Consider the following 57,004-nt stretch of genomic DNA (forward strand, 5'->3'; position numbering starts at 1 on the left):
TCCGAGGAACGTCCGGATCGACGTCGATCGACCTCGTGAGTCGCGGATCGCCGGTCGTTCGAAATTCGATACCGAAACCGCTCAAAAAATCGTTCGACGGGTTGGTGTTCGACGCGGCCTTAGACCGCCTCGGGACCGATGTCTCCGGTCCGCACCTGCAGTGCGTCCTCGACGGGCATGATGAACACCTTGCCGTCGCCCGGTTCGCCGGTGCTTGCGGCCTCGCGGATCGCGTTCGCGACCTCGGTGGCCGGGACGTCGGCAACGACGCACTCTATTTTCACCTTCTGGTGGAGATCGACGACGTACTCCTCGCCGCGCCACTGGCCCTTCTTGGCGGGCTGTGAGCCGCGACCGGAGACGTTCGTGACCGTAAGCGAGGGTGCGCCGACCTCGGCGAGCGCACTCTTCACCGTGCCGAGTTTCTCCGGGCGCACGACGGCGGTGACCATCTTGATCTCCGATCCGTCCTCCTCGCCACCGTCGGTGCGCACGCCAGCGTTGCCGCCGTCGGCGGCCATCGGCTTGCCGAACTCGGGATAGGTATCGACGCCGTGTTCGCTGACGTCGAGCCCGTCACGTTCGTGTTCGGGCGTTACGCGAGCCTGGCCGGCTGCCTTGAACACGCCGAAGACGACGGCGGTCGCGGCGACCGTCCAGATCGTGATGACCGCGACGCCGACGATCTGTGCGATGAGCAGGCTCATCGAGAACCCGTTCACGTGGATGAACGGTAACGCGATGACCCCGAGCACGCCCGCGGAGCCGTGGACCGGGAAGACCGCACAGACGTCGTCGATCTTCAGCGTGTCCGAGACGAACTCGAAGACGAACGGCAGCTGAAGGCCCGCAAGCAGCGCGATGAGCATGGCGCCCCACCAGGTGACCACGTCGGCGATCCCGGTGACGGCGACGAGACCGGCGAGCAGCCCGTTCGCCACGTACAGCGTGTCGACCTTCCCGTTGACCACGATCGAGGCGATGGCGGAGCCGATCGCACCGCAGGCCATCCCGACAGTGGTCGCGAGCGCGACGCGTCCGACGACCGCGTAGCCGTCGAGCACGAGTTCACCGTTGTCGACCGCGAAGACGGTCGCGGTCGTGCCGACGTTGAACCCGTACCAGCCGAACGCCAACACGAGCGTGCCGAGTACGGCGAAGGTCAGTGAGTGCCCGGGAATGACGTTCGTCGAACCGTCCTCCGCGTAGCGGTCCAGACGCGGACCCAACATGTAAGCGGCCGTGAGTCCGGCGATACCACCCATGCCGTGGACGATCATGCCGCCGGCGAAGTCGTGGAACCCGAACGCGTCAAGGAAGCCGCCGGCCCAGGTGAACCCGACGACGACGGGGTAGATGATCGCCGAAAGCAGGATCGTGTAGCCGACGTACGCACGGAGCTTCACACGTCCAGCCACGGCACCGGAGACGATCGTCGCCGCAGTCATCGCGAAGACGGCCCCGAACAGCCACCCATTGACCCACGCACCATCGGACGCGGTCATCACCGCGGTCAGGGCACCGAGGCTGTAGGAGCCGCCGCCAGTAAGCCCACCCGTGATCGCCTCGACGCCGAAGCCGACGAAGAAGTAGGCGACGACGCCGACGCTCCAGGTAAGCAGGTTCTTCGTCAGCTGGTTGGCGACGTTCTTCGCACGCACCTGTCCGGCCTCAAGCATCGCGAAGCCGGCGTGCATGAAGAAGATGAGGAAACACACCACTGCGACCCACATCAGGTTTATTCCCTCCGCGATCACCGTGGGATCGACCTGTGCGAGGAGTCCGCTCATTCGGCGATCCTCTCCATAAATCCGATATCTAGTTTACGTTCGTGTACTATTTCACCCGATTCGTTCGTGTTCGTATTGCGAATCACGTTTCGACTGGGGTAGTCGGATGTATATAAATCCTTGAGTTAAAATATATGGACATATGCCGGAATAGGACTACGTTCGTCAGATATTAGATCGAATACGGACAATATAAGGGCGTAAAACGGACAATAAGTTCACAAATGTTGCCAGGAAACCCAACGATCGTTTTGTCAGATCGGTAGAGAGGTCAGGGGGAGACGGTTCGCGCGCGTTCGCTCGCTTCGGGTCCTTACTCGGGTTTGAGGCCGGCGTTCTGGACGCGCATCACGGCCTCTCCGTCGGCAAGGTTGGGCGCGTCGACGAGCCGGACGATCCGCTTGTCGTTTTTCGACTTGCGGAGGTAGATCCGGAACGTGGAGGCGTGGCCGAGGATGTTGCCACCGATGGCCTGCGTCGGGTCGCCGAAGTAGGAGTCGGGGTTCGAGGCGACCTGGTTGGTGACGAGGATGGCGGTGTTAAACAGGTCGCCGATCCGCATCAGATCGTGGAGATGCTTGTTGAGCTTCTGTTGGCGCTCGGCGAGTTCGCCGCGGCCGACGTACTCCGCACGAAAGTGCGCGGTCAGCGAGTCCACACAGACGATCCGGATGGGCCACTCGCTCTCCTCGTGTTCGCCGGCCAGTTCCTTGGCCTTCTCGGCCAGCAGGATCTGGTGGTTGGAATTGAACGCCTTCGCGACGTGGATCCGATCGAGGAACGCCTCGATGAGTTCGCCGACCGCCTCGTCGTCGTCGGGTGAGCCTTCGATATCGCGACGTTCGAACTCGTCTTCGAGGATCTCGTCGTCGAGTCCGCGCACCATGTCGTCGATCCGCTCGGGACGGAACGTGTCCTCGGAGTCGACGAAGATGCAGGCGCCCTCGAGGCCGCCGTGCTCTTTCGGGAGTTGGACGTTGACGGCCATCTGATGGGTCACCTGCGATTTGCCGGCACCGAATTCGCCGTAGACCTCGGTGATCGACTGCGTCTCCATCCCGCCGCCGAGCAGTTCGTCCACCTCGTCGATCTGCCACGAGAGCTTGCCGATCTCCTCGCGTCGTTCAAGCACGGTCGCCCCGGTCTCGAAGCCGCCGACGTCGGCGGTCTCGCGCGCGGCGTTGATGATGTCCGACGCGGTGGAGGAACCGATGTCCGCCTTGTTCGACAGCTCGCCCGGGCTGGCGACGGCGATGCTCTGGTAACTCTCGTAGCCGGTGTCAATGAGTTTGTCCGCAGTCGCGGGACCGACGCCTGGCAGGTCCTCGAGTTCGTCTTCAGGCATGTACACCCCGGTTGTTCGCTCTCCCATATAAACCCCCGTTAACAGGTAGGTGAAAGTGAAATCTATGGGGAATAACACCCGGTTCAGTTTGACGTGATTGCGGCGTGTTCCCTCTAGTGGGTTGGGATCGTTCCGGAATCGTGGCTGGTCTCCGGCGTCGTTCAGAACTCGACGCGGCGCACGTAGGGCAACTCGCGGATCGCCACGAGTAGCTCGCCGGACACCTCGGCATCCAGGATGATGTAGAGTTTGGGATCGTCGGTGAACTCCGGGTCCTCGCTTATGACCTGCCGGATCGACAGCTCCTCCTCGGCGATCAGGGTCGTCACCTCGGCGACGATCCCGGGTTCGTCCGCCTCCGCGACTTCGATCGTGAGCACGGTCAACTCCAGGACCGGAGCGAGATCCATCAGGCTCGGGATCGACGAGATGTTCGCGAAGATGCGTCGTAGTTCGGGGTCCTCCAGGATCGCGTCCGTCGTGGAGTCGACGACCCGCCGATCGACGCCCAACTCGCGGGCGATCCCCGTGTACGGAATCTCGATCCCGCCCGAGACCACGCGTCCATCCTCGTTGACGGAGAAGCCGCGTTCGAGCAGGAGCCGGATCACCGCCTGCTGGCTCGGCGAGCCTTCGAACTTCCCGAGGATCTCATCGAACATGTCTTAGAGAGTGCCCTTCGTGCTCGGGGTGTCGGACCGGCGATCGTCACGGCGAGTCGCGTCATCGAGTGCGCGCGCAAGCGCCTTGAACAGCGCCTCCACCTCGTGGTGGGCGTTCTCGCCACGGACGATCTCCGCGTGGAGCGTGAGGTTGGCGTTGTGGGCAAGCGACATGGCGAAGTGGTCGGCCATGACGCTCGTGAACTCGCCGACGGACTCCTGGGAGAACGCTCCGGAAAACTCGTAGTGGGGACGGCCGGAGACGTCCACGACGACGGACGCGACGGCCTCGTCGAGTGGCACGCGACGGTCGGCATATCGCCTGATACCGCGTTTGTCGTCGAGCGCCTCGGCGAACGCCTCCCCGAGGCAGATCGCCACGTCCTCGACGGTGTGGTGATCGTCGATGTGGGTATCTCCCACACAGCGGACGGTCAGATCGAACAGTCCGTGCTTGGCGAACGACGCGAGCATGTGGTCGAAAAACCCGATCCCCGTCTCGATTTCACTGTCGCCGTCGCCGTCGACGGCCAGCGTCAGATCGATCTCCGTCTCCGCCGTCTTGCGTGAGACGGCGGCGTTGCGGTCGCTCATACGCGGTGTGAGGGCGCGACTCTTAAGGTGATTGCGCTCGCTTGCGTCGTGATCGTCACGTGACCCTTCGGGCGGTACGCGATCGGCGGCCCGTCACGCCGACTCGACTGCCTGCATCGCCTCTCGAAGCGTGAACTCGCCCTCATAGAGCGCAGTTCCGATCACGACCGCCGCCGCGCCGGCCTGCTGCAGTGCCACGACGTCATCGAGGCTCGCTACCCCACCCGAGGCGACGACGGGGATATCGACGGCATCGACGACCGCCTCGACGGCCGCCCGGTCGATCCCCTCCAGTTTCCCCTCGACGTCGACGTTCGTAAAGAGGATCGCACCGGCACCGAGTTCCTCGTAGCGCGCGGCAGCCGTGGCGGGGTCGAGTCCGGTCGATTCGGTCCACCCCGACACCACGACCTCACCGTCCTTCGCGTCGAGACTCACCATCACGGTTCCCGGGTGCTCCGCCGAGATCGTCTCGACGATCGGCGGGTTCTCGACCGCCGCGGTCCCGAGGATCACGCGATCGATGCCGAGATCCAGGAGGCCGACCGCGTCCTCGGCGGTCCGGATCCCCCCGCCGAGTTGGAGGTCGACCTCATCTCCGACCGCCTCCACGATCGCCTCGAAGGCGGACGCGTTGACCCGCTCCCCCTCGAAAGCCCCGTCGAGGTCGACGAGATGAAGCGTCTCGGCTCCGGCGTCGATCCAGCGTTCGGCCGCCTCGACCGGATCGCCGTATCGCGTCCCCGTTCCCCGTTCTCCTTGTACGAGTTGGACCACCTCGCCGTCCTGAACGTCGACGGCGGGAATCACTTCGAACCTCGAGTCCGCGCTCATACCTCGCGGTTGGTCGGTCGGGGATTAAAAGGATCGCGAGGCGGACGACCGCTGCTCCGTTCCGCACTGGCCCCCCATCAGCTCACGAACAGTCGTCTCTCGGCGCGCTCGTGTTCGGCCGACAGCACGTCGATGAGCGGTGCGAACGGCGTCATCCCGTCGATCGTCCGTTCAGCCGAGTCGTCGACGGCATCTCGCATTGCCGGTCGAAGTCCGTTGAGAACGCGTTGGGCGTCGGTATGACCGAGCGATAGCAGGCGCTGGGCCGCTCCGAGCAGCCCGGTGGCGAAACCGTGACAGCACAGCAGGCTCGCCTCGCGTTCGTCAACGCCCGCGAGTCCGGTCGTCACCCCGAGCACGACCGGGTAGGTCCCCTCGGCCTCCCCCGCCTCGATCCGGTCGGCGTACCGCTCCAAGAACGGGTCCTCACGCAGATCGCGCTGGAGTGACAGCAACCGTCGCCCCGACTTCCGGGCGCTCTCGCGGAATTCGGCGGGCAGGGTCGCCGCCGTCAGCCGACGGTCGGCCACGAGGACGGTCTTCAGATTGCCCTCCCGTGCGGCCGCATGGGCGGCCCGTAGCGCGACGAGGTCCGCCGGCCCGACCTGCCGCCGGAGATACGTCTCAAGGAGGGCCTCCAGATCCGAGGCGTCTTCGACCCGGTCGTCCGCAATGAATGCTTCGAGCGCGTAGGAGACGGTGTAGGTCCCGACCGGCAGGAACGAGTCCGCGAGTCGGAAGGCCTCAAGCGTGGCGTCGTCGTTCATCGGCTCCCTCCGTCGTTCCGATCGTGGTTCCGGGAGCCCTCGGCCGATCGGCCTCCGATCCCCCTGTCGTCGTGTTCGTGGTCGGGAGAATGATCGTCCTCGTCGTGTTCATGGTCATTCCCATCGTGTCCGCCCCCTTCGTCGAAGGTCGTGGGCGGGACCGCCTCGAAGCGCGTGGTCACCCCGTCGGGGAGGAGGCCGTCGATCGCTTCCTGAAGTCGATTTCGAGTGTCCGGCACCGGAAACAGTGCCTCCTCGTCCCGTACTGCCAGATCGAGGTGGCGATTGCCCAACGCGTGACCGATCTCCAGGGCGGTCGTCGCCGACACCTCGGCGTCCCCGAACTCAAGAACGAGCGCGTCGACCGCGGCGAGGCCGATGACTATCAGAACTCCCGAGTCGGTCTCGAGTACGTCGCCGTCGCCGAGTTCCCGGCTCACTACGATCCCCAAATCCCGTCCGTCGACCGTCTCGGTTCGGACCCGCGATCGTCGGCGTTCCACGTCCGAGAGGACCACTCTCGCCGGCTCCGTGTTCTCCAGGCGCGATTCGATCTCGGGATCTTCGAGGTGGCCGAGATAGGTGTTTGCGACGAGCATCAGTACTTCCTCCCCGATGCTGCGGGCGCGCCGATCAGGTCTCGCCGCGCCGCGTCCCATGCCGCGTGCAGGCTTGTCTGGACGGTCTCGGCTCGATCGCCGAGCGCGCGAACGGCGACGCCGCTCCCGTTCGGAAGCTCGCTCGCACCGGCGCGCGCCTCCTCGCCCGCCTCCGTGGTGGCCGCGTGGAGCCGATCGCTCATTGTCGCCATGTCAGCCTTCGGGGCGACGACGTAGAGGGATCCGTAGACCGAAAACTCCCCGAGAACGCCGGGATCGGTCGGCTCGACCGGATCGGAATCGCCGGGTGCCAAGTGGGTCGCGTCCTCGAACAGCGGGCCGTCGGGCCCCCCCGCGTGAACCCGAGAGAGGTATCGCTCGAACTCGAACCGCTCGCCGTGGGCGAGCCGACCTGGGACGACGACGTCCCCGAGCACGGCGGTCGCGCCGGCCGCGAGATCGATCCGCAGATCCTGATGATACCGCGCGTCCGCATGGAGGATCGTCGGTTCGGGGATGTACTCGAGGTGGGCGCCCGTCTCAACTGAGAGGCGCAGGTCCGCGTCGGCGTAGTTGCGGTCCATCGATTGGACCTTCGTCGAACTCTGGGTGGTCACGTGCGCGATCGCCTCCGGAGCGGCCGCGATATCGACGTCCTGTCGATCGCCCTGGGCGATCCCACCGGTCGGCGACTGGAGATAGACCGTTGCGGCGTCCGGATGCGGATCGGACGCGAGGGTCCCCGAGACGTGAAACGGTACCGTCGCGTAGTCGTGGACGAGCGCCGTTCCGTCCTCGACCCGCTCGAATCGAAGCTCCAGGCGCCCGTCCTTTCCGGGCGCTCCGACCGCCGCTTGTGGGACGGACTCGGCGGCGTATCCTTCGAAGGCCGGGTGGGGTGCATCCGCATCCGGCGCGGGGTCGGGATCCTCTGGGTCGGCTGACTCCCCAAGTTTATCCGGAGCGTCCGCGGCCATCAGGCGAAGAGCACCCCGTCACGGACGTACGAGAGTACCTCGTCGATGCCCTGCTGGGCCTTGCAATCGGTGAGTACGTATGGACCGTCGCGAACCTCGCGGGCGTCACGTTCGATCACGTCGAGATCGGCGCCGACGTGGGGAGCGAGATCGGTCTTGTTCACTACGAGGAGATCACAGTCGACGACCCCAGGCCCGCGCTTTCGCGGGATGTCCTCGCCCTCGGCGACGCTTATCACGTACAGCGAGTAGTCGGCCAGTTCCGGGTTGAACGTCGCGGCGAGGTTGTCGCCCCCGCTTTCGACCAACACGAGATCCAGATCGGGGTGGTCGGCCAGGAACTCGTCGATCTGCTGGAGGTTCATCGACGGGTCCTCGCGGATGCCCGTATGCGGGCACGCGCCGGTCTCGACGCCGGCAACGAGTTCCGGCGGCACGACCCCCTTGAAGCGCTCGCGCAGACGGTCGGCATCCTCCCGGGTGAGGATGTCGTTGGCGATGACGCCGACGTTCAGGCCGTCCGCCCGGAGGCGCGGGACGACTTCCGAAAGTAACGACGTCTTGCCCGAGCCGACCGGCCCGCCGACGCCGACCGTGGCCACGTCGCGGTGGGTGCGGCTCATCGATCGTCGACCTCCGTCCTCGTCGAGTCTCCTGCCGTCTCCTCGATCGCCTTCTCGTCCCCGTCGGCATCCTCCTCAGCGACGCTGTCCGACCGGATCGGGTCGTGGACCGTGACGAGTTTCGTCCCGTCAGGGAACATCGGCTCGACCTGGATCATCCCGACCATCTCCGGGATCCCCTCCATGACGTCATCGCGGCCGAGCAGTTGCGAGGCGCCCGATCGGATCTCCGCGACCGACTGGCCCTCGCGGGCCCGCTCGATACACCAGTCGCTGATGTAGGCGACCGTCTCGGGGTGGTTCAACGGGACGCCGCGTTCCGTGCGGCGCCGCGCGATCTCCGCTGCGGTGAATACCGTGAGTCGCTCCTCCTCCTTGGGTGTCAGTTTCATAGTATGTATCGTTGTGCAAGCGGCAGCTCCGAGGACGGTTCACAGGTCACGTGTTCGCCGTCGACGCGCACCTCGAAGGTCTCCGGATCGACCTCGATGTCGTCCGGGCAGTAGTCGTTGTGGAGCATGTCGCCTTTGCCGACCGTGCGGGTCCCCTCGATCGGGACGACTCGCGAGTCGAGTCCATACTCTTCGCCGACGCCCCGTTCGGCAGCCGCTGGCGAGACGAACGTCAGCGAGAGGCCGTGTTTGGCCTTGCCGACCGAACCCGCCCGTTCCCGCTGGCGGATCGGTTCGCAGGTCATGAGCGAGCCGTTAGCCTCGCCCATCTCCGAATGGGTGGGGAACCCCCCCTTGAACGTCATCGCGGGCTTGACCCCGAAGAAGGCCGGGTCCCAAAGCACGATGTCCGCGATCTTCCCGGGCTCGAGCGACCCGACGTGCCTGTCGATCCCGGCTGCGATCGCGGGATTGATCGTGTATTTGGCGACGTACCGTTTGATCCGCTGGTTGTCGGCCTGGGTGCCCTCGTCGGCCGGAAGTGCCCCCCGCTGGCGTTTCATCTTCGAGGCGGTCTGCCAGGTGCGTGAGACGACCTCGGCCATCCGGCCCATCGCCTGGGAGTCGGAGGTCATCATCGAGATCGCCCCGACGTCGTGGAGCACGTCCTCGGCGCCGATCGTCTCGGCACGGACGCGAGATTCGGCGAAGGCAACGTCCTCGGGGACGTCGGGATTGAGGTGGTGACAGACCATCACCATGTCCAGATGCTCGTCGAAGGTGTTGTCGGTATACGGCATCGAGGGATTCGTCGAGGACGGCAGCATGTTCGGCTCCCCGACCATCTCCATGATATCGGGTGCGTGGCCGCCGCCGGCGCCCTCGATGTGGAACAGGTGCATCGTCCGGCCGTCGACCGCCTCGAAGGTGTTCTCGACGAATCCGGCCTCGTTGAGCGTGTCCGTGTGCATACACACCTGGATGTCCTCCTCCTCGGCGACCGCGAGCGCAGTGTCGATCGCCGCCGGCATCGATCCCCAGTCCTCGTGGAGTTTGAGCGCACAGGCACCGGCTTCCACCTGTTCGCGAAGCGGTCCCGGCTCCGATCCATTACCCTTGCCGTAGAACCCGACGTTGACTGGCCAGGCCTCGGCGGCCTGCAGGAATCGTTTTAGGTTCTCGGGACCCGTCGTACACGTCGTCGCCCCGCCGCCGTATCCGCCGCCGAGCATCGTCGTGATCCCCGAAGCGAGCGCGTGTTCGTGTAGCTGGGCGGAGTTCCAGTGGACGTGGATGTCGAGTCCTCCCGCCGTGGCGATCTTCCCCTCGGCAGGGTAGACGTCCGTCGACTGGCCGACGACCATGTCGACGCCGTCCATGGTGTCGGGGTTGCCAGCGTTGCCGATTCCGGCGATCTCGCCGTTTCGGATCCCGATGTCGGCCGCGAGGATCCCGCAGACCGGATCGATGATCGTTGCGTTCGTGATCACCCAATCGAGCGACCCCTCCGCCTGGGTCACGCCCGTGGCCATGCCTAGACCGTCACGGAGGGTCTTGCCGCCGCCGAAGACCGCCTCGTCGCCGTGAGTCCGGAGATCTCGTTCGACCTCGGCGAAAAGTGACGTATCTCCGAGACGGACTCGATCGCCCTCGGTCGGTCCGTAGAGTTCGGCGTACGACTCACGATCGATCTCGCGGGTCACGGTCCCTCCGCTCCGTCCGCCGCGTCCTCGTCAGCGTCCTTCGTTCCGATTCCGTCCGCCGTCGCTTCCGTCGTCTCCGTACCGTCGATGCCGGTGTCACGAAACCCGGCCGCACGCAGACGCTCAAGCGCCGCGGTCGGATCGCCGTCGACGCTGCCGTTCACCATCCCGTTCATGCCGTCTGCTCGTCGCTTCCCACCGATCGCGACGAGATCGACCGTCCGTTCGTCGCCGGGTTCGAAACGGACGGCAGTGCCAGCCGGAACGTTCAGCCGCATGCCAAAGGCAGCCTCGCGGTCGAACGCGAGGGCGGCGTTGGCCTCGAAGAAGTGGAAGTGTGAGCCGACCTGGATGGGGCGGTCGCCCGTGTTCGCGACGGTCACCGTCGCCGTCTCGCGCCCCTCGTTGAGCGTTACGGTTCCCCTGCCGGCGAGGACCTCGCCGGGCACGATCCGCTCGCTCACGGGATCCCACCCGGATCGCGTCGATCCTCCGCCGCTCCTCTTGGTGTCCGTGCAGTTCGTTGATTCGACATTCGCGATAGGGTTTGAACAGTCGTCATAAGGTGATTCTCCTTAGCGCAAATACCGCCATTCATTCGGGAGAAGACGACTATTCGTCCACTTTTTTGAGGATAAAAGTTACGTAACCCGTCATCTACTGTCGCCCATTTGGAGTCGCTCTTGGGCTTCCTCGACGGTCAGCGGAACCGTCTCGTGATCGGCGAACAGGCGGACGACCTGCGGCGGCCGGAGGTCGCAGTCGGCGAGTAGTCCCGCGTCGGTCATCACCTCACGCGTCGAGCCGTCGGCGGCGATCCCGTCGCCGTCGAGCAGCAGTACCCGGTCCGCGACGTGGGGGACGAGTTCCGTCTCCGGCGTGGAGATCACGATCGTCGTCCCCTGAGCGGATAGCTCCTCGAGCAGCCGCAGGATCGTTGCGCGGTTGGCAGCGTCGACGTTGCTCACGGGCTCGTCCAACAGAAGCACGTCCGGATCGACAGTCAATGCGCTCGCCAGCGCCGCTCGGCGCTGTTCACCGCCGCTGAGCCGGAACGGCGGCTTCGATCGCAATGCCTCCAGATCGAATCGAGCCGTGATCCGATCCACGCGGTGATCGATCTCCGCACGCGAAAGCGAAAGCTGTCCGGGGCCGTATGCGAGATCCTCCTCGACGGTCGGGTTGAACAGGTAGTCGGCCGGGTCCTGCGTCAACACGCTCATTCGGTCCCGGACGTCGTCGGCGTCGTCGGTCTCTCCGAAGTATCGAACCGTCCCCGAGTCCGGATCGATGAGCCCCCCGAGCAACTGAAGCAGGGTGCTCTTGCCGGCGCCGTTCGGCCCCACGAGCGCCACCTGCTCGCCGGCCTCGATCGTCACGTCGATGCCGTCCACGGCGAGCGTCCCGTCGGGGTAGGCGTATCGAAGCCCCGTCGCCTCGATGACGGTCACGCGAGGATCACTCCGGCGATCGTTCCCGCCACGATCAGGGCGAACGTGAGATCGGCCCCACCGAGTTGCTCCCGGTGACGAACCGGTGTGGGTCCGGTTCCGCCCCGGGCGCGGGCGGCCCGCTGGACGCGCTCGCCGCGTTCGAGGCTCCGCAGCAGAAACGTGCCGAGGAAGTTCCCCGAGTCGCGCCAGGTCCCTCGCAGTCCCGTCTCGGCCACCGTTCGTCCGCGACGTGCGCGCACCATTCGGTCCAGTTCGGCGAAGAAGACGAGGAGATACCGGTAGGTGATCGACAAAAGCGAGACGGCGATCGTCGGCGCACGGAGCCGTCGTAGTGCCGCGAGCAGGTCCGAGAATCGGGTCGTCAACAGCAGTAGCGAAAGGAATCCGACACAGGCGGCGACCCGGAGGGTAAACACGGCGACGTAGGTCACACCATCGACCGAAAGGGGTGTCGAGGCGAGAGTCGGTCCGCCCATAAGTACCGCCTGAGGGGCGACGACGATCCCCGCGAACGCCGGCGCGCCCGTCATTCGTCCGAGGAACGTTCGGGCGGGGATCCGCGAGGCGGCGGCGAGGACGGTGGCCAATACGGTCAGCCCCGCGATCGGCACCGGGTCGCGCTGGGCCACAGTGGCCGAGATGAGGACGAGTGCGCCGAGCAGCTTTACGCTCGGCGTCACGGCCTGTAGGAACCCCCGTCGATCGGGGACGTCCTCCGCCAGCAGGAACCACCGGGCGCGGGACGCGATCGCCGCGGCAGTTCCCTCGAGGGGGTCAGCGCGTTTCATCCCCATCAGTCCCGAGTAGTCGGCCGATACCGGTCGCGACGATCAGCGTCAGCGCCGTTCCGACGATCGCGGACACCAGGGTGCCGGCGGGGCCACCGAGGCCTGGAACGTCGTAGTCGGGAAACAGCGCGATGTCGACGCGCTCCGCGTGCTCGCTCGCGCCCGTGGCCTCCGCGGCGTTCTCGAGCGGTTCCGCATAGCCGACCTGGCCGGCAGCCCAGCCGAACACCGGCGCAAGCAGCGCGAGCGTGAGCAGGACGGCGATCGCGCGCGGAAGCCACTCGCGCTTCCTGTCGCGCGTCCCTCGCCCTCCATCACGCATCCGGGGCTACCTCCGGAGCGACGCTCGGACGGAGATCCGGCCGTGCACGAATCAGGTATCGGTAGACGACGGCGGTGATCGCGCCCTCGCCGAGCCCCAACACGAGATGGCCGACGCCCATGATCGAAAGGGTGGTGAGAAGTTGGAATTCGAAGGTCGAGGAGAGCCCGATCTGAAGACCCGCCGCCAACGCGCCGGCGGTGATGCCGAGCCAACCGGCCCCGAACGCGGCGCGGTACTCCCCGTAGCGGGTCAAGAGCCGGTAGACCGCATAGCCGACGTACACCTCGACGACGGCCATGTTGAGGACGTTCGCGCCGAGCGCAACGAGTCCGCCGTCGCCGAAGACGAGTGCCTGGATCGTCACGACGGTGGCGACACACAGCGCGCCCAGATGCGGGCCGAGCAGGATCGCGGCGAAGGCGCCGCCGACGAAGTGGGCGCTCGTCCCGCCGGGAATCGGCCATTCGAGCATCTGTGCGGCGAAAACGCCCGCAGCGACCACGCCGAGAAGCGGCGCGCGCGCATCCGACACCTCCCCCCCGACCCGCCTGGCAGCGATCGCGAGCGCCGTCACTGCGATCGCGGCGGCTCCAACCGCGATCGGCAGATCGACGAACCCGTCCGGAATGTGCATGTTCGTTCGACTTCCGTCCGATCTAATAATACTTCCTGCTTATGCAGTATTACTTCCGTTCCATCCTCGTCCGACTCCGTCTCGACCGGACCGTTCACTCGCTTTCGACTTGCGGCGTCCACTCGTTTTCGAGTTGCAGTGCCGATTCGCTTTCCACCTGGCGCATCCGATTCGCTTCCCAACCGTATTATCGCTCACCCGTGTAGGGCACGTATGAGCGATGATCTGGACCGCATCAGTCTCACGTTACCCTCGTCGATGGTCGACCGGCTCGACGGGATCGTCGACGACTGGGAGTACGACAGCCGGTCGGCGGCGATCCGGGATTCGCTGCGGGACTTCTTTGCCGACTACGAGTGGGAATCCGGCGGCGAGACCGGTCATCACGGGACGATCGTCATCGTCCACGACCACCACGTTGACGGAATCGCGGACGACCTTCAAACGATCCAACACGAGATGGCCGATGCGATCACCTCCGTTCAGCATATCCACCTCTCACACGACACCTGTATGGAGACGCTCGTCGTCGAGGGGGCCGCGGGCGATATTACCGAACTCGCGAATCGACTGCGCGCGCTCGGCGGCGTTCAGCAGGTAAAGGTCGTCGTCGTCGACGAGTAGGCGACCAACTGCCCTCAACGGATGGGCGACCAACCCCCTCGATGGGTATAGGCGACCGAGCATCGTCGATGGGTCCACGACCGTCTCAACATCACTCACGGAGGCCGTCGTTCCGTCCCATTTCTCGGCTATCCATTCCGATTCCCCCGGTCGATTTCGTCTCCCCCGATTTTCTCTGAACGACCTGGTTCGTATGTCCTTATATCCATATGTATATTTAATTCAGTCTTATTACTCATGTAGAAAGGTTTATCCGTGTACTGTAGAATCCACGCAGTGTGTACCAAATGATGGACGAATGTAGTCCTATCCCGAGTTTTAGTACCAAGAACTGTGTAGAATACCCGAATACGGTTGATAATCTGGATCTCAATATGGGGGAATCGGCGTGAGTCGGACCCCGATCGACCGTCGGACGTTCCTGACCGCGGCCGGCGCCGCGGGCGTCTCGGCGTTTGCAGGATGTTCGAGCGGCGAGGGGAGCGAAAACGGTGGAAACGGGAACGGGAGCGGGAACGACGGAAACGGCGGCACAACTACCGACACCGCAAGCAGCGACGACGTCGTGAAGATCGGCGTCCTGGAGGACCAGTCGGGGAACTTTGCGCTCGTCGGGGACCCGAAACACAAGGCGACGATGCTCGCCATCCAGGAGATCAACAACGCTGGCGGGATCGACGGTAAGCAGATCGAGGTCTACGACCGCGATCCGCAGTCGGACAACCAGCGGTACCAGGAACTCACCCGCGAGATGATACACGAGAACGAGGTCGACGCTCTGTGGGCGGGCTACTCCTCGGCGACGCGGGAAGCCATCCGGCCGATCATCAACCGCAACGAGCAGCTCTACTTCTACACGACCCAGTACGAGGGGGGCGTCTGCGACGGGACGACCTTCGCGGTCGGTCCGACCGCCCGCCAACAGCTCGGGACCGTCCTGCCGTACCTCCGTGAGGAGTACGGTCCGGAGATCTACACTATCGCGGCCGACTACAACTTCGGCCAGCTCTCGGCCGACTGGGTGAAGGTACTCGCGGGCGAGAACGACGCCGAGGTGGTCGGCGAGGAGTTCATCCCGCTTAGCGAATCCTCGTTCGGCTCGACCATCAACCGCATCCAGGAGGCCGATCCGGACTTCGTGATGTCGATGCTCGTCGGTGCAAACCACACCGCCTTCTACGAACAGAAGGCGTCCTCCGGTCTCGATGTCCCGATCGGAACCTCGACGGCGATGGCACAGGGGTACGAGCACCGCCGACTCGACCCGCCGGCGATGGCGAACATCTACGCCGGCGTCAACTACATGGAGGAGGTTCCGACCGAGAGCAACATGGGGGACGGCGGCTTCGTCGACCGCTACTTCGAGATGTACCCGGATGCCCCCTACCTCAACGAGGAAGCGGAGACCAACTACTCCTCCGTGTACATGTACAAACAGGCCGTCGAACAGGCCGGCACGCTCGAACAGCCAGAGGTCATCGAGGCACTTGAGTCGGGCATCAGCCTCGGTACGGAACGTGCTCCGGAGGCGCCCGAGGGCGAGACGATCGAACTCGACGGTGCCACCCACCACGTCGACCACCACATGTGGGTCATGCGCGCCGACGACGAGCACACCCTTGAGGCCGTCCAGGACCGCCCGGTTCCGGAACGGTTCCTCTCGGAAACGGTCGGCTGTGACCTCCGTGAGACGGACGAACAGACCCAGTACACCCCAGTGGACTACTTCGAGGAGGCCGAATAGGAATGGTAAACACGCTCAACCTCGCGTTTCAGTTCCTCGATAGCTTCGCGTTCATCGTGCTGGCCGCGGTGGGGTTGGCGATCGTCTTCGGAATAATGGGCGTGATCAACCTCGCACACGGGGAGTTCATCCTCGTCGGGGCCTACGCGACGACGCTCGCGGTCACCGGCGTCGGCCTGCCGTTGCCGCTCGCGATGGTCGCCGGCGCGTTCGTCACCGCGATCTTCGGGATCGTCGTCGAACGAACGATCATCTCCGGTTCGATACCGAACGCGATCGGACGGCGGTTCCTGGGTCGTGACCTGGTCGAGCCGCTCTATGACCGGCTCGCGGACTCGATGGTTGCCACCTTCGGACTCAGCCTCGTGATGGTCCAGGGAGCCCGGATCGTCTTCGGCAACTCGATCGATCAGGTCCCCACGCCGCTCGGCGCAGTCGCCTACGGGTCCTTTTCGTACTCGACCTACCGGATCGTACTCGCCGGCGTCAGCATTGCTGTGCTCGGTGCGGTGTATTACGTCTTTACCCACACCGACTACGGAATGCGAGCTCGTGCGACCATTCAGGACGAGCGGACGGCCCGTGCGCTCGGGGTCGACACCGAGCGTATCTACATGACGACCTTCGCGATCGGATCGGGACTCGCCGGATTGACCGGCGCGCTGTTCGCTCCGATCGTCTCGATGCAGCCCACGCTCGGGAGTCAGTTCCTTGTCGAGGCGTTCGTTGCGGTCGTCGTCGGCGGTTCCAGCGTCGTCGTCGGGACGGCGCTTTCCGGCGGCGTCCTCGGAATCATCGAGGCGACCTTCTCGAACCTCTACGGCACGTTCATCGGCCGGATCGCGCTGCTCGTGGCTGCGCTGCTCGCGCTCCGGTTCCTGCCGGAGGGGATCACCGGATTCATCGAACGCGTTCGCACCCGCAGACGGGAGGGAGCGTAGATGGCTGTCGATGCCGGATCCGGCGCCGTGATCCTTGCCCGGATTCGTCGCCGACTTGAGGGGCCGAACACGATCGGCAACTCGACCGGTTTCTGGATCGGGTTTCTGCTCGTCGTGCTCGCGCTCGTCGGTTACCCCTTCGTCGGCGGGGGTGGACAGCTCTCGCTGTTTCTCGTGTTGGCGCTGTTGGGGCTCTCGTTGTCGCTCGTGTGGGGCTACGCGGGGGTGTTGAGCTTCGGGCAGGTGGTCTTCTTCGGGATCGGCGGCTACGCCTTCGGCGTGGTTTCGATCAACTTCGCCTCCCCGCAAGGCATCACCGCCGCGCTCGTGGTGGGCGTCGTCGGCGGTGCCCTCGGTGCCGCGTTGCTCGGTTACTTCATGTTCTACGGCGGCGTCCGTGACGTCTACGTCACCATCATCACGCTCGTCTCGACGATGGTGTTACACACGTTTATGGCCCAGACCGCCGGCTCGGAGTGGACGATCGGCGAGGCCGCACTCGGCGGATTCAACGGAATGCCACAGATCCCGCTTTTGGCGCTTGGCGTCGAGGGGGCCTCCTACCAGTTCGTCTACAACGAGATCGAACTCACGCTTCCGGTCGTCGGAGCCGTCGAGATCGACCCGTTCTACTATCTCGCGCTCGCGATGCTCGTAGCGAGTTACCTCGGGTTGCGCATGCTCGTCAACTCCGATTTCGGCCGCGTGATGGTCGCGGTCCGGGAGGATGAGGACCGCACGCGGATGTTCGGCTACCACGTCGAGCGCACGAAGCTCCTGGCGTTCACCCTCGGTGGCGCACTTGCCGGTCTCTCCGGCGTGCTCTATGCCGCCCGAAACGTCTTCATCGATCCGACGGTCTTCTCGTTGCTGTTCGCCACTCTGCCGGTCATCTGGGTGAGCGTCGGCGGTCGCAAGAGCCTGCTCGGGGCCATCGTCGCGACGATCGCAGTCGAGTACGTCCGTGTGTCGATGCAGGGCGAACTCGCGCTCGTCATCCTCGGAGGACTGCTCGTCGGGACCATCCTCGCGCTGCCCGGCGGTATCGTTCCCTGGATCCACGAGACGTTCGTGCGAAACCGGCCGGATCCGACCGACATCGAGACACCCGACGCTCCCGAGACGGCTACGGAGGTGACCGATCCATGAGCGGAAGCCGATCCTCGGCCGACGATCCACAGAACATCGATCTCGACGTCCGCGAGACCGCCGCCGGCCTGGCGACCGGCGACCGTAGCGACACGCTGTTACAGACGGATGGACTGATCAAGAAGTTCGGCGGCTTCACCGCCACCGACGAGCCCGGGTTCGCGGTCGAGGAGGGCGAACTCCGCTGTCTGATCGGCCCGAACGGCGCCGGCAAATCGACCCTCTTGAAGCTCATCACCGGAACCCACGAGCCGACCGCCGGCAGCATCTACTACGACGGCGGCGACATCACCGATCTGCCGCCCCACGAGCGGGTCAAACGGGGTATCAGCATGAAGTTTCAGGTTCCCTCCGTCTACGGAGATCTCACCGTTCGCGAGAATGCACAACTACCGATCCAGCGAACTGCAAGCGGTGACGACCGCGAGCGGCGGATCGGCGAGACGATCGCCGCGGCCGGTCTCGAAGGCTACGCGAACGTGCCCGCAAGCGATCTCTCTCACGGCCAACAACAGCAACTCGAGATCGGCATGGCGGCGTCCTTAGAGCCTGACCTCCTGTTGCTCGACGAGCCCGTCGCCGGGCTTTCGGTCGACGAGCGCCGGGGGATCGCCGACCGCGTGACCGCGCTCAACGAGAAGCGCGGCATCGCCTTCGTCGTCATCGAACACGACACCGACTTCGTCGCCGAGATCGCCGACGCCGTTACGGTACTCCACCGCGGGGATGTCTTCCGCGAAGGGCCGCTCTCGGAGATCGAGGCGGATCCCGAGGTCCGTCGCATCTACCTCGGCGAGGAGGGCGATGAGTGATGGCGACGCTTGAACTGTCCGGCGTGACGGCCGGCTACGGTGCCACGCCCGTGCTTCGGGACGTCGATCTGACCGTCGAGGAAAGCGAGATCGTCGGCGTCGTGGGGAAAAACGGCGTCGGAAAGACCACCCTGATGCGGACCGTGATGGGGCTTCTCGACCCCTCGAACGGGACCGTGAGCTATCACGGCGAGGATCTCACCGGCGCGTCGGCCGACGAACGAGCCCGTGCAGGGATCGGCTATATCCCGCAGGGACGCGACGTCTTCCCGGAACTCACCGTCGAACAGAACCTCCGGATGGGCGAACACGTCAACGCCGGTGCCTCGCGCACGCGCTATGAGGAGATATACGAGCTGTTTCCCATCCTTGAGGATCGAGCCACCCAGGCCGGCGGGACGCTCTCGGGTGGCCAACAGCAGATGCTCGCGATCGCACGCGCGCTCGTCGCCGACCCGGACCTTCTGTTGCTCGACGAGCCGAGCGAGGGGGTTCAACCCTCCATCGTCGATCGGATCAGCGAGGACATGCGGACGATAAACGACGAGTTGGGGACGACCATCCTCTTCGTCGAGCAGAATCTCGGGGTCATCCGCGGCATGGCTGACCGGTGTTACGCCATGGAGCGCGGCGAGATCGTCGACGAGATAGGCGGCGAGTCACTCACTGATGAGGACGCGGTCGCCGACTATCTGGCCGTGTGAACTACCCTACCCCTACTCGCTCACGGCTGACGCCGTTCGCTCCTTGAGCGTAGGGCTTCCTGCTTCCACGACGCGCTTTGCAGACACGGAGGTGTCCGTAGGGGGCGCACTCTCCACAGGCGTTAACGAATCGCGGAGCGATTCGTTCGCACACCAGAAATCGGAGATTTCTGGGGACGCTGTATCCCCACCCTACTCCGCTCCCTTCGGTCGCTCCGTTGAGGATGGGGGCTTAGCCTCTATATCCAGCTAACTCGGCCGTCTCCGACCGGTCGCTTTTCGCCCACCCTCGGATCGACGCCCGTCTTCTCGATCCTCGATCCGACCGATCGAGAACGCTCGCTGGCTGTGTAACCGACGTGGATGCCGTGAGGAAATCGGGACGGTCGTGGATGCCGTGGCGAAACGGGGGCCGTGACGCAACGGCGACGTGGATGCTGTGACGCAACGTATATAATCCCGCCCGTGTCACACACGATCATGGTACTCGAACCCACCTTCGGACGGATCGCTTGCGACCGCGCCCCCGACGGGTTCGAGTTCGTTTTTCGGTGACCCGCGCGTGGCGGATCCGTTCCCCTTCGGGACGGTGAAATCACGCGAGCCGACGTGACGATCGCCGATCGTCGGCCGAACACGGAACGCTTACAGCGTGTGGACTACCGAACGTACGACGAGAGCCGACCTGACGCCCGACGCGAATCCACGACACGAACACATCATATGCGACTCACGGAAGCCCAACTCGCGGTCCTCGAGGCCGCGAGCGCGACCGACGAACGAACGATCGACGACCTGGCGACGGAACTCGACGAGAAGCCCGAGACCGTCACCCGGATCGTCTTCGAACTTCGCGAGGAGGACTTACTCGACGTCTCCGAATCGGAGACGGTCTCCCTCGTCGCCACCGAGGAGGGCCGCGAGTACGCCGATGTCGGCCTGCCCGAGGTTCGCCTCTACCGAGCCGCGATCGACGCCGGCGCGGACGAGGAACCGCTCTCGATGGGTGCGGTGATCGACCGCGCCGAACTCGAGGGGCCCGCGGTCGACATCGCCCTGTCGAATTACGCCCGCAAGGGATACGGCACGATCGATGCCGGGGACCTATCGGCGACTCCCGACGCCGACCCGGCTGACGATCCGGAGCGGATCGTCCTCGAGAACGTCGTCGATGCGGGCGAGGAGGGACTCGAATCCACGGACGAGTTCGATGCTGACGTCATCGACCGCCTGGAGCGCCGCGGACTCCTCGAACGGTCCGAATCGACCGTCCGATCGGTGACCCTCTCCGAGGAGGGCGTGACGGCCCTGATGGAGGGGATCGAGACGGCGGAGACGGTCGACCGGCTCACCCCCGAGATGCTGACGAACGGCGAGTGGGAGACCGTCGAGTTCACGGAGTACAACGTCGAGGCCGACGCCACGACCGCGACGGGCGGACGAAAGCACATCCTCCGGCAGACCGCGGACCGGGTAAAGGACGTTCTGGTCGGGATGGGCTTTCGGGAGATGGAGGGCCCCCACGCCGACGCGGAATTCTGGATCAACGACTGTCTGTTCATGCCCCAGGACCACCCTGCACGGACCCACTGGGACCAGTTCGCCCTCGATCTTCCGCCAATGGACCGAATTCCCCCGAACCTCCTTGAGCGCGTCGAGCGCGCCCACCGCGAAGGATGGGGCGAGGACGGCGACGGCTACCACTCGCCGTGGACCGAAGACGTCGCGCGCGAGATCGATCTTCGCGGCCACACCACTTCGCTGTCGATGCGTCACCTCTCGGGGTTCGCGATGGGCGATCTGGAGCCGCCACAGCGTTTCTTCTCCGTCGAGAAGGTCTATCGAAACGACACCCTCGATCCGACACATCTGCTCGAATTCTTCCAGATCGAGGGGTGGGTGATGGCCGAGGACCTCTCGGTACGCGATCTAATGGGTACCTTCGAGGAGTTCTACCGCCAGTTCGGAATCACTGACGTCCAGTTCAAGCCCCACTATAACCCATACACGGAACCGTCCTTCGAGCTGTTCGGCCGTCACCCCGAGACGGACGAACTCATCGAGATCGGCAACTCGGGGATGTTTCGCGAGGAGGTTCTGGGTCCGCTCGGCGTCGAGTGTGACGTCATGGCCTGGGGGCTCGCGCTGGAACGCCTACTCATGTTGATGTACGGATTCGACGACATCCGAGACGTGCACGGAACGCTCTGTGATCTCGAACTGTTGCGGGAAACGGAGGTGGTGCGATAATGCCCGTCGTCGACGTCGATCCCGACGAACTCCGCGAGTTGACCGGCCACGAGAAGTCCGATGAGGAGTTCATCGAGGACCTGTTCGCGCTCGGCCTGGAGTTCGAGGGTGAAACCGAGGCGGGGGACCTCCAACTCGAGTTTGCTCCGGACCGCCTCGATCGACTCTCCGTTGAAGGGGTCGCCAGATCCCTGCGATACCACTACGGCGACGCTCGCGGCGTTCACGTTCCAGCCACCAACGATGCCGACTGGACGCTTGAGGTCGATGGATCCGTCCCCGAGGAACGCCCCTACGTCACCGGCGCCGTGATCCGTGGCGTCGATCTGGACGACGCCGCGCTCGACTCGCTCATCCAACTCCAGGAGAAGCTCCACGCGACGATGGGTCGAAAGCGTGCCAAGGGCGCGATCGGGATCCACGACTTGGCGATGATCAAGGGTCAAACCGGCCCAGACGGAGCGGCCAACACGATCACCTACCGCGGGATCGAGCCCGACGGCGACACGTTCGTCCCCCTCGATTCCGACGCCGAATTGACTCCCACCGAAGTACTCGAAGAGCATGACACCGGCCGCACGTACGCCGACCTCGTCGACGAATATGACCGGTATCCAGCGATATACGACGACCTCGGACTCTTCTCGTTCCCGCCAGTGATCAACGGCCGCCGGACCGAGGTGCGGACGGGGAGCCGCGAACTGCTCGTCGAGATGACCGGGACCGACCAGTGGACGATCGATCGGATGCTTGCGATCGTCTGTTATGCGCTGTCGGCCCGTGGAGCGACGATAGAGGACGTCAATGTCGTCTATCCCGACATTGGCGACTCGGATTTCGAACATCCACAGGCGGGTGCCGATCTGCTCCGTCCGGACTTCGAGGTAACCGAAAAATCGGTCTCCCACGACCGTATCGAGTCGACGATCGGCGTCGAGTTCGACTCCGACGAGGTGGTCGACCTCCTGGAGCGTTCCGGTCTCGATGCGACCTACTCGTTGGGCGAGGAGGTCGTCTACGACGTCGAGATCCCCCCGTATCGCGTCGACGTGCTTCACCCCTACGACATCGTCGACGACGTGGGTCGGGCCTACGGATTCAACGACCTGGAGCCGCGGTATCCCGATGTCGGGACCGTCGGCGGTCGCCACGACCGCTCCCGGCTTGAGGACGCTGCGCGCGCGAGCCTCGTCGGGCTCGGATTCGAGGACCTGTTGAACTTCCACCTGATAAGCGGTGCGGAGAACTACGATCGGCTGAACGTCGAACCGGGGGGCGACGTCCTCGGCGGCGGCGATCCGGTCGAGATCACCGAACCGTACAGCGAGGACTACACGCAGCTTCGATCCTGGGCGCTTCCCTCGTTGTTGATGGTCCTCGAGCGCAACACCCACCGATCCTACCCGCAGGACTTGGCGGAGATCGGCCTCGCGGCCGAGCGCGACGAGTCGGAGAACACGAACGTCGCCGAACGTCGGACGGTCGCGGCCGTCCTCGCACGCACCGACGCGAGCTACGAGGACGCGAAGGCCCGGCTGCAGGCCATCTGCCGTGACTTCGACGTCGATCTGGAGACGCCGGCCACCGAACACCCGACGTTCCTCGACGGGCGTACGGCCGCGATCGCGATCGACGGAGTCGAGGTTGGCGTGATCGGCGAGGTCCATCCCGCCGTGCTCGTCGAACACGATCTGGAACTTCCGGTGGCGGCCTTCGAGTTCCGGCTCGACGCGCTGGAGTGACGATCGGTCGCTCGTAGGTGGCGGCCGTGACGGCCGCTCCCGGGGCCCCAGCCGCTCTTTGGCCTCCCCGATCGAGTCGCTTAACAGGGAACCGGCGGTACCACAACCCAAGAATGCCCAGCGGAGAGTATGACCCCGACGCCGCCGAGGCGCGCTGGCAGCGGCGATGGGTCGAAAACGAGACGTTCGCCTATCCGGAGGCACAGGCCGATTCCGACACCGCGTTCGCGATCGACACGCCCCCGCCGACTGTCTCGGGCAACCTTCACTGGGGACACGTCTACGGCTCGATCCTCCAGGACATCGTGGCCCGATTCCATCGAATGAACGGCAGCGATGTTCTGTTCCCCTTTGGCTACGACGACAACGGGATCGCCTCCGAGCGACTGGCCGAGCGGGAACTCGGGATTCGCCACCAGGACTTCGAACGCCGCGAGTTCCAGCGCAAGTGCCGAGAGGTCTGCCGGGAGTACGAGACGGACTTCACCGAGAAGATGCAGGGCGTTGGCCTCTCCATCGACTGGACGAACACCTACCGGACCATCTCCCCGGAGGTCCAGCGGATCTCCCAGCTCTCGTTCATCGATCTCTACGAAAAGGATCGTGAATACCGTCAGGAGGCCCCGGCGATCTGGTGTCCCGAGTGCGAGACGGCGATCTCGCAGGTCGAAACCGAGGACGACGAACGGGACTCCCACTTCCACGACATCGCCTTCGAGGTCGTCGAGGCGGACCCGGAACGGTCCGATTACGACGCCGACAGTCCCGACGAATTCACCATCTCGACCACGCGTCCGGAATTATTGCCCGCCTGTGTCGCGGTCTTCGTTCACCCCGACGACGAGGAGAACGAAGCCCTCGTCGGAACCCACGCCCGGATCCCGATCTTCGGCCAGGAGGTGCCGATTCTCGAGGACGAACGCGTCGACATGGAGACCGGCTCCGGCATCGTGATGTGTTGTACCTTCGGCGACCAAACCGACATCGAGTGGTATCAGGCCCACGACCTCCCGCTGCGCGTGGCGATCGACGAGTCGGGCCATCTGACCGAGGAGGCGGGCCCCTACGAGGGGATGCACTCCTCCGAGGCCCGCGAGGCGATCGTGAGCGATCTCGAGGACGAGGGAGCCCTACTCGACCGGCGTGCGATCACCCACACCGTCAACGTTCACGAGCGGTGTGGCGTCGGCGTCGAGTTCTTGGTCACCGAACAGTGGTACGTCGAGGTGCTCGACAAGATCGACGAATATCTCGAGGCCGGTCGCAAGATGGAGTGGTTCCCCGAGAAGATGTTCACCCGGTACCAACACTGGGTTGAAGGGCTCCAGTGGGACTGGTGTATCTCCAGACAGCGCTCTTCGGGCATCCCCTTCCCGGTGTGGTACTGTGCTGAGTGTGACGCGGAGGTCATCGCCGACAAGACGGACCTGCCCGTCGATCCCCTCTCCGACAATCCTCCCGTCGACGTCTGCCCCGAGTGCGGCCACGACGAGTTCATTCCCGAGGATGACGTCCTCGACACGTGGGCGACCTCCTCGCTCACTCCGCTCATTAACGCCGGCTGGGACTGGGATGCGGACGCCGGCGAGTTCACGATGGATCGACCGGAGATCTATCCGATGGACGTCCGTCCGCAGGGCCACGACATCATCTCCTTTTGGTTGTTCCACACCGTCATCAAATGTTATGAACACACCGGTGAGGTGCCCTTCGAGTCGACGATGATCAACGGGATGGTCCTCGACGAGAACCGCGAGAAGATGTCGAAATCGAAAGGCAACGTCGTCGAACCCGACACGGTGATGGATCAGTTCCCGGTCGACGCCGCCCGATTCTGGGCTGCCGGGTCGGCGATCGGCGACGACCTGCCCTATCAGGAAAAAGGCCTGCGCGCCGGCGAGAAGCTCATTCGCAAGCTGTGGAACGCCTCGAAGCTCGTGGAATCGCTCGCTCCCGACCCGTACCCGGACGAGCCCGACGATCTGGAGGAGCTCGATCGGTGGCTGCTCGCGGAGATCGACCGGGAGATAGAACGGCTCACGACGCGTCTGGAGAACCGCGAATTCTCGAAGGCACGGGACGGTCTCCGGACGTTCTTCTGGGGGACGTTCTGTGACGACTACCTCGAGATCGCCAAACAGCGCGAGGATGCCTCCGCCGAATACACCCTTCGGACGGCCCATCGGCGTTTCGTGAAGCTGTTCGCTCCGTTCCTCGCCCACGTCTCGGAGGAAATCTGGCACGCCGAGTACGCCGCAGGCGCCGACGGCGAGGCCGCGGAGTCGGTCCATCTTTCCGAGTGGCCCGAGCCGCTCGGCCTCTCGGCCGACCACGACGCCGGCGAACTCGCGATGGCGGTCGTCGGTGCGCTCCGCAAGTACAAAAGCGCCGAACAGCTCCCGCTCAATGCGCCCCTCGAAGTCGTCGAGGTCTACGGCAACGTCAGTGGCTTCGAGGACGACATCACCGGCGTGATGCACGTGGAGGACCTCCGGATGTATCCGGACGCCGAGGCGCCCGTCGAGACGGTCACGACCGGTATTGATCTCGCGTACGCGACGGTCGGCCCGAAGTACGGCGACACGATCGCCGATATCGAGGCTGGGATCGCGGAGGGCGATTATGAACTCGTCGACGACGAACTCCACGTCGCCGGCGTCGAGTTGGCCCCCGACGAGTTCGAGATCGAGACCGAACGGCAGTACCGCGGCGAGGGAACACTCCTCGACGCCGACGACGCCGTCGTGATCGTTCGAAGCGACGGAGAGTGAGGACGCGGCGGAGAGTGAGGAAGCGACGGGAAGTGAGAATTCAGCGGGGCCCTCGTCACGCCTCCTCGAACAGGCTCTCGGCTAGATACGCCGAAACGACCCAGTTCGGTCGATCAACGACCTCGTTGATCTTGAGATCGGCGGCAACCGAACAGAGAACGTAGGCCTCCTCACGCGTGAGTCCCCATCGCTCCTGGAGGTGATCGATCATCGCCAGGACGGCGTCCTTCGTGGCGTCCATGAGGTCATCGCGGATCCCCGTCGTCGCGTACATCGGTTCGTCACGCCCCGACGGCGTGAACGGTCCCGTCGTCTCGAATTGCGGGCCGTCGATATCGAGGTCCGTCCGGAGCGTAATTCGGGCCGTGATCGTCGTCGGCGTTTCGATGGCGCTGACACAGACTTCCCCGTCACCCTGGGCAGCGTGGCCGTCGCCGATGCTGAACAGGGCATCCGCCACCTCGACGGGCAGATAGACCGTCGATCCCGCCGTGAGATGTTTGATGTCCATGTTCCCGCCGACACGCCTCGGCGGTCCCGTCGAGTGGTCTCCATTCGCTGCGGGCGCGAGGCCCACGACGCCGGGGAAGGGGGCAATCGGAATCTCGATTCCCGCCTCAAACGGCGCGACGTCGTCGTCGAGATCCCAGTGGTAGAGGTATGGATCCGGAAATTCCTCAGGGAGCAACCCCTTCCCTCGATCGCCCGACCGTATCAACGTGTATCCCCAGTCGTCGTGTTCCACCTCCTGAATGTCGATCTGGAGGACGTCCCCCGGTTCGGCACCGTCGACGGCGACCGGTCCCGTGAGATGATGGCCGATGAACTCCGTTTCCGCGAGTTCCTCCGCATCGGTCTCCGGCGTGATCCCCGGGCCGCTGTCGTTGAGGCACTCGAACGTGACCGTCTCGCCGGATTCGATCCGGAGCTCCGGTGCGTGATCGTTGTTCCAGGAGGTGTGAAGCGCCTCCTCGTGACTGAGGGCGTGATCGGCATCCATGACTTCCTCGATGATCGTCGACGGCCGTCTTATATTCAACGCTCGGTCGGTGTTTTTTAACGACCCCGTGACCCGCCGTCTCGATCGTTCGGTTCCGGGTGTCGTTCGTCGAGTTCTCTTCCGATTATAAGTGTTGACGTTCGATTCCGATCAGAGATCCGCTCCGACCGCCGCCTCGATCGAGTCGAACCCGTCGCGTTCAAGCAAATCGAGTACCCCCTCGTTGATATCGCGGGCGATGCTCGGTCCCTGATAGACGAGTCCCGTGTACAACTGTACGATCGATGCGCCCGCACGGATCTTCGCGTAGGCGCCATAGGCATCGTCGACGCCTCCGACGCCCACGATTGGAACATCGGTTCGTTCGGCGATGAAGCGGACCAGTTCCGTCGCCACCTCCTCGATCGGTTCCCCGGAGAGGCCGCCGCGCTCGACCTGTTGGGGGCTCTCCAGTGAATCGGGACGGCTCGTGGTCGTGTTCGTCGCGATGACGCCATCGAGATCGTACTCGTCGACGACCGCGAGCGCCTCCTCGATCGCCGGTCGCGGCAGGTCGGGCGAGAACTTCACGAGAAGCGGTGCGGCGCCGGCGTCCGTGAGCGTCCCCAGGATCGACTCCAGCGCCTCGCGATCCTGAAGCGACCGGAGGCCGGGCGTGTTGGGACTTGAAACGTTCACGACGAAGTAGTCACCGGCGTCGGCGACGCGCTCGTAGGTGTACAGGTAGTCGTCAGGGGCGTCCGCAAGCGGGGTCGATTTCGATTTCCCGATGTTGATCCCGACAGGGACATCGGGAAGCGGTTCGGATTCGAGGCGCTCGCCGATCCGATCTGCGCCCTGATTGTTGAAGCCCATCCGGTTGATGAGTGCGAGATCGTCCTTTAGACGGAACAGTCGCGGACGCGGATTCCCCGACTGGGCCTCCGCCGTGACCCCACCGACCTCGACGTGTCCGAATCCGAGCGCGGCGAGCGCCCGGGGAATCTCGGCGTTCTTATCGAAGCCGGCGGCGACGCCGACGGGATTTGGAAACTCGATCCCGAAGGCGTCCGTCCGCAGGCGAGGATCCTCGACGACGTACCGCCGCGCGAGCAGATCGGTCACGGGCGTTCCCTGGACTGCCCGCAACAGTCGATGGGTGGCGCGGTGTGCGGTCTCCGGCGGCAGCGCGAAAAGCGCCGGCTTGCACAGCTCGTAGACGGTCATTGCCGGATCGTTGGCCGCGACCGTCAAGAACCCTCGCGATCGAAGACGACACGTTGATTTATAAGGACGCGCTCGACTCACCCATGGTGGAACCCATTACGGTGGTCGCGATCGCCGCGGGGATCGCGGTCGCGGCGATGACGCTCGCGATGTTGTGGTTCGTGCGGGACTCGATGAACGAGGAGACGCATCGTCCCGATGAGGGACACGAAAACGGGGACGCCGACGGGAACGAAAACGGCGCGTAGGCTACTCCTCGTCCGGATCGTAGACGTGAACGTCGTCTTCCGCCGGTGGGGCGCCGACCGCGAGCACTACCAGTGTCTCGTGCGCCGTCTTTGGGTTGTACGCGCGCTGTGGATCGCCGGGTCCGACGGCGAACAGTCCACCTTCCGGTACCTCGTGGGTTCCCTCGGGCGTCTCGACGTGCATGGTTCCCGATAGTACGTAGAAGGCTTCCTCCTGTTCGTCGTGATAGTGGTAGGCGAGTGGTAGCTGCTCTCCCGGTTCGGCGCGAAAGAGGTTCATCGCCATCCGTTCGAGGTCAGCAGCCGCCGTGAGCCGCCGGAGTTCACACGGTCGATCGGGTGCCGGCTCGATATCCTCGGGGTCAACGATTCGATAGCCCATGTCCCTCGGTAACTCGCCGTGGACAAAAACGCGGCGGGCGTCGGAGAGCCTTTACGGGCTCGCCACATAGCCAAGTAACAACCGATGGAAGAGAGCATCTCCGGGTTCAAGGTGCGCGGAGACTGGGGGAAGATGGTCGAACACGGCGAGAAGATCACCCAGGCACTGCGGGAGGCTGAGGTGAACAACGACGCCTTCCACGAGTGGGACGAGTGGCGTCCCCGATCCCACGAGCGGATCGAGGAGGACATCTCCGAAAAGACCGCTCGACAGGCCTCGGTAAGCGAGGGCGAGGGCGAAAAGGCCGGTAAGACGGCTGGCGAGGACATTCAGACGGCCGGCGAGAAGCTCTCCGAATCCTACGAGAAGGTCGAAGAAGGAGAAAACGAGGCCGCACTCGATCGGTGGGGGGAGTCGATCGAGCACGTCGCCCGCGCGGCCGACTCCGCGGGCCGAAAGGCGCTCCGGAAGGTCGAGGACACGGTCTATCGCAACGTGATGACCCAGCTTGCGCCCTACTACTTCGACAACGAACTAATTAGTGCCAACATCCAGCAGGTCGGCCGTGGAGACGCCGACGAGGAGTTCGTCTTCGAGGTAAACGTCAACGACGACGAGCTGAAGTCGGATGTCTCGGAGATCCTCTCCGAATACGAATCGACCGTCGACCGCTGGCACGTCGCGGCCGAAAAGGAGACGGCCAATCTGGAGGCCGCCGAGGGGGTCGAACTGCCCGAGACCGAAGAGGAGTCGAAATCGACGACGACGTGACCGTCCTCCTGGCGTATGGAGGGCGACGACCGACGAGAGACGGTGACGGGTTTTAATTGCTCACGATCGCTACCCTTGAGGGATGACCGATCCACGATCCGACATCGAGGACCTCGTCGGCGACGTCGACCCGGGCTTCGCGCACGTGCTGTCCTGTGTGTTCGGGATCAAGGACCACGAGAGCCGAACGTATCTCGTGCTCGTCGAGAATCCGAACTGCACCGTCGCCGATCTCGCCGATGCGCTCGATCGGGACCGGTCGAACGTCAACCGGTCGTTGTCGACGCTTCGGGAGAAGGGCCTCGTTGAGCGCCGCCGCCGGCTGCTCGATTCGGGCGGCTACGTCTATCAGTACACTGCGCTCTCGATCCCCGAGACGAAAGCGCGTCTCCACGCCGCACTTGACGAGTGGGTTGCGTCCGTCCACGAGACGATCGACGAGTTCGATCCCGGCGATGAATCCGGAGCATCGTCCGTCGACCCGTGAGTCCCGTTCCGTGATCGTCGGGTCCGCCCGCGGAACGATCGGACCGCCCACCTTTTACGTTGGGGGAGTAACTCTCGAACGATGACGCTCGAGATCGATGCCCCCACGCCGTCGGCGCCAGCGTGTGCCGACGACGGGGTGTGGCTCGCCTGTATCGCGTGCGGTTCGACGTTCGCTCCCTTCGAGGATGTCCGATACACCTGTGACGACTGCGACGGCCTCCTCGAGGTTCGCTACGACGATCCCCCCACTTTCGACGATTTCGGGCCGGGCGCTTCCAGTCCGGGCCCCGACCGCGGCGTCTGGCGCTACCGTGAGGGACTCCCCTTCGAATCCGGAGTGACGCTTCCGGAGGGCGATACGCCGCTTCACGAGGTTCCTCGCCTGGAGGCAGACGTCGGCGTCGAGACCCTCCGAATCAAACACGAGGGGATGAACCCGACCGGCTCGTTCAAGGACCGAGGAATGACCGTCGGCGTTCGCGTCGCCGAACGGCTCGGCGTGGACGCGCTCGCGTGTGCCTCCACGGGAAACACCTCGGCCGCGCTCGCCGCCTACGGCGGTCGGGCCGGTCTCGAGACGCTCGTGCTCCTTCCCGCTGGAAAGGTTGCGGCCGGGAAGATCGCCCAGGCGAGCCTCCACGGCGCGCGCATCCTGGAGGTCGATGGCAACTTCGACGCCTGCCTCGATATCGTCCAGGAACTGGCCGCCCGCGGCGAGGCGTACCTGCTCAACTCGCTCAATCCCTTCCGTCTCGAGGGCCAGAAGACGATCGGTTTCGAGATCCTCGAGGCGTTTCACGACGACCACGGAACGTTCCCCGACCGGATCGTCCTGCCGGTGGGCAATGCCGGCAACACCGCGGCGCTATATAAGGCCTTTCGCGAGCTCGTCCAGTCGGGTGCACTCGGCATCGACGACGTTCCGAAGCTCACCGGCGTGCAGGCCGCCGGTGCCGCACCAATGGTCGAAGCGATCGAGAACGACGCGGAGTCGGTCCGTCGATGGGAGGACGTCGAGACCCGTGCGACCGCGATCCGGATCGGGAACCCGGTCAACGCGCCGAAGGCGCTGCCGGGGATCCGAAACACCGGCGGTACCGCCGTCGCCGTCACCGACGAGGAAATCACCGACGCCCAGCGTACGCTCGCGGGTGAAGGCGTTGGCGTCGAGCCCGCTTCGGCGGCCAGCATTGCGGGACTCCGGAAGCTCCGTCGGGAGGACGTCGTCGACGCCGACGAGCAGGTCGTCTGTCTCACCACCGGTCACCTGTTGAAGGACCCTGACGCCGCCTACGAAGCCGGCAACGACCCCGAACCCGTGGCCAACGACGTCGGCGCGGTGCTCGAACTGCTCGCGGAGTAACACGGGTCGATCACGGTCGCGACGTTCACGCCTCCGTCACATTCGACGGGTCGGAACCGGTCGTTGGTGCTGTCGTCGTAGAGTCGAACGCATTTTCAGAACGACACCACCGCTCTCCTCTCTCGATGTCCACAAGCCGCGGATCGGCCGCCATTCCCACTGACTCGAGTTATGTCTCGCGAACGTTCGCCTCGTCGAGAGTGATCTCCGTGACCTCGATGATGCGATCATCGGCCAGGAGCTCCTCGATCGCGGCGTCAGGAACGTCCTGATCGAGATTGTAGACGGTGAGGGCCTCGCCGCCGTGGACCTCACGGGCGTTGAACATGCCCGCGATGTTCACACCGTGGTCGCCGAGAACGGTCCCGATGAGCCCGATCACGCCCGGCTCGTCGTAGTTGCGCGCGACGAGCATATTGCCGTAGGGGACGGCGTCAACGCGGTATCCATCGATTCGAACGATCCGGGGGTCCTCGCCGGCGAAGAGGGTCCCCTCTACGGAAAGCTCCACGTCGCCATCGCTGACGGTGACCCGGACGAGGCTCTGGAAATCCTCGGTCTGCCGCGTCTTCGACTCCACGACCTCGATGCCACGGTCCTCGGCGAGTTGTGGCGCATTCACCGCGTTCACCTTCCACTCGAGGGGTTCAAAGACTCCCTTCAGCGCGGAGGCGGTCACGAGTTCGACCTCCTCGGCGGCGATGTCACCCTCGTAGGTCACTTCGACCGTGTCGATGCGCTCATCGAGCAGCTGTGCGGCGACCTTACCCGCCGTCTCCGCCAGGTCGATGTACGGCTCGATGCGCGGGAAGGCAGTCTCATCGACTGATGGGGCGTTGAGCGCGTTGAGCACGGGTTCGTCGTTGAACGCCGCGATCACCGCGTCAGCGGTGTCGGTCGCGACGTTCTCCTGGGCGGCTTCCGTCGAGGCGCCGAGGTGCGGCGTCAAGACGACATCGTCGACGTCGAGGAGGGGCGAATCCTCCGGCAGCGGTTCGACCGCGAACGAGTCGAGGGCAGCGCCGGCGAGGGTTCCGTCCGCCACCGCGGCCGCGAGGGCGTCCTCGTCGACGATCCCGCCGCGGGCGCAGTTGATGAGGTACCCGTCCTCGAGTTGCGCGAGTTCGTCCTCGGCAACCATCCCCTCCGTCTCGGGCAAAAGCGGGGTGTGGATCGTCGCGAAGTCGGCCTGAGCGAGGGCGTTGTGGAGGTCGTCGGTCAGCTCGGCGCCGAGTCGTTCGGCGCGCTCCTCGGAGATGTATGGGTCGTAGACGACCAGATCCATTCCCAGCGAGTCGAGTCGCTTTGCGACTTCCTGGCCGACTCGACCGAGCCCGATGATCGCGAGCGTCTTGTTGTTGACCTCCGAACCGAGGTACTCGCCTTTCGCCCACTCGCCGTCCTTCAATCGACCGTGAGCCTGCGGGATCGACCGTGCGACCGCGAAGGTCATCGCGACGGTGTGTTCTGCGGCCGCCCGGACGTTTCCTTCCGGAGCGTTGGCCACGATGACGCCGTGGTCCGTCGCAGCATCGATGTCGATGTTGTCCACGCCGATGCCGGCGCGGCCGACGATCACGAGTTCCTCCGCGGCTTCGAAGATCTCGCGGGTGACCTCGGTTCCCGATCGGACGATCAGCGCGTTCGCATCGGCGATGGCTTCACGAAGCTCCTCGCCGCCGTCGACGTCGTAGGCTGTCTGTACTTCATGGCCTGCCTCCCGGAGCCGATCGAGGCCCGCATCCGCGATCGGGTCCGTCACGAGGACGTTCATACGTGTACGAATCCGTGGGCCGTGGTTAATCCTTTTTCATCGGGCTCGGCGTCCGTGTCCCTTGATATCACGGCTCCCGTGGGGGTGGTCTCACGCCGAAAGCGGGAACGATTCGACCGTCTCGTAGACCGGTCCCGACGACGTGAGACGCGATCGCTTCAACTGGACCTGCTCTGCGGTGAACGTGCCGATATCGGGGTCACGATTCCGGACGACTCGCTGAACCAGGTCCTTTCCCCGCGCGTCGTTCATCCGCGCGAGGGTAACGTGTGGAGTGAACTCATGTTCGTCCGGCTCGTAGCCGAGCGCTACCGTTCGCTCCTCGATCGTCTCGTGAAGGCGAGCCAACTCGGTTGATCCCTCCCCGATCCCGGTCCAAACGACGCTGATGTACTCCATCGACGGGAAGACGCCGAGTCCACCAACCGACACCGTAAACGGTCCCGTGTTCGCTTCGGCTACCGCCCGACGCCCCGCATCGGTCACGGCGTCGACGCCGGCACTCGGAGTCGAATCATCGGTCGACGATCCGTCCGTCGTCTCCGCCGGCACGTCCCCGAGGAACGCGAGCGTCACGTGTGCCTGCTCTGGGTCCGTGAACCGCAGGCCGTCGGCCCCGTGAAGCTCCTCTTGAACGTCCGCGATCCCCGAGGCCAGTTCCTCCGGGATGTCGACCGCAAAGAATGCGCGCATCTCGATCGGGAGGTGGGTCGCCGCAGGGAAAAGTCGACTGCCCGATCGTCCCGTCTCGTTCCCTCGTCGCCGGCCGGGACGGCGATCGGCGAACCCCGGCGGACGTAACCCTTACCCGCGACGACCGCCAAACCGGGCCATATGACCGACAAGCCGGACGATCACGGCCACGAGTTCTCCTCGGGACAGGGACTCGACGAGGACTACGAGGATTTCACCCTCGATCCCCCCGAGTTGAACGCCGACCCGATGACGGTCGACCCCGTTGACACCCGCGTTATCACCGACGAACTCGACCGGCGAAACATCGCAAGCGATCAGGTCGACGTCGAGCAACTCGTCGATGTCGGGCTCTCGTATATGGGCATCAACCGCTTCGAGGAAGCCACTGAAACCTTCGAGCGAGCGGTGATGTTCGCCGAGGAGGACTCGCTTGCCGCCCAGGAGGCACTCGTCAACAAGGGCGCAGCACACGCCGAACTGGAGGAGTACGACGAGGCGATCGGTGCCTATCGTCGGGCGTTGCGAATAGACGACGACTCAGAGCACGCCGCGACCGCCGAGACCAACCTCGCGTACGCGCTCTGGGAGTTCGGTCGCCACGAGCAGGCGCTCGAACACGCCGAACGCGCCGTGGAGATCGATCCCCGGTTCGCCCAGGCATGGTACAATCGTGGTTTCTTCCTCGTCGAACGGGGTCTCGCCGAGGACGCGGTCACCGCCTTCGACAACGCCATCCGTCTCGGCCACCGGAACGCGGACGTTCTCGAGGAGAAGGCTCGCGCCCTCGAGGAGGCCGACGAGTACGAGCAGGCCGAGGAAGTCGCAGAAAAGGCCGAGGAACTCCGCGAGGAGCGCGAGCGGGAACTCGTCGACGAGCACGGCCGGGGCGGTCCGAGTGAGAACCGAACTCCCGACGGCGACGCCGGCGGACTCGACTCGGAGTTCGGAGGGCTGTAGATGCTTCTCCGTGAGCGGGACACCCCTGAGGGTGTGCTCGTTTCGGTGTGTGATCCCGACTGTCTCGGGGAGACCTTCGAGAACGGGGCCGCGTCGCTCACGGTCGAAGAGGAGTTCTACGCCGGCCCCGACGCCGTCGAGGCGACGGACGAGGAGGTCATCGCCGGTCTTCAGCGGGCAGAGGTCGCGAACCTCGTCGGCGAGGAGGCGGTCGGCGTCGCCATTGAGGCCGGACTCGTCGATGAGGAGGCGGTCCTCGAATTCGACGGGACGCGTCACGCCCAGTTACTTCGGCTTTGAGCTGGCGTTCGTTGCCGGTCCACGGTTGACTTCCGGCCGAAATGGAACTACCCGCGTCGCCGTCGCCTTCCAGGTGAGACACACCGAGCGCCCGACGGAGAGGTCGAGTCGCGAGACGCTTTCTGCGGTCACGAGTACTCGAAACGTTGCGCCGTCGACGTCGACGTGGATCGTCCGGATCGTCTCTCCCCGTTCGACGGCCGTCACCCGCCCGTCGACCTGATTGCGGGCGCTCGTCGCGTCCGGTTCGGGCGTCTCCGTAATCGCGGAGAGGGTCACCGCATCCGCACCGATTCGCAACTGGACGCGATCGTCGATCGTCACGTCACCGCCGAGTCCACACACGTCGCCGATCGAGGTCTCGACGGTCACGATCTCACCGCTGGTTCCGGTCACGACGCCCTCGATGACCGTCTCGGGGACCTGCGCAGCCGCCGTGAGCGCGGCACGCAATCGCTCGTAACGGGCCAACAGTGTCCGGGCGTTCTCCGTCAACTGGCTTCCCCCGCCGCCCTGGCCACCGCGCGTTCGATCGACCAGATCACCGAAGGCCGCCTCAAGTGTCTCGATACGCGCGAGCGCGCGCGCTCGAGACCGCTCCAGGTCGGCCGTGGCGGCGGCGATCGATCCCGATCGTCCGATCGTCCGCAGGAGTGCGGCATCGCGCGCGTCGAACTCGACGCCGTCCTCCGAGAGGACTGCCTTCCCGTGGCCGGTCGTTTCGTTCCTCACGGAAACCGATCGGCGAGCCATCGTCTTGAATCGAGGGGTCGTCATCCGGCCGATCTGCCATTCTATATCGCGATATATGATTTATTTGGGCCACCGACGTTTCATCTTCGATTCCACTCGTCTGCTACTCATCCCTTCAGCCACTCCATTCAGCCACTCTACTCATCGATTCCATTCAGCCACTACCATCAACTCCATTCAGCCACCACCATCAACTCCATTCAGCCACCCCATCGCACTGTCCGGCACTTCCAGTGACGTCGTCAGGCGGACTGGATCCCCAGTCCGTTCGTAACCATCGCGGAGGAACACGCTTTCGCAGACTTCGGTCTGCCCAGTGTGTTCGAAACGATCGACGTCCTGCTCGACGAGTGCCACTCAGCCACTCTCTCACGTGATCGCTTACCATTGCATTCGAACGGTTCATGATCGAAACGGATTCACTCGATCGAGTCCCTGTGAGTCGCCGACGTCTCTCTGATCCTCTCGATCGAGCTGCGATCTTTCCCGTGTCGATCCTCTTCTCGATATATCTCATGTCGCGATATCTTCTGGGGTTCGTGGTGGTTGGCGTCCGCAATTTTCTGGAGCCACTCACAGACCGCTCTATACTCGACGTGCCGCCGTTTCTTCCCGTGTGGTTCGTTGCGGTCGTATTCGTGAATCCAAACCAACGTCGGTATATTCCCGTCTCCACATCTACGTGGTAGAGACGATACAATGGTCGACGTAACCATCCTCGGATGTGGGAACCTTGGAAGCGCCCTCATCACCGGACTCGCGAAGGAGGGGAATCACGACGTAACCGCCTACGACATCGACGAGAGTGCCCTCGATCGGGTCGAGCCGTACTGTCAGCAAACGACGACGGATATTGAGGAGGCGGCGACGTCCGATGTGATCGTCGTCGCCGTGAAGCCGGATATCGTGGAGACCGTCCTCGACTCGCTCGATCTGTCCGCGGACCAGACGCTTGTCACTGTCGCCGCGGGCGTCCCGATCGACTTCGTCGACGCGCGAACCGACGCCACCGTCGTTCGCATCATGCCGAACCTCGCGGCCGAAACCGCGGACATGGCGGCCGCAGTCACGTGGGACGAGGTCGATGAGGACGTGCGCGCTCTCCTCGACGATCTGGGCGAGTTCGTTGAGATCGATGAGGAACGGATGGACGTGGCTACTGCCCTCAACGGGAGCGGCCCCGCCTTCGTGTTCTACTTCCTGCAGGCGATGAAGCGCGCGGCCGTCGAGGAGGGACTCGAATCCGACGACGCCGAGGTGCTTGCGGCGCAGACCGTCAAGGGGGCCGCGGAGACCGTCCTCCGCTCCGATCGAAGCGTGGACGAGCTTATCGACGCGGTCTGTTCGCCCAAGGGCACGACGATCGAGGGCATGGAGGTCCTCTGGGACAGCGACCTCGAGGCGGAAGTCGAGGAGGCGCTGTCGGCAGCAGCCCGGCGCTCCCGGGAGCTTGCCGAGGAGTTCGAGCATGATTAAGGCAGTCGAATCCGACGTCGTCGAGCGAACACGGCGTCTCGCGGCAGCCGCCGATCGCGTCGTCGTCAAGGCGGGAACGAACTCGCTTACGGATGACGAGTCCAACCTCGACGACGAAAAACTCGATACGTTCGTCGACGGCGTCGTCTCACTTCTCGATCGCGGCAAGGACGTCATCGTCGTCTCCTCGGGCGCCATCGGCGCCGGGAAGGGTCGAATCGGTCAGACCGGTGGGACCATCGAGGAGTCACAGGCTCTGTCGACGATCGGACAGAGCCATCTGATGCGGCGCTACACCGAAAGCTTCGAACGCTACGACAGAACGGTGGCACAGATACTCGTGACCGAACACGACCTCGAGAACCCCGAACGGTTCACGAACTTTCGAAACACGATCGAGACGCTCCTCGAGTGGGGCGTCGTTCCGATCATCAACGAGAACGACGCGGTCGCGACCGAGGAGATCCGGATCGGCGACAACGACATGCTCTCGGCGTCGGTCAGCATCGGCGTCGACGTCGACCTGCTCGTGACGCTCACCGACGTCGGCGGCGTCTACACGGGCAATCCAAAGGAGGATCCCGAGGCGGAACGCATCGAGGCGATCGAGCGCAATTACTCGGCGGTCGAATCGATCATCGACGAGAGCGCGTCCGGCGAATTCGGCGGCATTCGAACGAAGGTGCAGGGCGCTCGCACCGTCAGCGAGCACGGCATTCCCGCCATCATCGCACGGTCGGACGAACCGGACGTCCTCGAACGGATCGCCATTGGCAAACCGGTCGGAACCATATTCGTTCCCGTAAACGGAGATCACGATGACTGACAAATCCACGGAAACGAAAGTCTCGGAGGCACAGTCGGCAGCCCTGGAGCTGGCGAAACTCCCCGAAAGCGAACGGAACGCGGCGCTCTACGACATCGCGGACGCGATCGAAGCCGAACGCGAGCGGATCCTCGATGCCAACGAAACCGACGTCGAGGAAGCCGAAGAACGGCTCGCGGAGGGTGAGTACACGCGGGCACTCGTCGATCGGCTCGAACTCTCCGCGTCCAAACTCGAGAGCATCACGGACATGGTCCGAAGCGTCGCCGATCAGGGGGATCCCCTCGATCGCACGCTTGAGTCGAGACGCCTCGATTCGGGACTGGAACTGTACAAGGTGTCGGTCCCTATCGGCGTCATCGGGACGGTCTTTGAGTCCCGTCCCGACGCGCTCGTTCAGATCGCCGCGCTCAGTCTCAAGTCCGGAAACGCGGTGATCCTGAAGGGGGGAAGCGAGGCCAGCAGTTCGAATCGCGTGCTCTATGAGATCATTCGGGAAGCCACTGCCGGGGTTCCCACTGGATGGGCACAGCTCATCGAGGCGCGCGAGGACGTCGACACGATGCTCGGGATGGACGACTCCATCGACCTCCTCATGCCGCGAGGGAGTTCACAGTTCGTCAGCTACATTCAGGATAACACGAGCATCCCCGTCCTCGGCCACACGGAAGGGGTCTGTCACGTCTTCGTGGACCGAGATGCTGACCTCTCGATGGCGACCGAGATCGCCTACGACGCGAAGGTTCAGTATCCGGCCGTCTGCAACGCCGTGGAGACGCTGATCGTTCACCAGGAGGTGGCCGAGGAGTTCCTGCCGGTCGTCGCCGAACGCTACCGTGAGGCGGACGTCGAGTTGCGCGGCGACGAGACGGCCCGATCGATCGTCGAGATGAAGGAGGCGACGGAGGCGGACTGGTCGAGTGAGTACGGCGATCTCATTCTTTCGATAACGATCGTCGACTCGCTTACGGACGCGATCGATCACGTCAACGCGTACGGCTCGAAACACACCGAATCGATCGTGACCGAGACCGCGGCGCGTGCCAGCACGTTCATGCGGAGCATCGATTCTGCGAGCGTGTTTCATAACGCCTCGACGCGGTTCAGCGACGGGTATCGGTTCGGACTGGGCGCTGAGGTCGGCATCAGCACGGGGAAGACCCACGCCCGGGGGCCGGTCGGACTCGACGGACTCACTACCTATAAGTATCATCTTGAGGGGAGCGGACAGGTGGTCGGCACGTACGCCGGAGACGACGCGAAGCCGTTCCTCCACGAGGAGTTCGAGGGCGACTGGAATCCCGGCCACCTCTCCGGGGAATAGCGGACCGTCGACGGGTGGTTTCACGGAGATCGGACGCCCGATGGCTATTTGTGGCGTCCGGACGATGGCCCGCCCATGGACGAGGCTCCCGTTCCGTCGATCGATCACGACGTCGATGCCGAAACGGGGGAACTCGAACGGACGATCGGACTCGTCGGTGGGCTTGCTATCGGGATCGGTACCATGGTCGGCGCCGGGATATTCGTCTTTCCCGGGCTGGCGGCCGAAAACGCCGGCCCGGCCGCGTCCCTTTCGTTTGCTATCGGTGCCGTGGTGGCACTGTTGGTTGCGCTTCCGACCTCCGAATTGGCAACCGCAATGCCCCGAAGCGGCGGTGGATACGTCTACATCTCGCGCGGGCTCGGAACCGCGGCCGGGGCTGTCGTCGGGATCGGCCTCTGGATCGGATTGGTGTTCGCCTCGGCGTTCTATCTCGTCGGGCTTGGAAACTACGCCGGACAGGTTCTCCTGGAGGTCGGGATCGCGGTACCGATCGACCCCGCGCCGGTGCTCGGCGTGGCCTTCGGCGTCAGCCTCACGGTGCTTAGCCTCTTCGGAACCGAAAACACGGCCGTGCTGCAAAACGGTATCGTGGTCCTCCTGTTGGTGATCTTGACCCTGTTTCTCGGATACGGGAGCCTCGACGCGCTCGGCGTCTTCGGCGGCGAGTCGGTTCCTGAGCGGTTCTTTCCTCCCGGGGGTATTCTCCCCGTGTTCCGAACGGCGGCGCTCGTGTTCACCTCCTATCTCGGGTTCGCGCAGGTGGCGACGGTCGCCGGTGATATCGAGGATCCCGGTCGAAACCTGCCGTTGGCGATGGTCGGATCGGTCATCGTCGTCGGCGTTCTCTACGTCGTCACGATATTCGTCGCCACGAGCGCGTTCGGGAGCGCTCGGCTCGGTGAATTCGGTGAGACGGCGATGGTCGAGGTCGCCCGCGAGTTCGTCGGTCTCCCCGGCGCGGTCGTGATCCTGTTTGCCGGGTTGTTGGCGACCTTCTCCAGCGCGAACGCCTCCATACTCAGCTCCTCGCGTGCGGTCTATGCCGTCAGCCGTGATCGGATCCTCCCGATGACCGCCAGTCGGATCAACCTCCGGTATGGCACACCCCACATCGCATTGACTCTTGCCGGCGGCCCCATCGTCGTGTTGACTGCCACGGGGCAGGTGGCGTTGCTCGCGGAGGTGGCGTCGGTGCTGCACCTCGTGATGTACGGGTTGATCTGCGTCACCCTTATCAAACTGCGACGAGAGTCCCCGTCGTGGTATGACCCGTCCTTCCGTTGCCCCGGATCGTGGAGTCTTCCAGCGGCTGGCGCGGTCACGAGCTTCGGACTCATCGTGTTCATGCAACCCTCTTCGATCGCGATCGGTGTCGTCATCATGATCGCTTCGTACCTCTGGTATCGGATGAATGCCCGGGACGTCGAGCTCAAGGGGGCGTTTTGAGATGGCGGCCAGCGATCGACCAACCGTCCTTCTTCCCGTTCGCGTCCTGCAGGGTGAATCGCTCCCCGAGGGCACCCCGGAGCTGCTCGCGAACGCCCACGTCGTCTTGCTCGGATATCACCTGATCCCCGATCAGACCGCCACCGACCAGGCTCGTGAGCAGTTCGGCGATCGAGCGATGGACAAACTCGATGAGTTCGCGGACACGCTCTCGCGGGCGGGAGCCGACGTCGACGTTCGGCTGGTCTTCACCCACGAGGACCAGGCGACGATCGATCGCGTGATCTACGAGGAGGACTGTCTCGCCGTGTTGGTTCCGAATGCCATCGCCGATCTCGAGTCGGTATTGGTCGCTATTCGCGGAGGGGTCACCCTCGACCGGATCGCCCGGCTCACCGCCGGACTCTTCGCCGACACGGACGTCGAGGTGGTTCTCTATCACGTTCGCGGGGAGTCCGAGGATGATGCCGATGTCGAGACGTTGCTGGACGACGTCTTGACTCGCCTCGTCGACTACGGTCTGTCGCCGTCGTCGATCGACACCATCATCGACGCGGCGTCCGAGCCGATGGCGAAACTCTCGGACCGTGCGGAGTCCTACGATGCCGTCGTGATGGGTGAGACCGATCCGTCGGTGACGACCTTCGTCTTCGGGATGCCGTCCGACCAGATCGCAGAGCGGTTCCTGGGGCCCGTACTCGTCGTCCAACGGCCCCGCCCGGACGAGAACTCCGAGTAGAGAGATCCCCTCGATCGCGATGGGGTGTCGAGTTCGTCGCGTCGATCCGTTCGAATAGTAGTGGAATAGTATATCGTATAGAAATTGCTTATATGTTATATTTCTAGAGTTGACCTCACACATTCCATTTCGATCGGATTTCGTATCGGAATTGCAATTCGGTATGTTCTATCTAGCGTTCGGAAATCGAAGATTCCTGGACCCATATCTCGATTCTGTAGTTAAAATCTCGATCCAAAACGGAACGGTCGAGCCGATGCCGCCCGGCCACGGCCCTATCAGAACCCAATCGTATCAAAGATACAGTTATTATATTCACCTGTCTATTCCGTCGAATCAGATGCTCTTCCGTTTGCCTCCGTACCGAATTTTGAATTACACCCATACCGCTGTAAGTATTTTCCCACGATCCGGCGGGACGTCCGGAGTTCAAGCGGCGATCGATGTCCACTTCTCCGATGAATGCCGTCGTCGACGTCATTCGTTTGGGGCCTTGCTCGTTCCGATGGGCTTTGATCGTTTCGATAGTTCTCGTTTTACCATCTCGCACGATCGTTTTCTCCTCTCGAACTCTCGATGAGCCGTCCGTCTCGGGTCGTCGCTCCGGACGAGGCGCTCTCGACGGGACATCGTCGTCGCTCCGCCCTCACAGCCAGTCTGACCCCGTCTCACCGCGGATATCGTCTCGGGTTCGTTCAATATCTCCGAACGAGTTGTGGACCGATCGATCCCGGGATGTCTGGGTGGGATCCAACTCGACGTGGTCGTTAGCGATGGTCGACGCGACCGGCTCGATGGTCGGGAATTTACCGGAGACGATTCGGATCCGGGGCGATTCTGGGTCGATTCCGAGTCAGTCCGATCGAATCGACCGTCCGATAATGTGGAAAAACGTTTATCTCAGTGAGGGACGACTCCTCCGCATGAGCAACCCGGCGCGAAATCGGATCAATTCGGTCCGAACGGCCTTCGAGATAATCGAGTCGCTTCAGGACCTCGACGGGGCCGGCGTCTCCGACCTCGCCTCTCATCTCGACGTCCCGAAAAGCACCGCCCACAACTACCTCAGTACGCTCGAGGAGATGGGCTATCTCACCAAGGAGGACGGCCAGTACCACGTCGGCGTTCGGTTCCTCGGACTCGGTGCCTACGTCCGCAATAGACGGAAGATCTACGAGATCGCCAAACCGGAAGTCGAGCGGCTCGCCGAGGAAACTACGGAGCTTGCAAACCTTCTCGTCGAGGAGCACGGCACCGGAACCTATCTCCAGCGTGCCAGCGGCTCGCGGGCGGTCAAGGTCGAAGCGCACGTCGGAACGAACGTCCCGCTTCACTGTACGGCGCTTGGCAAGTGTATTCTCGCCCACCTCCCGGAGTCTCGCGTCGAGTCGATTCTCGAACAGGTTGGCTTCGAGCCCGTCACGCCGAACACGGTGACGAGCCGCGAGGAACTCTACTCCCAACTCGATCGGATCCGCGAGTGTGGGTATGCACTCGATGACGAGGAACGGATCGAAGGACTCCGCTGTGTCGCCGCCCCGATCCTCAGCAATGACGACCGCGTGCTCGGATCCATTAGCGTCTCGGGTCCCTCCAACCGGATCCAGGGCGATCGGTTCCGGGAGACGCTTCCGAACAAGGTCCTTGAGACCGTCAACGTGATCGAGCTCAACGTCACCTACTCGTAAGCGTCGAACGGACCGTCTCCTTCCGGGAAATCCGTACTGCCTGCCATCGACAGCTACCGCCGCTCGACGGCACGATCCCCGGGACGGCAAGACCTTTATACGAACGAATAGCACGTCGTTGTATGCCGAAGACGAACTTTCGGGAGCGGCTCTTGAACGGTGAGACGGTCGTCGGGACCTTCCAACTGCTTGATTCGGCGATGGTCTCGGAGATGATCGGCGTCGCCGGAATGGACTACGTCATTTACGACCAAGAACACGGCCCGCTCACTGCCGAGACGACTCTCGATCTCGCGGCGGCCGCCCAGAACCGTGGCGTCGCGCCGATGGTTCGGGTCCGAACGAACAGCGAGGCCGAGATCCAGCGCGCGCTCGACATTGGCACCGCGGGCGTCCAGGTTCCCCAGGTCGAAACACGCGAGGGCGCAGAGCGTGCGGTTGAGGCCGCCCGCTACGATCCGATCGGCAGTCGTGGCCTCTCACAATACGTGCGCGCCGGCGACTACTGGGGCAGCGAAACCTACACCGACGACCAGAACGAGGACGTCTTCCTCATGGTTCAAGTGGAAGGGGAACGCGGCGTGGAGAATATCGAGGAGATCCTCTCGGTCGAGGGTCTCGACGCCGTTTTCCTGGGTCCATACGACCTCTCGCAGTCGCTCGGGATCCCCGGACAGGTAACACACGAGAAGGTCGAATCGTTGATGCGGGAGGTCTGTGACCGCGCCGCCGAGGCGAACACCGTCGTCGGCGCCTTCGCCGATACACCCGAGATCGCGAACCAGTGGATCGACGCCGGCGTCCAGTACGTCACTCTCGGCGTCGACGTCGGCCTCTGTACGGAACATCTCGGATCGCTTGCCGACGCGGTCAATACCGACGCCAACTGACCGGCCAGCGATTTACCGACTGACGTCGATCGCTTCTTTGACTTCGGCCGACCGATGGATGGCTTCGATGATCTCCAGATCTCGGAGGCCGTGACGGCCGTCGGGTTCGATCTCCGCGCCGGTCAACATTCGGTCGGCGAAGTAGTCGAACTCCTCTCGCATCTCGTCGACCTCGTCGTTCGTCTCGTGGGCGATTTCCAGTTCGAGATCGTCGGCGGCGACGCGGAGGGCCGCTTCGCCGTGGAATGCGGGGCGAAGTTCGATCTGTCCGTCCGTCCCAGTGATCTTCAATTGCGTGTCCTGGTGAGCGCGCTGTGAGGCCGTCGAGACGAACTGGATGTCGTCCTCGAAGGCCATGAGGAACGAGGAGCGTTCGTCGTCGAGCCCCTCGAATGCCGGGTGTCCGGATGCCATGTTCGCCTGGACCGAAAGCGGCTCGCGATCGAGGAGGTACCGCGTCGTGTTGATCGAGTAGATGCCGAGATCCATCACCGATGTCCCGTAGCCCGTCAAATCCGGTGTGAGACGCCATTGGTCGGCGTCGGGTATCATTTCGAGAAGCGGCTGCGTGTTGTCGCCGTACGCCTGAACGGGCTCGCCGATCACTCCCTCCTCGATGAGCTCCCGGGCCCGCCTGACGGCCGGTTCGGTCTGCATCCGGTAGGCGACCATGAGCGGAACGTCGGCGCGTTCACACGCCTCGACGAGTCCCTCGGCCCGTTCGACCGTGGCCTCCATCGGCTTCTCACAGAGGATGCCCTTGTCGCGTTCCGCGGCCGTCTCGACGTACTCGCGGTGGAAGGCGTTCGGCGTCGCTACGTACACCGCGTCGTAGGCGTCGGCAGCCACGCCGTCGTGGTACTGGTCGTACGTGATGCCATGGTCGACGTCGTGACGTTCCGCGAGTCGATCGGCCTTCTCGCCGGAGCCGCTCACGAGGACGGTCGTCTCGCCGAGCGTCGACTCTTCGATGGCCGGCATCGCGACGTCAGTCGTCCACCATCCGAGTCCGATGAGCGCATACCTGACGGTCCCCTCCGTCGTCGTCTGCCAGTCTCGTGCGTCGTAGCCGTGCATCCAGTCGGCAAGTGACATATCGTTCGATTCTCGGGGGCTCGCAAAAGGGTTTCCACACGTCCGAGGCGCCGGTGTGACGTTCGCGAGCGACTATCGGCGGTCGGCCTCGCGTTTCTCCCAGTCCTTCTCGAAGAGGTTGATCGTGTGCACTCGATCTTCGGTGTACGCGTGCTCCTCGACGACGTCGTGGTCCAGTTCGATGCCGAACCCGGGACCGTCGGGGACCTGCACGAAGCCGTCCTTGACCTCCAGGGGCTCGGTGAGCAGGTCGTCGACCCACTCGACGTCGTAGGTCTGGAACATCTCCTGGATGCGGAAGTTCGGAATGGACGTACAGAAGTGTGAGTAGATCGCGCCCGCGACCGGCCCCTGCGGGTTGTGGGGCGCGATGTCGACGTGGTCGGCTTCGGCGAGCCCAGCGATCTTCTTACCTTCGGTGATGCCGCCGGTGTTCATCAGGTCGGGCTGGAAGACGTCGATGTCCGTCCGGGTGACGAGCTCGAAGAAGTCGTGTTTGGTCATGTGACGCTCGCCGGTCGCTATCGGGATCGGGGACTTGTCCGCGACCTCGGCGAGGCTGTTGAACGAGTCCGGGGGACACGGCTCTTCGAACCACGTCGGGTCGAACTCATCGAGCTTCTGAGCGATGTCGACGGCCTGTCCGGCTGAGAAGCGGCCGTGGCCCTCGATGAGGAGATCGACATCGGGGCCAACCGCCTCGCGGACGGCCCGGACGATATCGATGGAGTGGTTCATGTCCTTTCGGGACATGGACTGCCAGGCGGTTCCGAACGGGTCGAACTTCATGGCGTCGTAGCCATCGTCGACGACCGCCTCCGCGGCCTCCGCGAAGCCCTCCGGTTCGCCCTCGGTGTCGGTGTACCAGCCGTTGGCGTACGCGCGCAGCTCGTCGCCGTGGACCTGTCCGCCGAGCAGGTCGTAGACGGGTTCATCGAGCAACTTGCCCTTGATGTCCCAGCAGGCCATGTCGACCGCCGAACAGACGGTCGTGTTGACGACGTTCCGCGAGAACCACTCGTCGCGGTACATCTCCAGCCAGATCTTCTCGGTGTCGAAGGGATCCTCACCGATGAAGTATTTCGACATCTCGTCGATCGCCGCCGCGATCGTCCGTGGCTTGTCGTGTGTCGTCGCCTCCGCCAGCCCGGTTATCCCGGCGTCCGTCTCGAGTTCGACGAACACCCACGGTTTCCATGGGTTCGCGACGATATACGTCTCCACGTCGGTGATCCGTACGTCTGACATACGATCGATAGGGTCCGTAGCGGAACATTAAAACTATCGATGCCGTTCGATTCTCTCGCCCAACTGTTCCACAATATCGAACACGAGAGTCGGAGGCGAACCGTAATGATCTCGACGAATCGCTTGGGATCGATTCGGGTCGCTTCGGGCGGTACTCGGACGGTGCTCGCCGTGACCGACCTTTGGCAAAGTTCGTCGTCTCGGCAATACCGCTTTAGGTTTTGGATCGATAGGATTTAAGATCGTTTTCTTATCTAAATTATTATACCTAATATACCAAATTTATATGTTAAATATTCTCGACGTCATTCATACCAACCCAGTGGGACTTGATGACGACCGATCGAAGCCTCGATCTCGAAGCGGTGTGTGATCATGAGAAGTGAGATTGGGTATTTATACGTTTTTCAGTCCGTTTATCCCGACTACGTGGATCCTCTCGGCGGTGGTTCAGTTCGGTTTGATGACATTCTTAGCTCGGTTGTTCGGATCAGTTCGATCCCTATCGATACCAACCTGCACCGAATATATATTTAATTTGCAGTTAATAGTATACTATTACATATACTATGAATTTCAGTTATTTTTGGTCTACGCTTTGTCGACGGAGTCGATCGCGTCGTGGCTGTCGTTTGACCACCGAAAGCGTCGACGGTCGTGACACGAAGATTTTTCCACGCCACTCGCGTCACTTGCGCGTATGAACTACCGATCCGTCGAATCGACGGGAGAGTATCTCGCGCGCCTGGAGACGGGTGCGGACTGGCGTACGGAGATCGAGGATCTCGCGCGCGAGGTCGACGCGGAGGCGGGCTGGTTCAATGCGATGGGGTCCGTTCAGGACGCGGACGTCTGGTTCTACGACCAGGAGGACACCGAATATCGTTCGGTCACTTTCGACGAGCCACTCGAGATCGCCGCCTGCGTCGGGAACGTCGGCCGTCTCGACGGCGATCGTTTCGCACACACACACGCCGTCCTCTCACGGGAGAGCGGTCAGGCGCTTGCCGGCCATCTCGATGCCGCAACGGTCTTCACTGGGGAGGTTTATCTGCGGACCTTCGACGAGCCGCTGGTCCGTGAACACGACGACGTGACCGACCTCGATCTGTGGCTGTGAGTCCCGGACGGCGATTCTGATGACCGAGATGCGTCCATCGGACGAGCGGTATTTCGCGCGGATCGAGGAGCGACTGGAGGAGGCGTTCGACGTCGCCGAGGCCGCGAGGCGCCAGGGGCAGGACCCGAAACCCGAAATCGAGATCCCGGTCGCCCGCGACATGGCCGACCGCGTCGAGAACATTCTCGGGATCGATGGGGTCGCCGAACGAGTCCGCGATCTCGACGGGAAGATGTCCCGCGAGGAAGCGGCCCTCGAACTCGTCACCGACTTCGTCGAGGGGACCGTCGGGGACTACGACTCCCGCGCCGGCAAAGTCGAGGGCGCCGTTCGGACCGCGGTCGCGCTCCTCACGGAGGGCGTCGTCGCAGCCCCGATAGAGGGGATCGACCGGGTCGAACTGCTGGAGAACGACGACGGCACCGAGTTCGTCAACGTCTATTATGCCGGTCCGATCCGCTCTGCCGGCGGGACCGCCCAGGCACTGTCGGTGCTCGTGGCCGACTACGCCCGATCCCTGCTCGGCATCGACGAATTTCGCCCGCGTACGGACGAGATCGAACGCTACGCCGAGGAGGTCGCCCTTTATGACAAAGAGACCGGTCTCCAATATTCGCCAAAGGACGCGGAGACGAAGTTCATTGCCGAGCACATGCCGATCATGCTCGACGGCGAGGCCACTGGCGACGAGGAGGTCTCCGGGTTTCGCGATCTGGAACGCGTCGACACTAACTCCTCGCGTGGCGGGATGTGTCTCGTCATGGCCGAGGGGATCGCCCTGAAGGCGCCGAAGATCCAGCGGTACACCCGCGAGCTTGAAGCCGTTGACTGGCCCTGGCTTCAGGATCTGATCGACGGCACGATCAAGGGCGATTCGGAGGGCGACGCCGACGGATCCGATGCCGACACCGAGGATGCCGCGGGCGAGAGCGGGACCGATCCCGAGGCGGTACCGCCCGATGCCGAGGATCCATCGACGGAGCCAGACGGCCCGGCCCGTGTGGATCCGGCCACGAAGTACCTGCGTGATCTGATCGCCGGCCGTCCGGTGTTTTCACACCCCTCCGAATCCGGTGGGTTCAGGCTTCGATACGGACGCGCACGAAATCACGGATTCGCGACCGCTGGCGTCCACCCCGCGACGATGCACCTCGTGGACGACTTCCTGGCGACCGGCACACAGATCAAGACCGAACGCCCCGGCAAGGCCGCCGGCGTCGTCCCCGTGGACTCGATCGAGGGACCGACCGTTCGGCTCGCCAACGGCGACGTTCGTCGGATCGACGACCCCGAGGAGGCGCTTGCGGTCAGAAACGGTGTCGAGAAAGTCCTTGATCTGGGCGAGTACCTCGTCAACTACGGGGAGTTCATCGAGAACAACCACCCCCTTGCGCCCGCCTCCTACGTCTTCGAGTGGTGGATACAGGATTTCGAGGCTGCCGGCGCGAACGTGCAGGCTCTCGCGGACGATCCCCACGTCGACCTCGAACATCCCACCGTTGCGGAGGCGCTCTCGTGGGCCACCGAGTACGACTGCCCGCTGCATCCCGACTACACGTACCTCTGGCACGACGTGTCCGTCGACTGTTTCGAGACGCTTGCGAGGGCCGTCTCTGACGGCGAGGTCGTCGAGGGCGTGCTGGTGATCGAACGCACCGAGACGATGACCGGAACGCTCGAATCATTGCTCGTCGAGCACTCGCGGACACCCGACTCGCTGCGGATCCCGGAGTGGCGACCCCTCGCCCGGTCGCTCGGCGTCGACGACGGGCTTCGCCGGACGTGGGAGTCCCTCTCGCGTGAGGCCCGGACGTGGGACGACGGGGAGAACGCGGTGACGGCGGTCAACGAGGTCGCGCCCTTCGAGGTACGCGAGCGCGCGCCCACGCGGATCGGTAACCGGATGGGTCGTCCGGAGAAATCGGAAAGCCGCGATCTCTCGCCGGCCGTGCACACGCTGTTTCCGATCGGCGAGGCCGGCGGGTCACAGCGAAACGTCACGGATGCCGCCCGCCTCATGGACGACACGGGACGTCGCGGCGTCCTCGAGTTGGACGTCGCCGATCGCGAATGTCCCGACTGCGGGGACCACACCTTCCACAACCGGTGTCCCCACTGTGAGACGCATACCAAGCCGTACTACGAATGTCGCAACTGCGGAACCGAGTGTGAACCCGACGAGGCCGGTCGCGTCGAGTGTCCTCGGTGTGACCGCGAGGTGACGGCCGTCTCTCGTCGGGAGATCGACCTCAACGACAGCTACCGTTCGGCACTCGAGTCGGTGGGTGAACGCGAGACCGCCTTCGAGATTCTGAAAGGGGTTAAGGGACTCACGTCGACGAACAAGACTCCAGAACCGATCGAAAAGGGCGTCCTGCGCGCAAAAAACGGCGTGACGTCGTTCAAGGACGGGACGGTCCGATACGACATGACCGACCTGCCGGTCACTGCGGTCCGGCCGGGGGAGCTGCAAGTCACTGCCGACCACTTCCGTGAGCTCGGTTACGAGGAGGACATCGACGGCGAGCCGCTACGCCATGACGACCAGTTGGTCGAGTTGAACGTCCAGGACGTCGTGCTTTCGGAGGGTGCCGCAACGCATATGTTGAAGACGGCCGCGTTCGTCGACGACCTCCTCGAGCAGTTCTACGACCTGCCGCGGTTTTACGAACTCAACGACCGCGAGGACCTCATCGGCGAACTCGTCTTCGGGATGGCCCCACACACGAGCGCCGCGACCGTCGGCCGCGTCGTGGGCTTCACCTCCGCGGCGGTCGGGTATGCGCATCCGTATTTCCACGCGGCCAAGCGGCGCAACTGCTTCCACCCGGAGACGACGATCCGATATCACGACGAGACGGGGCAGCGGGAGGAGCCGATCGAGACGTTCGTTGAGGATCGCCTCGATCCCGCCACCGCGGACGAGGACGACTTCGGCACGCTCGTTCAGGACCTCGACGGAACGGTCCGCGTTCCCTCGATAGCCGACGACGGCTCCCGAACGATGCAGTCGATCGAGACGGTGTCGAAACATCCCGCCCCCGACCATCTCGTTCGTGTCGAGACCGTCGATGGACGATCGCTTCGCGTCACCCCCGATCACACGATGTTGCGGCGATCGATCCCCGATGGCGATCGGGAACCGGGAGACGAGCGTGGCGTCGTGATCGAACGCGTTCCTGCCGCCGAGTTGACTTCCGGCGACGAGATTCCGGCAGCGCCTGGATCGTCCGCTCACGGCGTCGATCGAGCGCTCGCTCGCGCGGATGGCGGTGCGGGTGAGATTCCCTTCAGACACCGCGATCCTGTCGAATATATAAAAATATCGTCAGTTGACTACTCTATATCTAGTTTGGATCACGTCTATTGCCTTTCGGTAGAAGAAACCCACTCGTTAGTGGCTAATGGCATCTATACTGGTCAGTGCGATGGCGACGAGGATTGTGTGATGCTCCTGATGGATGGGCTTCTCAACTTCTCGAAGTCATTCCTCCCCGACAAACGAGGCGGCAGAATGGACGCACCCCTGGTGATGTCCTCGCGTATCGATCCCTCCGAGATCGACGACGAGGCGCACAATATGGACATCGTTCGGCAGTATCCCCGCGAGTTCTACGAGGCGACCTTGGAGATGGCCGACCCCGAGGATTTCGAGGACGCGATCCGGATCGGCGAGGATACCCTGGGAACTCCCGACCAGTACCACGGATTCGATCACACCCACGACACCTCAGATCTCGCGCTTGGTCCCGACCTCTCCGCGTACAAGACCCTCGGGTCGATGATGGACAAGATGGACGCCCAACTGGAACTGTCACGCAAGATCCGGGCCGTCGACGAGACCGACGTCGCCGAACGCGTCATCGAGTACCACTTCCTCCCGGACCTGATCGGCAATCTCCGGGCGTTCTCCAGACAGGAGACGCGGTGTCTCGACTGTGGCGAGAAGTACCGTCGTATGCCCCTCACCGAGGAGTGTCGCGAGTGCGGCGGTCGGGTGAACCTCACGGTCCATGAGGGATCGGTGAACAAGTACATGGATACCGCCATCGAGGTCGCGGATCGGTTCGACTGTCGCCCCTACACTAAACAGCGACTCCAGGTCCTCCAGCGATCACTTGAGTCCGTCTTCGAGGACGATACCAACAAGCAGTCCGGGATCGCCGACTTCATGTGACCGGTGACGCATCGTGAGAGCGCATACCCACGTCTTCAGGCGCGGGTCGAGCGGTAGGCATGTGGCGCTTTGGGACTGTGGCGAGATGAGTGAGATCGCGGACGACCTCCCGGTGGAGTGTCCAAGTTGCAGAGCACCCCGGGAGGACCTGTACTACTGGGCCGAGGACTGATCGGGAGGACCGAGGACTGATCGGGATCATTTGACCTCCAGCCGGCGCGATCGACCACCAACGATTTTTCCACTGCCGCCCGAAGGGCATGCATGCACGTCCTCGTCTACGGCGCCGGAAGCCTGGGGAGCCTCGTCGGTGGCCTCCTTGCGCGCACCCACGAGGTCACGCTCGTGGGCCGCGACCCGCACATGCGACGCGTTCGCGAGGACGGACTCTCGATCGAGGGTGCGATCGAGGCACACACGCAGCCCCGGGCGGTCACCGACGGAACGGGTGAACGCGCCGACGTTGCCATCCTTACGACCAAGGCGTACGACACCGATTCGGCCGCGCGGGCACTTGCGACGGGCGAGTACGAAACCGTCCTCTCGCTACAGAACGGACTCACCGAGGAACGGCTCGTCGCCGCGCTCTCTGCGACCGTCCTCGCTGGAACCACGACTTATGGAGCCCGCTTGCGCGAACCGGGAACGGTCGAGTGCACCGGACTTGGCGAGGTGACGATCGGATCGCTTTCGGGAGGATTCATCCCGGACGCGGAGCGGATCGTGGAGGCGTTCCGGGCGGCGGGGATGACGGCCGTCCTCGCGACGGACATGCCCCGCCGTCGGTGGGAGAAACTCGCCGTTAACGCCGGGATAAACGGGCCGACCGCTCTCGCGGACGTCGATAACGCCGCGATCGCGGCGGGCCCAGCCAGCGACGTCGGATGCGAGGCGGCCCGAGAGGTCGCACGCGTGGCCCGATCGGAGGGGATCGACCTCTCGAACGCCGACGCACTCGTCGCCCTCGAACGGGTCGCCGAGGCCACCGCACGAAACCAGTCCTCGATGCGTCGGGACCTCGCGAACGGTTGCCGTACCGAGGTAGAGGCGATCTACGGCGTGGTGGAGGACCGCGCGGCCGCTCACGGGTTCGACGTTCCCGTCTGCCGGACGATCGCCGATCTCGTTCGCGCGGCTCAGCCCGACGGGGATCGGCACCGTCGATCGGCCGATTCGATGGATCGGCCGGATGGAGGATAACCGGATGGAGGGCCTGTTCGCCTGCTTATCGCCATTCCTCGAGGACGGCGGCGTCGGCCTCCTCGATCGACATCCACGCGTCCTCGCGGGAGACGTCCGCGATGACGAACTCGGAACGGGACTGCGTTGCATCCACCGACGCCATCACGTCCGGCGAGGACATCGGCTCGAGCGCGTCTCGGGCCTGCGGCAGCACCGGATCGCGTGAGTCGGTGTCTGGCTCGTCCCAGGGGGTGGAAGTCCGTGACATACTTGTCATCACTTGTCACTCGCATATAAACCCACCGGAACGGATCTTCGAACACCCGAAATATACACGATCGTGATGGACGTATGGGAATATATACTCACTATATGTTTGTATATATTGTACTATTTACCAAAAATGCCACTATCTCGGATCTTCGAATTCCGATCGGTCCCGGATGCGCGAACACGATCATTGAGGGTCCCTTGCTTGACAGGACACCTTCGCAGTATACAAGAGGTGTGACGGCGAAAGACGGTTCATGAACGTAGCCGACGCGATGACGCCACGCTCGGAGCTTGTGGTGGTTGAGATTCCCGGCACGCGCGATGACGCCCTCGAATACATCCAGGAACACGGATTTTCCTCGGTTCCGGTGGTCAAAGAGACCGACGCGGGCGAGATCTACCGCGGACTCGTCTCCCGTGACGATCTGATCGAACAGCCCGACGAGGACCAACTCGCCATGTTGATGCGTGCGGTCCCCACGATCGGCGCCACTGCGGACATCCGTACGGCCGCCGACCTGATGGTCGCGGAGTCCGCTCGTCGAGTGCCAGTCGTTAACGGCGACGCCCTCGAGGGGATCCTCACCGTCACCGACGTGATCCGGGCGATCGCCCGCGACGAGGTCGACGGCGATTCGCCCGTCGGGGATCTCGCGACTCGCGCGGTCAATGCGACCCACGTGGACACGCCGTTGCCGGTCGCCGAACGCGAGATCGGCCTTTCAGCGGTTCCGTACGCGGTCGTCCTCGACGACGACGCGATGATGGCGGGAATCCTCACCGAGGTCGACATCCTCGAGGTTGCCCGAGTCGTCGAAGGCGAGGAGGGTACCGGCGACAGCTTCGCCAACCAGGACGACGAGTGGGCCTGGGAGGGGATCAAAGCGGTCGGAAACCGATACCTCCCGACGCGCAACGTCGAACTCCCGCTCGGTCCCACGAGCGAATTCATGACTGACGACGTCGTGACGGTCTCAAGCCGCCGTACGGCGGCGGAGACCGCTCGGGAGATGATCTCCCACGACGTCGAGCAGATTCCCCTCGTCGTCGGCGGTGAACTCCTGGGGATCGTCCGCGATATCGATCTGCTGGAGGGCGTCTGATCGATGGCCGGCAGCGATCTGATCGAGCTCGCGAAACGCCGCGGGTTCTTCTTCGGCTCGAACGGAGCCTACGGCGGCACCGCCGGGTTTTACACCTTCGGCCCCCGCGGTGCCGCCCTCAAGCGGAACCTCGAGGATGCCTGGCGCGACCGGTTCACGCTCAAGGAGGACAACCACGAGATCGAAGCCCCGACGGTGATGCCCGAGGCCGTCTTCGAGGCCTCCGGTCATCTGGAGGGATTCGACGATATGCTCGTCGAGTGTGGCGAATGTGGGGCCTCCCACCGCGCCGACCACCTCGTCGAGGACGCGACCCCGATCGAGGACGCGGAGACGCTGTCCGGATCGGAGATCGAGTCGCTCATTCACGAACACGACATCGCCTGTCCCGCCTGCGGGACCCCGCTTGCCGGCCAGGACGTCGAGGATTTCAACCTCATGTTCGCGACGAACATCGGCCCCGGTGACTCGAAGCCGGGATACCTCCGACCCGAGACCGCCCAGGGGATCTTCGTCGAGTTCCCGCGGCTCAAAGAGTACGCTCGCGGTCAGCTTCCCTTTGGCGTCACTCAGATCGGTCCCGCCTACCGCAACGAGATATCGCCGCGTGGCGGCCTCCTTCGGCTTCGAGAGTTCACCCAGGCCGAACTGGAACAGTTCATCGACCCGGAGGACGACGCTCCGCCTCTGGAGCGCGTCTCCGACGTCGAGGTTCGGCTTTACCCCGCAACCGAACAGGAGACGGACGGTGAAACCTACCTCGACGTGACGATCGGCGAGGCGGTCGCGGAGGGGATCATCGGATCCGCCTGGGTCGGCTACTACCTCGGCGTCGCCCGGGAGTGGTACGAGCGGATCGGCGTCGATATGGGCCGGTTTCGCTTCCGCCAGCACCTGCCCGGCGAGCGGGCTCACTACGCCGCCGACTGTTGGGACGCCGAAAGCGAGATCGACGGCGACTGGATCGAGATCGCCGGATTCGCCTACCGTGGCGATTACGACCTCTCGAAACACGGCGAATACGCCGATGACACCTTCACCGTCTTCAAACGCTACGACGAGCCAAGGACCGTCGAGCGCGCGACCGTCGATCCGGACATGTCCATCCTCGGTCCCGAATTCGGCGGCCAGGCTAAAGCGGTCGGCGAGGCTCTTGAGCGACTCGCCGAGCGCGACCCTGACGCTTTCGACGACGACACTGTGACTCTCGATCTCGAGGACGGCGAGACGGTCACCGTCGATGTCGACGTCGCGAACTTCTCGATCGAGGAGACGACCGAGACGGGCGAACACATCACCCCCCACGTCGTTGAACCGTCCTTTGGCGTCGGTCGAACGGTTCAAACGCTCCTATCTCACGCCTACACGGAGGACGAAGTCGATGGCGAGGAGCGAACCTACCTCGATCTCGTCCCCGAGGTCGCTCCGGTCGACGTCGCGGTCTTCCCGCTCGTGAGCAACGACGAGCGACTCGTCGACCTCGCCGACCGCGTCGCCGCGGATCTGCGTGATCGCGGGAGTGCCGTCTCCTACGACGATTCGGGATCGATCGGACGCCGATACCGCAGACAAGACGAGATCGGGACGCCGTTTTGTGTCACCGTCGACCGCGACGGAATCGAGGGCGAGGGCCCCGAATCGGTGACGGTCCGCGAACGCGACGAGGCACGGCAGGCGCGCGTCCCCGTCACGGACCTCGCTGAGGAGATCGACGCGCTGTTGGGTGGGGACGATACTACCTTCGACGATCTCCTCGAACGTCACGATTCGGTCGAGACCGACGTCGAGACCGCCTGAAAGAAGCGGCGCATGAACGATTCCAACGCCCGCCGTGATGGCGGACTCTCCGCGGAGTGGCGCGAGCGCATCGAGTTCGAACGCCGGATCATTCACGCCGCTGGCGCGCTGTACGTCGCGCCCTACTTGCTCGGCTGGCTCTCCTGGGAGTGGACACGGGCGCTTCTCGTTGTCGGCCTGATCGTCGTGGCGCTCCTCGAGGGGCTTCGGCTGATCGTCGGTCTCGATCACGCGATCTACCGGGCCCTCACGCGCCCCTACGAGCGCGAGAGCGTCGCGGGCTACGCGCTCTATCAGGTGAGCATGACGTGGGTCGGGCTGTGGTTCGCTCCGCCGATCGCGATCCCGGCGATGTGGATGCTCGCGCTTGGCGATCCCGTAAGCGGCGCGCTTGGAACCAATGCGGCCGACGAATTCAAGCGTCCCCGGGTCTGGGTCGCGACGTTTCTCGTCT

The 57,004-nt window shown here is 63.9% G+C and carries 53 protein-coding genes (1 of these 53 cut by a window edge); 28 read left to right on the forward strand and 25 right to left on the reverse strand.

Annotated features, from left to right (window positions below; all coding sequences use genetic code 11):
- Positions 1-119: 119 nt before the first annotated feature.
- The 16 genes from ACERIT_RS04160 to ACERIT_RS04235 all read right to left on the reverse strand — a co-directional run bounded on the left by ACERIT_RS04160 (position 120) and on the right by ACERIT_RS04235 (position 13,487).
- Positions 120-1,790: an ammonium transporter gene (locus ACERIT_RS04160; protein ID WP_373673566.1), complete on the reverse strand. Its 1,671-nt coding sequence runs from the start codon at positions 1,788-1,790 to the stop codon at positions 120-122.
- Between the two features lie 313 nt (positions 1,791-2,103).
- Positions 2,104-3,135, reverse strand: a complete 1,032-nt coding sequence (gene radA, locus ACERIT_RS04165) for a DNA repair and recombination protein RadA (RefSeq protein WP_373673567.1) — start codon at positions 3,133-3,135, stop codon at positions 2,104-2,106.
- Positions 3,136-3,296: 161 nt separating this feature from the next.
- Positions 3,297-3,797 (reverse strand): amino acid-binding protein, encoded by a 501-nt coding sequence (locus tag ACERIT_RS04170; RefSeq protein WP_373673568.1) that lies wholly within the window; start codon positions 3,795-3,797, stop codon positions 3,297-3,299.
- A 3-nt stretch (positions 3,798-3,800) separates the two neighbouring features.
- Positions 3,801-4,391: an imidazoleglycerol-phosphate dehydratase HisB gene (hisB, locus tag ACERIT_RS04175; protein WP_373673569.1), complete on the reverse strand. Its 591-nt coding sequence runs from the start codon at positions 4,389-4,391 to the stop codon at positions 3,801-3,803.
- A gap of 93 nt (positions 4,392-4,484) precedes the next feature.
- Positions 4,485-5,225, reverse strand: coding sequence for a 1-(5-phosphoribosyl)-5-[(5-phosphoribosylamino)methylideneamino]imidazole-4-carboxamide isomerase (gene hisA / locus ACERIT_RS04180; RefSeq protein ID WP_373673570.1), 741 nt, complete (start codon positions 5,223-5,225; stop codon positions 4,485-4,487).
- A 77-nt stretch (positions 5,226-5,302) separates the two neighbouring features.
- On the reverse strand, positions 5,303-5,992 hold the full coding sequence (locus tag ACERIT_RS04185; RefSeq protein ID WP_373673572.1) for an urease accessory protein UreF: 690 nt from the start codon (positions 5,990-5,992) through the stop codon (positions 5,303-5,305).
- The gene (locus ACERIT_RS04190; protein WP_373673573.1) at positions 5,989-6,591 is read right to left on the reverse strand and encodes an urease accessory protein UreE; all 603 of its coding nucleotides are present in this window, start codon (positions 6,589-6,591) and stop codon (positions 5,989-5,991) included. Before ACERIT_RS04190 ends, ACERIT_RS04185 begins: the two co-directional genes overlap by 4 nt.
- Positions 6,591-7,568: an urease accessory protein UreD gene (locus ACERIT_RS04195; protein WP_373673574.1), complete on the reverse strand. Its 978-nt coding sequence runs from the start codon at positions 7,566-7,568 to the stop codon at positions 6,591-6,593. The genes ACERIT_RS04190 and ACERIT_RS04195 overlap by 1 nt, the downstream gene beginning before the upstream one ends.
- Complete coding sequence (gene ureG, locus ACERIT_RS04200; RefSeq protein WP_373673575.1) at positions 7,568-8,191, reverse strand: urease accessory protein UreG; 624 nt, start codon at positions 8,189-8,191, stop codon at positions 7,568-7,570. Before ureG ends, ACERIT_RS04195 begins: the two co-directional genes overlap by 1 nt.
- The gene (locus tag ACERIT_RS04205; RefSeq protein ID WP_373673576.1) at positions 8,188-8,583 is read right to left on the reverse strand and encodes an urease subunit gamma; all 396 of its coding nucleotides are present in this window, start codon (positions 8,581-8,583) and stop codon (positions 8,188-8,190) included. The genes ureG and ACERIT_RS04205 overlap by 4 nt, the downstream gene beginning before the upstream one ends.
- The gene (gene ureC / locus ACERIT_RS04210) at positions 8,580-10,286 is read right to left on the reverse strand and encodes an urease subunit alpha (protein WP_373673577.1); all 1,707 of its coding nucleotides are present in this window, start codon (positions 10,284-10,286) and stop codon (positions 8,580-8,582) included. Before ureC ends, ACERIT_RS04205 begins: the two co-directional genes overlap by 4 nt.
- A complete protein-coding gene (locus ACERIT_RS04215) occupies positions 10,283-10,750 on the reverse strand; it encodes an urease subunit beta (protein WP_373673578.1) in 468 nt (155 codons plus the stop codon). The genes ureC and ACERIT_RS04215 overlap by 4 nt, the downstream gene beginning before the upstream one ends.
- 189 nt (positions 10,751-10,939) lie before the next feature.
- Positions 10,940-11,737: an energy-coupling factor ABC transporter ATP-binding protein gene (locus tag ACERIT_RS04220; RefSeq protein ID WP_373673579.1), complete on the reverse strand. Its 798-nt coding sequence runs from the start codon at positions 11,735-11,737 to the stop codon at positions 10,940-10,942.
- A complete protein-coding gene (cbiQ, locus tag ACERIT_RS04225) occupies positions 11,734-12,528 on the reverse strand; it encodes a cobalt ECF transporter T component CbiQ (RefSeq protein WP_373673580.1) in 795 nt (264 codons plus the stop codon). The genes ACERIT_RS04220 and cbiQ overlap by 4 nt, the downstream gene beginning before the upstream one ends.
- Positions 12,515-12,850 carry a PDGLE domain-containing protein gene (locus tag ACERIT_RS04230; protein ID WP_373673582.1) on the reverse strand — a complete coding sequence of 112 codons (336 nt, stop codon included), beginning with the start codon at positions 12,848-12,850 and terminating at the stop codon, positions 12,515-12,517. The genes cbiQ and ACERIT_RS04230 overlap by 14 nt, the downstream gene beginning before the upstream one ends.
- On the reverse strand, positions 12,843-13,487 hold the full coding sequence (locus tag ACERIT_RS04235; RefSeq protein WP_373673583.1) for an energy-coupling factor ABC transporter permease: 645 nt from the start codon (positions 13,485-13,487) through the stop codon (positions 12,843-12,845). The genes ACERIT_RS04230 and ACERIT_RS04235 overlap by 8 nt, the downstream gene beginning before the upstream one ends.
- 213 nt (positions 13,488-13,700) lie before the next feature.
- On the opposite strand from ACERIT_RS04235, the gene nikR reads away from it, so the two are divergent.
- The 9 genes from nikR (at position 13,701) to ACERIT_RS04280 (ending at position 26,224) form a co-directional block, all read left to right on the forward strand.
- Complete coding sequence (gene nikR / locus ACERIT_RS04240; protein WP_373673584.1) at positions 13,701-14,111, forward strand: nickel-responsive transcriptional regulator NikR; 411 nt, start codon at positions 13,701-13,703, stop codon at positions 14,109-14,111.
- A gap of 388 nt (positions 14,112-14,499) precedes the next feature.
- Positions 14,500-15,855 (forward strand): urea ABC transporter substrate-binding protein, encoded by a 1,356-nt coding sequence (locus ACERIT_RS04245; protein ID WP_373673585.1) that lies wholly within the window; start codon positions 14,500-14,502, stop codon positions 15,853-15,855.
- A gap of 2 nt (positions 15,856-15,857) precedes the next feature.
- Positions 15,858-16,796 carry an urea ABC transporter, permease protein UrtB gene (gene urtB, locus ACERIT_RS04250; protein ID WP_373673586.1) on the forward strand — a complete coding sequence of 313 codons (939 nt, stop codon included), beginning with the start codon at positions 15,858-15,860 and terminating at the stop codon, positions 16,794-16,796.
- On the forward strand, positions 16,797-17,945 hold the full coding sequence (locus tag ACERIT_RS04255; protein ID WP_373673587.1) for an urea ABC transporter permease: 1,149 nt from the start codon (positions 16,797-16,799) through the stop codon (positions 17,943-17,945).
- A complete protein-coding gene (locus ACERIT_RS04260) occupies positions 17,942-18,757 on the forward strand; it encodes an ABC transporter ATP-binding protein (protein WP_373673588.1) in 816 nt (271 codons plus the stop codon). The genes ACERIT_RS04255 and ACERIT_RS04260 overlap by 4 nt, the downstream gene beginning before the upstream one ends.
- Positions 18,757-19,461 (forward strand): ABC transporter ATP-binding protein, encoded by a 705-nt coding sequence (locus tag ACERIT_RS04265; protein WP_373673589.1) that lies wholly within the window; start codon positions 18,757-18,759, stop codon positions 19,459-19,461. The genes ACERIT_RS04260 and ACERIT_RS04265 overlap by 1 nt, the downstream gene beginning before the upstream one ends.
- A gap of 723 nt (positions 19,462-20,184) precedes the next feature.
- Entirely contained in the window at positions 20,185-21,711 is a 1,527-nt protein-coding gene (locus tag ACERIT_RS04270) for a phenylalanine--tRNA ligase subunit alpha (RefSeq protein WP_373673590.1), read from the forward strand.
- Complete coding sequence (gene pheT / locus ACERIT_RS04275) at positions 21,711-23,453, forward strand: phenylalanine--tRNA ligase subunit beta (RefSeq protein WP_373673591.1); 1,743 nt, start codon at positions 21,711-21,713, stop codon at positions 23,451-23,453. Before ACERIT_RS04270 ends, pheT begins: the two co-directional genes overlap by 1 nt.
- A 113-nt stretch (positions 23,454-23,566) precedes the next feature.
- Entirely contained in the window at positions 23,567-26,224 is a 2,658-nt protein-coding gene (locus ACERIT_RS04280) for a valine--tRNA ligase (protein WP_373673592.1), read from the forward strand.
- A gap of 55 nt (positions 26,225-26,279) precedes the next feature.
- Here the strand turns inward: ACERIT_RS04280 and ACERIT_RS04285 are convergent, their stop codons facing one another.
- A complete protein-coding gene (locus tag ACERIT_RS04285; protein ID WP_373673593.1) occupies positions 26,280-27,224 on the reverse strand; it encodes an acetamidase/formamidase family protein in 945 nt (314 codons plus the stop codon).
- Between the two features lie 150 nt (positions 27,225-27,374).
- Positions 27,375-28,430, reverse strand: coding sequence for a quinone-dependent dihydroorotate dehydrogenase (locus ACERIT_RS04290; protein ID WP_373673594.1), 1,056 nt, complete (start codon positions 28,428-28,430; stop codon positions 27,375-27,377).
- A gap of 83 nt (positions 28,431-28,513) precedes the next feature.
- Between ACERIT_RS04290 and ACERIT_RS04295 the strand changes: the two genes are divergently transcribed.
- Complete coding sequence (locus ACERIT_RS04295; RefSeq protein ID WP_373673596.1) at positions 28,514-28,678, forward strand: hypothetical protein; 165 nt, start codon at positions 28,514-28,516, stop codon at positions 28,676-28,678.
- 1 nt (position 28,679) lies between these two features.
- On the opposite strand, the gene ACERIT_RS04300 is transcribed toward ACERIT_RS04295, so the two are convergent.
- Positions 28,680-29,060 carry a cupin domain-containing protein gene (locus ACERIT_RS04300; RefSeq protein WP_373673597.1) on the reverse strand — a complete coding sequence of 127 codons (381 nt, stop codon included), beginning with the start codon at positions 29,058-29,060 and terminating at the stop codon, positions 28,680-28,682.
- Positions 29,061-29,144: 84 nt separating this feature from the next.
- On the opposite strand from ACERIT_RS04300, the gene ACERIT_RS04305 reads away from it, so the two are divergent.
- The 3 genes from ACERIT_RS04305 to thrC all read left to right on the forward strand — a co-directional run bounded on the left by ACERIT_RS04305 (position 29,145) and on the right by thrC (position 31,683).
- Positions 29,145-29,831 carry a DUF5828 family protein gene (locus ACERIT_RS04305; protein WP_373673598.1) on the forward strand — a complete coding sequence of 229 codons (687 nt, stop codon included), beginning with the start codon at positions 29,145-29,147 and terminating at the stop codon, positions 29,829-29,831.
- Between the two features lie 82 nt (positions 29,832-29,913).
- Entirely contained in the window at positions 29,914-30,318 is a 405-nt protein-coding gene (locus ACERIT_RS04310; RefSeq protein ID WP_373673599.1) for a helix-turn-helix domain-containing protein, read from the forward strand.
- An 81-nt stretch (positions 30,319-30,399) separates the two neighbouring features.
- Positions 30,400-31,683: a threonine synthase gene (thrC, locus tag ACERIT_RS04315; RefSeq protein WP_373673600.1), complete on the forward strand. Its 1,284-nt coding sequence runs from the start codon at positions 30,400-30,402 to the stop codon at positions 31,681-31,683.
- 169 nt (positions 31,684-31,852) lie between these two features.
- Here the strand turns inward: thrC and serA are convergent, their stop codons facing one another.
- Both serA and thpR read right to left on the reverse strand, forming a co-directional pair.
- Entirely contained in the window at positions 31,853-33,457 is a 1,605-nt protein-coding gene (gene serA / locus ACERIT_RS04320; protein WP_373673601.1) for a phosphoglycerate dehydrogenase, read from the reverse strand.
- Between the two features lie 90 nt (positions 33,458-33,547).
- Positions 33,548-34,150: an RNA 2',3'-cyclic phosphodiesterase gene (thpR, locus tag ACERIT_RS04325; protein ID WP_373673602.1), complete on the reverse strand. Its 603-nt coding sequence runs from the start codon at positions 34,148-34,150 to the stop codon at positions 33,548-33,550.
- A gap of 141 nt (positions 34,151-34,291) precedes the next feature.
- Here thpR and ACERIT_RS04330 point away from each other — a divergent pair, with 141 nt between their 5' ends.
- Both ACERIT_RS04330 and ACERIT_RS04335 read left to right on the forward strand, forming a co-directional pair.
- Positions 34,292-35,110 carry a tetratricopeptide repeat protein gene (locus ACERIT_RS04330; protein WP_373673603.1) on the forward strand — a complete coding sequence of 273 codons (819 nt, stop codon included), beginning with the start codon at positions 34,292-34,294 and terminating at the stop codon, positions 35,108-35,110.
- Positions 35,111-35,410, forward strand: coding sequence for a DUF424 domain-containing protein (locus ACERIT_RS04335; RefSeq protein ID WP_373673604.1), 300 nt, complete (start codon positions 35,111-35,113; stop codon positions 35,408-35,410).
- Here ACERIT_RS04335 and ACERIT_RS04340 read toward each other — a convergent pair.
- Positions 35,396-36,163, reverse strand: a complete 768-nt coding sequence (locus tag ACERIT_RS04340) for a TOBE domain-containing protein (protein WP_373673747.1) — start codon at positions 36,161-36,163, stop codon at positions 35,396-35,398. The two genes, ACERIT_RS04335 and ACERIT_RS04340, sit on opposite strands and share 15 nt — an antisense overlap.
- Positions 36,164-36,862: 699 nt before the next feature.
- Here ACERIT_RS04340 and proC point away from each other — a divergent pair.
- The 7 genes from proC to ACERIT_RS04375 all read left to right on the forward strand — a co-directional run bounded on the left by proC (position 36,863) and on the right by ACERIT_RS04375 (position 44,555).
- Positions 36,863-37,639, forward strand: a complete 777-nt coding sequence (gene proC, locus ACERIT_RS04345; protein WP_373673605.1) for a pyrroline-5-carboxylate reductase — start codon at positions 36,863-36,865, stop codon at positions 37,637-37,639.
- The gene (gene proB / locus ACERIT_RS04350; protein WP_373673606.1) at positions 37,632-38,465 is read left to right on the forward strand and encodes a glutamate 5-kinase; all 834 of its coding nucleotides are present in this window, start codon (positions 37,632-37,634) and stop codon (positions 38,463-38,465) included. Before proC ends, proB begins: the two co-directional genes overlap by 8 nt.
- Entirely contained in the window at positions 38,458-39,789 is a 1,332-nt protein-coding gene (locus ACERIT_RS04355) for a glutamate-5-semialdehyde dehydrogenase (protein WP_373673607.1), read from the forward strand. Before proB ends, ACERIT_RS04355 begins: the two co-directional genes overlap by 8 nt.
- Positions 39,790-39,864: 75 nt before the next feature.
- The gene (locus tag ACERIT_RS04360; RefSeq protein ID WP_373673608.1) at positions 39,865-41,238 is read left to right on the forward strand and encodes an APC family permease; all 1,374 of its coding nucleotides are present in this window, start codon (positions 39,865-39,867) and stop codon (positions 41,236-41,238) included.
- A gap of 1 nt (position 41,239) precedes the next feature.
- Positions 41,240-41,977, forward strand: coding sequence for a universal stress protein (locus tag ACERIT_RS04365; protein ID WP_373673609.1), 738 nt, complete (start codon positions 41,240-41,242; stop codon positions 41,975-41,977).
- 923 nt (positions 41,978-42,900) lie between these two features.
- Positions 42,901-43,665, forward strand: coding sequence for an IclR family transcriptional regulator (locus tag ACERIT_RS04370; protein ID WP_373673610.1), 765 nt, complete (start codon positions 42,901-42,903; stop codon positions 43,663-43,665).
- A 122-nt stretch (positions 43,666-43,787) separates the two neighbouring features.
- A complete protein-coding gene (locus ACERIT_RS04375) occupies positions 43,788-44,555 on the forward strand; it encodes an HpcH/HpaI aldolase/citrate lyase family protein (RefSeq protein ID WP_373673611.1) in 768 nt (255 codons plus the stop codon).
- Positions 44,556-44,567: 12 nt separating this feature from the next.
- Here ACERIT_RS04375 and gfo6 read toward each other — a convergent pair whose 3' ends face one another.
- Positions 44,568-45,650 carry a D-xylose 1-dehydrogenase Gfo6 gene (gene gfo6 / locus ACERIT_RS04380; protein ID WP_373673612.1) on the reverse strand — a complete coding sequence of 361 codons (1,083 nt, stop codon included), beginning with the start codon at positions 45,648-45,650 and terminating at the stop codon, positions 44,568-44,570.
- Positions 45,651-45,722: 72 nt separating this feature from the next.
- The gene (locus ACERIT_RS04385) at positions 45,723-46,898 is read right to left on the reverse strand and encodes a mandelate racemase/muconate lactonizing enzyme family protein (protein WP_373673613.1); all 1,176 of its coding nucleotides are present in this window, start codon (positions 46,896-46,898) and stop codon (positions 45,723-45,725) included.
- A gap of 700 nt (positions 46,899-47,598) precedes the next feature.
- On the opposite strand from ACERIT_RS04385, the gene ACERIT_RS04390 reads away from it, so the two are divergent.
- The 3 genes from ACERIT_RS04390 to ACERIT_RS04400 all read left to right on the forward strand — a co-directional run bounded on the left by ACERIT_RS04390 (position 47,599) and on the right by ACERIT_RS04400 (position 53,395).
- On the forward strand, positions 47,599-48,018 hold the full coding sequence (locus tag ACERIT_RS04390; RefSeq protein WP_373673615.1) for a PPC domain-containing DNA-binding protein: 420 nt from the start codon (positions 47,599-47,601) through the stop codon (positions 48,016-48,018).
- A 28-nt stretch (positions 48,019-48,046) separates the two neighbouring features.
- Entirely contained in the window at positions 48,047-52,195 is a 4,149-nt protein-coding gene (locus ACERIT_RS04395) for a DNA-directed DNA polymerase II large subunit (protein WP_373673748.1), read from the forward strand.
- Positions 52,196-52,459: 264 nt separating this feature from the next.
- Complete coding sequence (locus ACERIT_RS04400; protein WP_373673616.1) at positions 52,460-53,395, forward strand: ketopantoate reductase family protein; 936 nt, start codon at positions 52,460-52,462, stop codon at positions 53,393-53,395.
- A gap of 25 nt (positions 53,396-53,420) precedes the next feature.
- Here the strand turns inward: ACERIT_RS04400 and ACERIT_RS04405 are convergent, their stop codons facing one another.
- Positions 53,421-53,645, reverse strand: coding sequence for a hypothetical protein (locus ACERIT_RS04405; RefSeq protein WP_373673617.1), 225 nt, complete (start codon positions 53,643-53,645; stop codon positions 53,421-53,423).
- A 259-nt stretch (positions 53,646-53,904) separates the two neighbouring features.
- Here ACERIT_RS04405 and ACERIT_RS04410 point away from each other — a divergent pair, with 259 nt between their 5' ends.
- The 3 genes in view from ACERIT_RS04410 to ACERIT_RS04420 are tightly spaced (at most 12 nt apart) and all read left to right on the forward strand, a layout consistent with a single transcriptional unit that may run on beyond the window.
- On the forward strand, positions 53,905-54,753 hold the full coding sequence (locus ACERIT_RS04410; RefSeq protein WP_373673618.1) for a CBS domain-containing protein: 849 nt from the start codon (positions 53,905-53,907) through the stop codon (positions 54,751-54,753).
- A gap of 3 nt (positions 54,754-54,756) precedes the next feature.
- A complete protein-coding gene (glyS, locus tag ACERIT_RS04415; protein WP_373673619.1) occupies positions 54,757-56,550 on the forward strand; it encodes a glycine--tRNA ligase in 1,794 nt (597 codons plus the stop codon).
- Positions 56,551-56,562: 12 nt separating this feature from the next.
- Positions 56,563-57,004, forward strand: partial view of a dolichol kinase gene (locus ACERIT_RS04420; RefSeq protein WP_373673620.1) — the 5' portion only. 200 nt of this gene lie beyond the right edge of the window; 442 of the gene's 642 nt are visible here — the first part of the coding sequence; it begins with the start codon at positions 56,563-56,565; the stop codon falls past the right edge of the window.

Source organism: Halopenitus sp. H-Gu1, assembly GCF_041821145.1.
Taxonomy (GTDB): domain Archaea; phylum Halobacteriota; class Halobacteria; order Halobacteriales; family Haloferacaceae; genus Halopenitus.

What these genes read in the sequence shown, in the direction of transcription:
- ACERIT_RS04160 (WP_373673566.1), bottom strand. Translation starts at nt 1,790, where the DNA reads ATGAGCGGACTCCTCGCACAGGTCGATCCCACGGTGATCGCGGAGGGA.
- radA (WP_373673567.1), bottom strand. Translation starts at nt 3,135, where the DNA reads ATGCCTGAAGACGAACTCGAGGACCTGCCAGGCGTCGGTCCCGCGACT.
- ACERIT_RS04170 (WP_373673568.1), bottom strand. Translation starts at nt 3,797, where the DNA reads ATGTTCGATGAGATCCTCGGGAAGTTCGAAGGCTCGCCGAGCCAGCAG.
- hisB (WP_373673569.1), bottom strand. Translation starts at nt 4,391, where the DNA reads ATGAGCGACCGCAACGCCGCCGTCTCACGCAAGACGGCGGAGACGGAG.
- hisA (WP_373673570.1), bottom strand. Translation starts at nt 5,225, where the DNA reads ATGAGCGCGGACTCGAGGTTCGAAGTGATTCCCGCCGTCGACGTTCAG.
- ACERIT_RS04185 (WP_373673572.1), bottom strand. Translation starts at nt 5,992, where the DNA reads ATGAACGACGACGCCACGCTTGAGGCCTTCCGACTCGCGGACTCGTTC.
- ACERIT_RS04190 (WP_373673573.1), bottom strand. Translation starts at nt 6,591, where the DNA reads ATGCTCGTCGCAAACACCTATCTCGGCCACCTCGAAGATCCCGAGATC.
- ACERIT_RS04195 (WP_373673574.1), bottom strand. Translation starts at nt 7,568, where the DNA reads ATGGCCGCGGACGCTCCGGATAAACTTGGGGAGTCAGCCGACCCAGAG.
- ureG (WP_373673575.1), bottom strand. Translation starts at nt 8,191, where the DNA reads ATGAGCCGCACCCACCGCGACGTGGCCACGGTCGGCGTCGGCGGGCCG.
- ACERIT_RS04205 (WP_373673576.1), bottom strand. Translation starts at nt 8,583, where the DNA reads ATGAAACTGACACCCAAGGAGGAGGAGCGACTCACGGTATTCACCGCA.
- cbiQ (WP_373673580.1), bottom strand. Translation starts at nt 12,528, where the DNA reads ATGAAACGCGCTGACCCCCTCGAGGGAACTGCCGCGGCGATCGCGTCC.
- ACERIT_RS04230 (WP_373673582.1), bottom strand. Translation starts at nt 12,850, where the DNA reads ATGCGTGATGGAGGGCGAGGGACGCGCGACAGGAAGCGCGAGTGGCTT.
- ACERIT_RS04235 (WP_373673583.1), bottom strand. Translation starts at nt 13,487, where the DNA reads ATGCACATTCCGGACGGGTTCGTCGATCTGCCGATCGCGGTTGGAGCC.
- nikR (WP_373673584.1), top strand. Translation starts at nt 13,701, where the DNA reads ATGAGCGATGATCTGGACCGCATCAGTCTCACGTTACCCTCGTCGATG.
- urtB (WP_373673586.1), top strand. Translation starts at nt 15,858, where the DNA reads ATGGTAAACACGCTCAACCTCGCGTTTCAGTTCCTCGATAGCTTCGCG.
- ACERIT_RS04255 (WP_373673587.1), top strand. Translation starts at nt 16,797, where the DNA reads ATGGCTGTCGATGCCGGATCCGGCGCCGTGATCCTTGCCCGGATTCGT.
- ACERIT_RS04260 (WP_373673588.1), top strand. Translation starts at nt 17,942, where the DNA reads ATGAGCGGAAGCCGATCCTCGGCCGACGATCCACAGAACATCGATCTC.
- ACERIT_RS04265 (WP_373673589.1), top strand. Translation starts at nt 18,757, where the DNA reads ATGGCGACGCTTGAACTGTCCGGCGTGACGGCCGGCTACGGTGCCACG.
- ACERIT_RS04270 (WP_373673590.1), top strand. Translation starts at nt 20,185, where the DNA reads ATGCGACTCACGGAAGCCCAACTCGCGGTCCTCGAGGCCGCGAGCGCG.
- pheT (WP_373673591.1), top strand. Translation starts at nt 21,711, where the DNA reads ATGCCCGTCGTCGACGTCGATCCCGACGAACTCCGCGAGTTGACCGGC.
- ACERIT_RS04280 (WP_373673592.1), top strand. Translation starts at nt 23,567, where the DNA reads ATGCCCAGCGGAGAGTATGACCCCGACGCCGCCGAGGCGCGCTGGCAG.
- ACERIT_RS04285 (WP_373673593.1), bottom strand. Translation starts at nt 27,224, where the DNA reads ATGGATGCCGATCACGCCCTCAGTCACGAGGAGGCGCTTCACACCTCC.
- ACERIT_RS04290 (WP_373673594.1), bottom strand. Translation starts at nt 28,430, where the DNA reads ATGACCGTCTACGAGCTGTGCAAGCCGGCGCTTTTCGCGCTGCCGCCG.
- ACERIT_RS04295 (WP_373673596.1), top strand. Translation starts at nt 28,514, where the DNA reads ATGGTGGAACCCATTACGGTGGTCGCGATCGCCGCGGGGATCGCGGTC.
- ACERIT_RS04300 (WP_373673597.1), bottom strand. Translation starts at nt 29,060, where the DNA reads ATGGGCTATCGAATCGTTGACCCCGAGGATATCGAGCCGGCACCCGAT.
- ACERIT_RS04305 (WP_373673598.1), top strand. Translation starts at nt 29,145, where the DNA reads ATGGAAGAGAGCATCTCCGGGTTCAAGGTGCGCGGAGACTGGGGGAAG.
- ACERIT_RS04310 (WP_373673599.1), top strand. Translation starts at nt 29,914, where the DNA reads ATGACCGATCCACGATCCGACATCGAGGACCTCGTCGGCGACGTCGAC.
- thrC (WP_373673600.1), top strand. Translation starts at nt 30,400, where the DNA reads ATGACGCTCGAGATCGATGCCCCCACGCCGTCGGCGCCAGCGTGTGCC.
- serA (WP_373673601.1), bottom strand. Translation starts at nt 33,457, where the DNA reads ATGAACGTCCTCGTGACGGACCCGATCGCGGATGCGGGCCTCGATCGG.
- thpR (WP_373673602.1), bottom strand. Translation starts at nt 34,150, where the DNA reads ATGCGCGCATTCTTTGCGGTCGACATCCCGGAGGAACTGGCCTCGGGG.
- ACERIT_RS04330 (WP_373673603.1), top strand. Translation starts at nt 34,292, where the DNA reads ATGACCGACAAGCCGGACGATCACGGCCACGAGTTCTCCTCGGGACAG.
- ACERIT_RS04335 (WP_373673604.1), top strand. Translation starts at nt 35,111, where the DNA reads ATGCTTCTCCGTGAGCGGGACACCCCTGAGGGTGTGCTCGTTTCGGTG.
- ACERIT_RS04340 (WP_373673747.1), bottom strand. Translation starts at nt 36,163, where the DNA reads ATGGCTCGCCGATCGGTTTCCGTGAGGAACGAAACGACCGGCCACGGG.
- proC (WP_373673605.1), top strand. Translation starts at nt 36,863, where the DNA reads ATGGTCGACGTAACCATCCTCGGATGTGGGAACCTTGGAAGCGCCCTC.
- proB (WP_373673606.1), top strand. Translation starts at nt 37,632, where the DNA reads ATGATTAAGGCAGTCGAATCCGACGTCGTCGAGCGAACACGGCGTCTC.
- ACERIT_RS04355 (WP_373673607.1), top strand. Translation starts at nt 38,458, where the DNA reads ATGACTGACAAATCCACGGAAACGAAAGTCTCGGAGGCACAGTCGGCA.
- ACERIT_RS04360 (WP_373673608.1), top strand. Translation starts at nt 39,865, where the DNA reads ATGGACGAGGCTCCCGTTCCGTCGATCGATCACGACGTCGATGCCGAA.
- ACERIT_RS04365 (WP_373673609.1), top strand. Translation starts at nt 41,240, where the DNA reads ATGGCGGCCAGCGATCGACCAACCGTCCTTCTTCCCGTTCGCGTCCTG.
- ACERIT_RS04370 (WP_373673610.1), top strand. Translation starts at nt 42,901, where the DNA reads ATGAGCAACCCGGCGCGAAATCGGATCAATTCGGTCCGAACGGCCTTC.
- ACERIT_RS04375 (WP_373673611.1), top strand. Translation starts at nt 43,788, where the DNA reads ATGCCGAAGACGAACTTTCGGGAGCGGCTCTTGAACGGTGAGACGGTC.
- gfo6 (WP_373673612.1), bottom strand. Translation starts at nt 45,650, where the DNA reads ATGTCACTTGCCGACTGGATGCACGGCTACGACGCACGAGACTGGCAG.
- ACERIT_RS04385 (WP_373673613.1), bottom strand. Translation starts at nt 46,898, where the DNA reads ATGTCAGACGTACGGATCACCGACGTGGAGACGTATATCGTCGCGAAC.
- ACERIT_RS04390 (WP_373673615.1), top strand. Translation starts at nt 47,599, where the DNA reads ATGAACTACCGATCCGTCGAATCGACGGGAGAGTATCTCGCGCGCCTG.
- ACERIT_RS04395 (WP_373673748.1), top strand. Translation starts at nt 48,047, where the DNA reads ATGCGTCCATCGGACGAGCGGTATTTCGCGCGGATCGAGGAGCGACTG.
- ACERIT_RS04400 (WP_373673616.1), top strand. Translation starts at nt 52,460, where the DNA reads ATGCACGTCCTCGTCTACGGCGCCGGAAGCCTGGGGAGCCTCGTCGGT.
- ACERIT_RS04405 (WP_373673617.1), bottom strand. Translation starts at nt 53,645, where the DNA reads ATGTCACGGACTTCCACCCCCTGGGACGAGCCAGACACCGACTCACGC.
- ACERIT_RS04410 (WP_373673618.1), top strand. Translation starts at nt 53,905, where the DNA reads ATGAACGTAGCCGACGCGATGACGCCACGCTCGGAGCTTGTGGTGGTT.
- glyS (WP_373673619.1), top strand. Translation starts at nt 54,757, where the DNA reads ATGGCCGGCAGCGATCTGATCGAGCTCGCGAAACGCCGCGGGTTCTTC.